Below are 54776 nucleotides of genomic sequence, written 5' to 3' on the forward strand. Positions count from 1 at the left end.
TTCTTATTTTTATCGCAAAATCATTGTTATTTTTTGTATCTAATATCTAATTTATGTCATTGTATGCTGCTGGAAATTAGTTTCCGAAATCACTCTTATTTCCGTTTGTGAATCTCCATAAAAATAAAAGCCTTCAGGTATTAATGTATATTACATGAAGGCCTTTAATTTCACATTGAAGCAAATTATAATCGACTTTTTAAGAAAATTATTTTCAAATATTGTTCACCTGTTTATTGCGACTTCTACCTAATGCATATAAAACTGCAACTACTAATAACAAAATTATTGTTCCAACTATTGGCGATACTGTCATCTCTTTAACCCATTTTGCAAATCCCAATCCTACAGTCGCATAAAATGGATCTCCAAATGTACTACCTGTAGATGCTAATGCACCTGTATTAGGAATAAGATATCCTGTACCTACAGCGAGAACAATTCCCATTATGAATGGTCCAACTATAGCACCTTTCCAACCGCCTGTGCTATTCCCAAATATTCCTGCAGTACCACCAGCAAAGAATGCAGGTACAATACCTGGTAAAATTATATAAAATGCACCTAATCCAAGTTGTACAAACATTCCAATTATCATGCCAACAAACATTGAGATGAATCCAAAAACTAGTGCTGTAGGAGCATAGGGAAACATAACTGGGCAGTCAAGTGCTGGTATAGCACCTGGAACAACCTTTTCCGATATACCTGTAAAAGCCGGAATTATTTCTGATAACATCATTCGAACACCAGAAAGTACAATAGTAACACCAGCTGCAAAAGTTAAGCCCTGCATTATAGCATAAATTAACGGATTAGTGTCACCACTTATATTTTTAGATATATACGTATAGCCCGACATTACAACTGCAATAATAAAAATTATCATCATTGTTACAGCCATGCCTGCAGTTGAATCTCTAAAAAAGCTTAACGATTTTGGTAATTTAAATTTTTCCGCACTGTCTTCAGGTTTACCAACAAATTTTCCTATCCATGCAGAAAACCAATATGCTACATCACCAGTGTGCCCAACTGTAAATTTTTCTCCATTCGTTATTTTGCTGGTATATGGATACAATAAAGCGGGCATAAAAGTAAAATACAATCCCATTGTCAAAGAACCTACTAAAAACAACACAATTCCACTTAGATTTGCAACTGATACATAAATTGCAGTTACAAAAAGAGAAACGTAAAACATAATATGTCCTGTAAGATATATAAACTTAAATCTACTGATTCTTGCCAATATTATGTTTACAATAAATCCTCCTACCATTACTAATGCGCCCATTGTACCGAAATTTTTCAAAGCAAATGGTAACACTGCTTCATTTGTTGGCATTATTCCTTTTATATTAAAACTATGATTCATTATTGTACCAAGTGGTGATAGAGATCCACTTATTACACTTGCACCAGCACCTATAATTACAACACCTATAATTGTCTTTAGTGTTCCCATTACGACTTGGTTTGCAGGTCTTTTTTGTAAAATAAGACCTATTAAAGCAACAATACCAAGTAAAATCGATGGCTGAGACAGAAGCTGAAAAACGATAAACTTGATAATATCCATTAACATATTGTACTTCCTCCCACTTTAAAATTATTTTAGTTACTCACTGTTGTAGATAAAACTATGTCAGCCCTAATTCTTTAACCCTTTCAGTAACTTTTTCCTCAATCTCGTCTTTTTTGAAAAAATTTTTAATGTAAATAATCTTCTTTGGGTCAACACCAACAAACGAATCCTTAAGTTCTTCTACCGTCACAATAAAATCAAAACTTTCGCCTATTATTGATGCAACTCCTGCAGTTTGAACATCATTTTCAATTCCCAATTTATCTAATACAGCTCTTACATGAATTTTAGCTATCATACTGCTACCAAGCCCCTGAGGGCAAACCGTAAACACTTTTACCATTGCTATTTCAGCTCCTTTTTACTTACATTCTGTTATTCCACCATTGATGATTAAGTTTACCACATCATAAATATCATCTGCAAATTTTATCTTTTGTACTTTCTCATCATCTCCCAACAATTCCACCAATTCCGATAATGCTTTTAAGTGTGATGAATGGTCAACTGCACACAAGCATACGACTATTTTTACTGGATCGTTTTCCTTATTGCCAAAATTGACTGGATTTTTAAGAGTGATGAGGCTCATGCCTATTTTCTTAGCTCCTGATTCTGGTCTTGCATGTGGCATTGCTATACCTGGTGCAATGACGATATACGGCCCTATCTCTTTCACAGAATCTATCATTGCGTCTATATACCTATGCTCTATAGCTCCCTCTTTTTCTAAAAGCTCACCCCCAATCCTAACTGCTTCTTCCCAATCTTTTACTTCAACATTCAGCCTAATCGTCTTTTCTGTCAAAAGGTCTTTTAACAATGGTTCTGCAACTCCTCTCTCTTCGTTTACATCTTCTAAATCTAAAAATTCTTTAAGTTCTTCGATGAGTTTTTGCCTGTTTAAAATGCTGCAATGCTTTTCAATGATTTCAATTAGATCGTCTAACTTGATTGCGTATGTCCTGTCATTTCTTATAAACAATTTCAACTTCTCAATGTCGTTTTCAGTTAACAATGGATTTACAACGACAGTCTTAATTCCTTCCGCTTCCACTGGAACAGTAGACACTATCAAATCAACGTGTTTTTTCTTTAATTGGTCTTTTACTTGATGGTATGCAACAGTTCCTTTTATATTTACGTTGAAAACCGATTGAAGCCTTGATGACAGCATCTTTGCCGTTCCGATTCCTGTGCCGCATACAACCAACACATCCATTTTCCCACTGCTTGATGCTTTTTGTCTCTCAATTGCTGCACCGAAATGCATCACAAAATACCCAACTTCTTCATCATTAAGCCTATTTCCAGCGTATTCTTCTAGTGGCCTTAAACCTCTTTTTACTATTTCAAAAAGTTTGCTGTAATTTCTCTTTATTTCATCTAGTACTGGATTCTTTAAATCAAGTCCATGGCTTAACCTGTATATTGTAGGCCTTACGTGCTCTAAAAGTCCTTCAAAAAGCTGTCCATCTTTAGATAAATCTATATTTACTTCTTTTTCTACATTGTTGATGATTTTCTTAGTCATGAGTTCCAATTCAAGCCAATTTTCCTCTTTGTTATTCTTTTTGTTCGTAACACTACTCCCCAACAGATGTACTGTTATATAGCCAATTTCATCAATCGGTATATTAACTTTAAAATGTTCTTCAAGCATCTTAGCTATATTTGAAGCAACACTGAATTCTTTTGTCATTTCCAATGATTTAAGCTCATCAGTTGGCATTACTATGTCTCTTCCAAGCTCTATTCTTTTTATGGTGATTGCAATGTGTATTACAAGCCCTGTAAAGGCTGCATCTGAAAATACTGTCTCAAGTTCACTTTCTGCAGTCTTTATACAATCTTCGATGTACGATAAATCGATATTCTCAAAAAGCTTCTTTATTTCGTTGTCCATACCCACATTTATTCTCGTGTATATCGGTGATTTAACTATATCCAGCGCCCTATCGATATCGACTGTCTCTGTAAGAAGCTCTATAGCAGCTTTTCTAAGTTTTTTCTCATCACCTAAAACTTTTAATCCATACTTAGGTACTGACTTAAGCTCAAGTCCATGATCATAAAGCCATTTCCTCACTTTACTGAGGTCATTTATAATAGTGCTTCTAGATACCATAAGATTATCTGCAAGTGCATTAATTGTTGTATAATCCTTCTGACCAATTAGATTGCTTAAGATAATGTTTACTCTTTCTTTCTGTGATAACGCATAATAGTAAATACTAACGTCATCTAAAAGTTCTAATGCCTTATTTTTGTCTTCTAATGATTCAGAAAATTTCACACCTACGTTAGGCTTTCTTATTAATTGTGGCAAATTATTGTACTTTAAGAATTCATCAATTTCATCAAGGTCGTATCTTATAGTCCTTGAGCTAACTTTAAATGAACTGGCCAGTTCAGTGATCTTGACGGGGAGGCTTGAATTAAGAAGCTTTATCAATATTTGTGTGCATCTTTCATTGAGTATGATAATTATCACCTCTTTCATTATTAATTATATTATCATTTATCTTGCTTGAAAAGCTTAACATTTTTCACTTCAATTGTGGCAAAACTGTACTATAACCAACGCCTTACTAATATATTTCCCCGAACTAAATTTATTTTCTCCTGTTATTTTCTATAAAATCTTTCGCTTTTGTATTTTTGAACATAAAAATACCGCCTCGACTTATCATGTCTTAGCGGTTTAGTTTATCTATGCAGTTTTAATGCTAATATTTTTAAGTTTTTTAAGATTTATTTTGACTTTATGATTTAATTCATCATCATCGATTAAATACTTGGTTTTTTCTCTGATGTTCGCATCTGACTCATAATATGCTATTGCTTCCCTTATATTATCTAATACATTATAAATTTTTTTATCATAATCATAGATAGCTTCTTCTGCTTCATAGAAATATGACTCGAACTTCTCAGCAAATGATTTTGCATCTATCTCACCTATTAAATACTTATTAGCTAATTCAACTAAATACTCTACTGCTTTCATTCAATCGCCCTCCAATCTAGTTTAGGTCTCTTTCTCGCTATTACGGTTTTAATATCTCCATTATCCCTAATTTTCTTTCATAAATTTTTCTAATGTCTCTCTATCCGGCAGTCCATCGTTGTCACCTGGTGACATGATTATTATCGCTCCTATTGCATTGCCTCTTTTTACTGCATCTTTAAGTGTAAGCCCTTCTAGTAATCCGCTTATGACACCTGTTGCAAATCCATCTCCGGCACCAACCGTATCAACTATTCTTTCCACTTTATAGCCACTTACAGTAAAGCTCTCATCTTTTGTCTTGACATACGCTCCTTTATCGCCGATCTTGATTATGACAGTTTCTACGCCTCTGCCTAGATAATAGTCAGCTATATCGTCTGGATTTTCTGTTCCTGTCAAAATAAAGCCTTCTTTTATACCTGGCATGACTATGTCACACCTAGATGCGATGTCGTTTAACGTAGACACCATCTCATCTTCGCTTTTCCACAGGCTCTTTCGTATATTGGGATCAAATGAAGTCCTTATGCCATTTTGTTTTCCAATCCGAATCATTTTGTAGACAGTATCCAATGTATCTTTTGAAAGAGCCGCTGTTATGCCCGTAATGTGTATATGCTTAAGCTGACTTACATCGCAATCAATGTCATCTGGTGTCACGTGTGATGCCGCTGAGCCCTTTCTAAAGTAAAATATATCCGGATCACCCTCTGATGTCTTTGATTTAAGCATGAACCCTGTTGGATATTCATCAGTAAATTTTATCGATGAAACATCAATTTTTTCTTCAGACAACTTTTCATAAATGTATCTTCCAAAAGGGTCATTACCAAGCTTCGTAATGTACTTTACAGTATGCCCAAGCCTGCTTAAGCCTATTGCAACATTTGCTTCTGCTCCTGCCAATGCCTTTGTAAACTTGTTTACTCTATCAAGTGTCCCTTCTTCATCTGCTATAAATAAAGCCATGGGTTCTCCAACCAATAAAACTTTAGCCAAAATATCACCTACTTATCTAATCTACTTTACTGCATTTACAAGCCTTTTTGCTCTCTCTTCCAAAAGGTCCAGATTGTCAAAATTAATTCCTTTTGTCAGATAACCACCTACGCCAACTGCATAAGCGCCATTTTCAAACCATTCATTGATATTCTCGTCATTTACACCACCTGTCGGCATGAATTCAAGGAATGGGAAGGGTCCTTTAAGAGACTTTATAATCTTTGAATCTACAAATTCACCTGGGAAAAGCTTTATAACTTCTGAGCCCATCTTGTAAGCTTTAAACATCTCCGTAGTCGTTGCTGCTGCCATTGAGAAAAATACATCATTTTTTTTGCAGTATGATGCAACTTCCTCAACTATGCACGGCGTCACAACGAAATCTGCTCCATTTCCTACAGCTTCCTCCGCCTGGCTCAATTCCAATACTGTCCCTGCACCTACGATTTTATCCGGGTATTTCTTCTTAAGCTCCTTTATTAGTTTTCCAGCGCCTTCAACGGTATATGTTATTTCTATTATGTTTATACCGCATTCTATTACCTTTTCTGCCATCTTCATTCCCAAGTCATAGTCTTTGCACCTTATAACTGAAAATATCCCCTTCTTTGTCTTTTCTTTTATCTCTTTAAAACTCATAAAACTCATCCTTTCATTTTAATATATTTATTTAATGAGATCTGGTAGATCTCCTTATTACAAGCTCTGCCTTTAAAACCAGCTTCTTAGGTACAATCTCACCGCTATCGTTTATCCTATTAAGCAGCATTTTGGCTGATTCCACGCCAACTTCATAGGTAGGCTGTGATATGGTAGTAATACCTGGCGGTATAAGTGATGCCCAACCCCAATCGTCATATCCGCACACCGCCACGTCATCAGGTATCTTTAATTTTAGCTTATTTACAACTTGCAGCACATTTAAAAGCACAACTCCATTTACAGTAAACAAAGCCGTCCTGCACTTCCTGCAATCTTTCATCATTGATATTATTTTCTCTTCAATCTTGCTTAAACCACCATCTACTTCAAATATCAAATTGTTGTTATCTATTCCGTATTTTTTGCAAACGTCTAAAAATGCTTGTTTTCTCTCATTGCGAGTACTTATATCGCCTATCCTTTCAGTAAAAAAGCCTATTCTATTGTAGCCGTTTTTGATTAAGTGCAGTATAAGCTCAGACGTCACCTCATAATTATTTACAACAACCGTATCAAAAACTGTATCTTTTATGCTCCTATCTGCAAGGACAATCGGCAGGCCTTTTTTTGAAAGCTCTATCAAAAAATCGTCGTTGCCTCCAGCAGTGTTTATTATAAGCCCGTCTATATTGTTGTCTAAAAGTGATAAGATGTACTCTCTTTCCTTTGTGGCATCGTTGTCTGTGCTGGCTATTATCAAGTTATATCCGTTTTCTTTCAAGACTTTCTCTATTCCCTTAACAAGTATAGATGAAAAATGATTGCCTATGTCAGAAACAAGGACACCTATGAGATTTGATCTATTAAGCTTTAAACTTCGTGCTAAATTATTGGGTCTATAGTTAAGCTCCTCTATGACTTTTTTGATGTTTTCTCTTGTGGCGTCAGACATATACTCATAACGACCATTTAAAAACCGGGAAATAGTCGTCTTTGATACACCAGCTCTTTTCGCAACATAATCAATTGTAATCTTAAAGTTATCATTGTTCATGGCATCACCAGCATTTTAATTTTAGAAACCAGTTTACGAAACCGGTATATATATTATATTCTACATAATTTTTAAAAATCCTTCTTGTTTAAATTAAAGTTAGTAAACTTTTCTCTCTAAAGTAGAGAACATTATTTTGTAAAAATATATATAACTATTAAATTCCCATAAGAAAATTTAGAAAAGCGAAAGACAATCCTAAAAATAGTATAAAAAGATTTAAGAAAAGTATAAAAAAAAGTTGACAGTATAAAACAAGTGAAATATAATAAACATAGAGATGTTGGAGGAAAGGTTAATGTGCTACTCGGATAAGAGCATTCCTGTGCAGAGGTTAATGCTCTTTTTTGTTTTGACCAATTTCAATCTTGAATTCCAAATGAAAATTGACTTTACCTTCAACATCTCACGAATATAGGGAGTGGTGCTCTTTCCGATCATTAACCTTAATGATATTATAGCATATATAATTATTTCGTTACAACAAAAAAAATGCGCACATACGGCGCATATTGTTTAGCTAAATCTCCTTTTTAGCCTTGTCAAAACATCAGACAATGTTGCCAGATCCTCATTGACTTCTTTAACCTTTCCTCTGTTTTGGCTTATGATATCTTTAAGTCTTGACAAAATCTTATCGTTTTCTGTCTTTAATTCTTCTATCTGTCTTAATATCTCATCATCAGACGGCAATGCGATTTCTGCTACATTTACTTCGTTCAAATCAAAGTCATACGTATCGTACTTTGAAGGAATAACCGTTTCAATATTTAGCTCACTTTTTATCTTATCTGATAATACTTTTTGAGCACTGTCTTCACCGTGGACAATAAATATTTTCTTTGGCTTTTTCTTAAATGACGATATCCAATCCATCAAGCCCTTTTGATCTGCATGGCCTGAAAAGCTCTCTATATTTTCAATCTCTGCGTTAACTGTTATCTCTTCGCCAAAAATATTTACTGTCTTTTCGCCTTCTAATATCCTCCTGCCAAGTGTTCCTTTTGCCTGATAACCAACAAAGACGATTGTGCTATCAGATCTCCAAAGATTGTGCTTCAGATGATGTTTGATGCGCCCTGCCTCACACATGCCGCTGGCAGAAATGATGATGACAGGTTCTTTAAGGTCATTTAATGCCTTTGACTCTTCCGCTGAATGGGTGAAATGCAAATTAGGGAAATCTAAAGGATAATCGCCATTTTCTACATACCTTCTGGCTTCGTCATCGAAATAATCAAGGTGCTTTCTAAAAACGCCTGTAACTGATGTAGCAAGAGGACTGTCAACGTACACCGGCACTTTACTTAAGTACTCTATCTCGTCCTTATAAAGTCCTTCATCAAGCTTATGTATTTCATATAAAAGTTCTTGTGTCCTTCCAACTGCAAATGATGGAATAATTACATTTCCGCCTCTCGATATCGTCTTTTTTATAATCTCCATAAGCTTCCTTGCCTTATCACCAACACTTTCATGGAGCCTATCGCCGTATGTAGACTCGCACACAAGATAATCAGCTTCATCTATAATGGTGGGATCTCTCAAAATCGGTATATTTTTGTTTCCTAAATCCCCCGAAAAAACCACCTTTGTCTCTTTGTCTTTTTCTTTAACCCATATCTCTAGTATAGAAGATCCCAGCATGTGTCCTGCATCATTAAACCTTACTTTTACATCCGACGATGGCTCTATTACCTCATCATAGTTTACACCGCAAAAAAGCTGCATAGCTGCTTTTCCATCGTCTGCAGTGTAAAGAGGCATTCTAAGCTGTTTTCCTGCCCTCTTCCTTTTGCGGTTTTTCCATTCATTTTCAATCTGCTGTATATGACCGCTATCCTGTAGCATGTATTCACAAAGATCTACCGTACCTTTAGTTGCGTAAATCTTCTTTTTATATCCTCTCTTATAAAGCAGCGGTATCCTTCCACTATGATCTATATGTGCGTGTGTCAAAAGCATAAAGTCGATTTCATCTACATTAAATGCAAACTCCTGATAATTGAATTCATCTTCTAACTCACTTCCTTGAAACATGCCACAATCTACCAGAAATTTTGTACTTTCAGTCTCTACAAGGTAGCAAGAACCTGTTACTTCCTTCGCAGCACCTAAAAATGTGATCTTCATCATATCTCTCCTCTCCAATGAATTGATAAAAATATTCATCCTTTTAATAATAGTCTTAATAATATTATACTATAATTAATAAAAAAAGCGAGGAAGGACTTAAATCCTTGCACTCGCTTTTACAATCCGGGATATGAAAAAAGTTCTGATATTACTAATGTTACAGCACCTATAGCCCGATCCAGCATTCCCAGTTTTGATATTTCAACTGCAACATTATTGTACCTTGACACTAGACATTTGCTATCTATATACTCTCTTATGGTATTTAATAGATAATCCCCTATTCCAGACAGTGTATTGCCTATTATGACCAAGTCAGGATTAAATGTATTTACAATATTTACTATGCCTATGCTTAAATTCCTTGATATTTCTTCTATTGATATTTTTGCCAAGCTGCTGCCCATCTCTGCAAAACCTGCAATATCGTTAATATCTAATCTGTCTATATTGTCAACATTTAAATACTCATCTTTTTTGCCGGATTCTAACTTTTCTTTTATAAAGTTAAACAATGATTTTTCTGACGCGTAGTTTTCCCAGCATCCTCTGTTCCCACAACTGCATAGATGGTCGTTTATATCAATCGTCATGTGTCCCATCTCACCTGCTAGTCCGCCCGAACCTCTGTAAAGCTCGTTATTGATTATGATTCCTGTGCCAATACCTATACCTGCACTTATATAGACGAAATTTCTAGCATTTTTACCTGCCCCAAACCACTTCTCGCCTATAGCGCCTGTATTAGCCTCATTATCTATATACACTTTTAAGTTGAATCTCTCTTCTACTATCTTTTTAAGCTCCACATTTTCCCAATTCAAGTTTGGAGCTTTTAACACAACGCCTCTTTTATAATCAGTAATACCAGGCACACCAATGCCTATGCCTAATATTCCCTTCACCGTATTTGGCGAATTTTTTATAGCCTCATCTATAAGTTCTATCATTTTAGATATGATGTCTTCCTTGCTTTCACCGATCTTTAAATTTATCCGCTTTTGCCACAATATGTTTGCAAGTATGTCTGTCAAAATAACAAGTATATAGTTTACGTCTAAATCAATACCAATGATACAGCCTGCAAGGCTGTTTATCATAAGCATTATAGGCTTTCTGCCGCCTTTTGACTCACCGGGCCCTTCTTCTTCTACAAAGCCTTCTTTTATAAGTTCATCAACTAGAGAGGATATTGTGGATTTATTTAAACCTGTTATATTCGCCAAATCAGCTCTTGATATTATGCCTTTTTTGCGAATTGTATTAAGAACGATGGATTTATTAATTTGTTTAATTAATAACTGATCACCTGTTATCATCAAATCACCTTGCAATGCTTCGTTTTCACTAACAATCTAATTTTATATTATACCATATCGAAATGTACCCACTCAATGATTTTGACTTGACATAATAATCGAAAATCCCAGTGGAAAGTTTAATAATTTGACGAAAATTTTCCTCCATTCATATACTTATATTGACAATATCGTTTACGAAATCAACAAACAACTATCTAATGCTACTGAACACCTAATAGAAATTTATCTCCCATCTGTAGATGATGGGAGCAGTCTAAATCACTCCTTATTTTTTGAAGCAGCATCAATATATACAGCAATCAATAAAATTAATCCTTTAACGACATATTGCCAAAACGGTGCGGAATTTAATAAACTCATTCCGTTATTTATACTTGCCATTACCAAAGCACCAATTATAGCGCCAATAACTGAACCAACGCCACCACTAAGGCTTGCACCGCCAATAACACAAGCAGCGATAGCATCTAATTCAGCATTTTGACCTGCAGATGTTGAACCGGCATTTAATGTTGATGTAAGGACAACACCTGATACAGCAGCCAGCAGTCCATTAATTGCAAATAAAATGAGTGTTATCTTCTTAACATTGATACCTGATAATTTTGCGGCCTCAATATTACCACCTAATGCGTAAACTCTTCTACCAAAAACTGTCTTTGACGCAATATAAGTAAATATGGCAGCTAAAATCGCCAAAATCAATACTGAAAAAGGAATTCCATTATAAGAATTTAGCGTGAATACAAACAGTCCAATCAATACAACCATAAGTATTATTTTAGCAATATCTAAATAAGAAGGTGAAACTTCTAACCCATACTTAATTTTTGATTTTCTTTGTGAATATGTGGTATAGGCACCTACCAGCAATACAATTATACCGAGTAAATATCCACTTACTGGAGTTAAATAAGCTTGACCTATAAACTGAAAGTCATTGCTTAATGGCGCAATCGTGTATCCATTTGTAATACCGATGAGTATTCCTCTAAATACCAACATACCTGCTAATGTTACAATAAACGATGGGACATTTTTATAAGCAACCCACCAGCCATTCCATGCTCCTAAAATCAGGCCGACTGCTAATGCAATTATTATTGAAAGGATGCCATTAAAATGAAACCAGACATTAGCGATTGCAGCTATACCACCAGTCAAACCCAAAAGTGATCCAACTGAAAGATCAATCTGACCAGCTATTATTACAAAAACCATCCCTATGGCTAAAACCGCCGTAGAAACCATTTGCCTAAAAAGATTTGACATATTTCTAGAAGTTAAAAAGTCACCTTTTGTAGCAATAGCAAAAATAATCCAAATACCTACTAATGCTATTATCATCGTATATAATTTTAAATTAAATGTAAATTTTTTATTTGTCGATACATCATTTTCTTTAAAACCTTTCGAATTCACCATTATTATTTACCTCCTATCGCACATTCCATTATCATTTCTTGAGTGACATCCTTATTGACAAATTCACCCTTCTTTTTACCCTCATGCATTACGACAATTCTATCACTTAATCCTATTACCTCTGGTAATTCTGATGAAACCATTATTATTGAAATACCGCTTTTAACCAATTCATAAATCAATTTATATATCTCATATTTTGCACCCACATCAATTCCACGAGTAGGTTCATCTAATATCAATATTTTAGGATTTCTTAATAAATTTTTAGCCAACACTACTTTTTGTTGATTTCCACCGCTTAAATTTTTTACTGCTAAGTCAAAATGTGAAACTTTTATTTTTAGCATTTCGATATATTTTTTGACATCTACTATTTCCTTGTTCTCATCAACAGACCCAAAATTATTTTTATAACTTTCTATATTAGATAATGTCATATTATTTCTTACGGATAATATATTTATTAACCCTTGACCTTTTCTATCTTCTGGAACCATTGCAATTCCATAATTCAAAGCTTCATCAGGATTTCTTATATTAATTTTTTTACCTTCTAAATAGATTTCACCTTCATGCTTTCCTTGATATGATCCGAAAATGCTAGAAACAAGTTCAGTTCTTCCAGCTCCAATAAGACCTGCTATTCCTAATATCTCACCTTCTTTTAAAGTAAAGCTGACATTGTCTACAATTTTTTTGCTAGAGGATTTCGAATCATAAACACTGAAATTTTTTACTTCCAATATTTCTTTCCCAATTTGATGTTCTTCTTTTGGGAAAAGATTCGTAAGTTCACGCCCAACCATCATTTTTATAATTTCACTCTCTGTAAGATTTTTTGTGTCTTCTGAACCTACCGTTTTCCCATCTCTCTGAACTGTTATCCGATCTGTTATTTCCATTACCTCATTTAATTTATGTGAAATGTATATGCATGTAACACCATTATCCTTTAACTGCCTTAATATTTTAAACAATATCTCAACATCAGCATCTGTGAGAGATGATGTTGGCTCATCCAATATCAATAAACTGACATTTTTAGATAAAGCTTTGGCAATTTCAACTAATTGTTGCTGTCCAATTCCTAAATTCTTCACTGGTACATTAGGATTAATATTCAAATTCAATTTATCAAGTAAGATTTTAGTTTCATAATACATTCTGTCAAAATCAATTATCCCATTTTTATTAGGCTCATTCCCAATAAATATATTTTCACTGACAGACAATTCTTTAACTAATGACAACTCCTGATAAATTATACCTATCCCTGCATCTTCTGCATCTTTAATATTGTTTAATTTTAATTCTCTTCCATCAAATATTATCTCTCCAGAAAAAGTGCCATGTGGATATACACCGCTTAAAATTTTCATAAGTGTTGACTTTCCCGCACCATTTTCACCACATAGTCCGTGTATTTCTCCTTTTTTGACTTTTAAATTAACATTGTCTAAAGCTTTAACACCGGAAAATTCCTTTGTTATATTTTTCATTTCTAGAATGAAATCACCCATATCCATCCCTACCTTTTTTGATTAGGGGAATGAGTTTTCATTCCCCTAAAGAATTTTTTTAATAATTATTGTTTCGGCCACTGATCTTTAGGAACATTTTTATAAACTTCATCAAGGCTATGGAATCCATCTTTTATGATAGTATCTACCATATTGTTCTTATCTACGGCTACAGGTGTAAGCAATACAGATGGTACGTCAATTTTTCCATTATTGACCTTTCCATTTGCATTGATGTCTTCACCTTTTGCTAAGGCAATCGCTACATCAGCACCTTTTGTTGCTTCTTCTTTTACTGGCTTATATACAGTCATTGATTGTTTGCCTTCAACAATCAACTGACAATTTGCTAGGTCAGCATCTTGACCTGATATTGCAACTTTTCCAGCAAGATTTTGTTCCTGCAAAGCCCTAATCGCTCCTAAAGCAGTACTGTCATTTGCGTCAACTACTGCATCAATTTTATTATTATTAGCTGTTAGTGCATTTTGCATTATATTATAAGCATTTTGTGTCAGCCAATCTTGCGCCCATTGCTCTCCAACTATTTTTATATCGCCTTTATCAACTAATGGTTGTAAAACCTTCTTTTGACCTTGTTCAAACAATTTAGCATTATTATCTGTAGGTGAGCCTTCAAGCAAGAAATAATTTCCTTTTGGTACCAATTTCGTTATATATTCAGCTTGTAATTCACCAACTTTTTCATTGTCAAATGACACGTATGCATCAACGTCTGCATTCATAATTAATCTGTCGTATGCTAAAACCTTTACTCCTGCTTTATGAGCTTCTTCAACGATTGGTGCTATTGCACTTCCATCATGCGGAATTATTACTAAAACTTTTATGCCTTGTGCTATTAAATTTTGACATTGTGAATATTGTGTTTGTGAATCACTATTAGCTGACTGTACTAATACATCAGCTCCTAACTCTTTAGCCCTTTGAACAAAATAGTCTCTATCATGTTGCCATCTCTCTAGATTTAAAGTATCAAAACTAAATCCTATTTTAATTTTACCTGAATTGTCAGAAGTTTTTGTTGTTTGGCTTGTTTGATTATTTGAATTTGATTGATTCGGATTTGTTGTAGCACATCCTGAGAACGTAAACAACATTGCAAATATAAGGATTAGAGACAATAGATTTTTCTTGAAATTTTTACTCATTTTAATTTCCCCTTCCTATTGATATTTTTGCGGAAGTCAAATGCTCTTAAGTCAAATTTTTAAATTAAACCGAGACAATAATTTATCCTTTTTATTTAACACCCCCTTATGTAAGTATTTTTAAAATGCTAAATAAAGTTTTTGATTATACTACAATTTTCTTGTAAATATCTACTAAATATAGAATTTTATTATTAGCTAAAATTACTTTTATTTATTAATCTTTTAAATAAACATAATAAAGGCAAGTACAAGGAACAGATAATTTAAGCTATTATTTTTTCTAATCAATATTAATTTGCTTTACTAATAATGACTCAAAGTTAAATTTTTCTAGCCATCATTAATGTCCCTTGTACTATGATGAATTTTTTTCACTATCAAATTTCCAAATTTTTTATGAATTTAACTTCCCTATCTCCTCAAATGCACCTTTAAGCTTTGAATACAAGCTTACATAAATTGGATACAGCTTGTTGTACTTTTCGACGTTTTCTTTGATTGGGTACACGCTATCTGTAACTTTTATTAAACTATTGCAAGCGTCATCTACATTTTTGTAAAGGCCATATCCTACAGATGCCATTATGGCTGCACCATATGAGGGCCCTTCTGTAGCATTTATCATGTCTATCCTTACATTGAATATGTCAGCAAGTATCTGCCTCCAAAGTTTGCTTTTAGCACCACCACCGCTTACTCTGACTTCATTAACAGGTATATTAAGATCTTTAATGAGTTCAAGAGAGTCTCTCAACCCAAATGCGACACCTTCCAATATGGACCTTGTCATGTGGCCTCTATTGTGTGTTATGCTTAATCCTACAAAGCTTCCTTTTGCATAAGGGTCGCTATATGGTGTTCTTTCTCCCATAAGATAAGGCAAGAATATTAGCCCATCACTTCCCGGCTTCACCTTCTCTGCTTCTTCTAAGAGTCCATCAAATGTCATAACATCAGCATTGTAATTATTTACATCATCCACCCACCATTTAAGACATGATGCAGCCGAAAGCATTACACCCATCACATGCCATTTGCCATTTGCATGACAGAATGAGTGAAGCCTAAGCTCATCATCTGCTGCATACTTGTCCTGTGATGCAAATACGACACCAGATGTGCCTAAAGCAACTGATACTATGCCGCTTTTCACAGTTCCAGTACCGACAGCACCGCTAGCCTGATCGCCGCCTCCACCTACGACAATTGTACCTTCTTTAAGTCCTGTCAAATCTGCAGCTTCTTTTGTCACATGGCCCGTTACATCAGTCGATTCATAACATTTAGGAAGAGCTTTTTCGGGTATTTCAAATATGTCTATCATTTCCTTTGACCATCTTCTATTGCTGACATCAAATAGAAGTGTTCCTGATGCATCAGAAACCTCTGTAGCGTACTCACCTGTTAATTTAAACCTTATATAGTCTTTTGGCAAAAGGATGTGAGCGATTTTGCTGTATACATCTGGAAGGTGTTTTCTTACCCATAATATCTTTGGAGCAGTAAAGCCTGTCAATGCCTTATTACCTGTATACTTCAAAAGACCTTCTTTACCTATCTTTCCAGTAATGTAGTCACATTCTTCCTGTGTCCTCTGATCGCACCAAAGTATAGCAGGTGTGATGACATTATTGTCTTTATCGAGAAGCACAAGGCCATGCATCTGGCCGCTTAAACCGACGCCTTTTATGTCATCACCATTTACACCGCTTTTTGCAATAATCTCTTTTACACCATCTTTCGTTGCATTCCACCAGTCATCTGGATTTTGCTCTGCCCATCCAGGCTCTGGATAATACACAGGATATTCTTTTGAAACGCTAGATACAACACTTCCGTTGTCACTCATCAGTATTATCTTAACTGATGACGTACCTAAATCTATCCCTAAAAAATACATATATTTACCTCCATGAAATGTTATAGAGGGGAATAATGAAACATTTATCCCCCTCATGTTTCATTATTCTGCAAACAAATACTGATTGAGTATTGATTCAAGCATTTCTTGCCTACCTGATTTATTAACAATCTCGCTGTGCTCTAATGCGTATTTCTCCAAACTCTTGAAGTCAGCTTTACCGCTTACAATATCTGCGCCAATGCCTTCTTTGTAGCTTGCATATCTCTCTTCAATGAACTTGTCAAATACGCCATCTTTTACAAGCTTATAAGCTACTTTGAATCCTTTTGCAAAAGCATCCATACCTGCTATATGTCCTAAGAAAAGATCTTCTGGTTCAAATGAAGCTCTTCTTACTTTTGCATCGAAATTCAATCCACCTTTGTCAAATCCACCCATCTTTATGACTTCATACATTGCAAGTGTTGTCATGCGTATATCTGTCGGGAACTGATCTGTATCCCATCCTAAAAGCATGTCACCTGTATTTGCATCTATTGATCCTAATGCTCCATTTATCCTTGCATATCTGAGCTCATGCTGGAAGTCATGTGCTGCTAATGTTGCATGATTAGCTTCGATATTTACTTTGAAATATTTATCAAGATCGTATTTTCTCAAGAATGCTAATACATTTGCTACATCAAAGTCGTATTGGTGTTTCGTAGGCTCCTTCGGCTTTGGTTCAATCAAGAATTGTCCTTCAAATCCGATTTCCTTTGCGTAGTCAACAGCCATGTGCAAAAATCTTGCAAAATTGTCCAGCTCTAACTCCATATCTGTATTAAGGAGCGTCTCGTATCCTTCTCTTCCACCCCAGAATACGTAGTTTTGTCCTCCAAGCTCTTTTGTAATTTCAAGTGCTTTCTTAACCTGTGCTGCAGAGTATGCAAAAACATCTGCATTGCAGGATGTTGATGCACCATGGACAAATCTCGGATTTGAGAATAGGTTTGCAGTGCCCCACAAAACTTTTGTCTTGCTGGTCTTCAGGTAATCCTTTATCATAGCAACGATGATATCCAGGTTTTTATTGGTCTCTCTTAATGTATCACCTTCTGGTGCTATATCTCTATCATGGAAACAGAAGAAAGGTGCATTAATTTTGTCAAAAAATTCAAATGCCGCTTCAACTCTAGCTTTTGCTATGTCCATAGGATCTGTAAGGTGATTCCACGGCCTTTGCATTGTTGCTTTTCCGAATTGGTCTGTCCCATCTGCTGTAAACGTGTGCCAGTAAGCTATAGAAAAGCGAAGATGTTCCTCCATCGTCTTTCCATCGATTACTTCCTCTGGATTGTAGAATTTAAATGCATAAGGATTATTTGATTTAGGTCCTTCATATTTAATTTTTGATACTTTTTCAAAATATTTGCTCATCTTATGTCCTCCTTTTTATTGTTTGTCTATCCAACAAACTTATATATTATATATTCTACACAAAATCAAAAAATCCTTCTTTAAAATAAAAAAATTTTTAAAAAAATAACCGCCCTGTCAAACCAATGCGATTAATCATATTTTAAAGTTTCAAACTTTATTAGATAATTTATTTTTTCATCATCAATTGTAGAATTATCTGGATATATCGATTTTGCTAATAGGAGGAAGTTTTCCATTCCATTAACAGAAATGACGCCATTTATCTGTTTGATATCATTATAGACCATTAGCCAACATCTGGGAAGATACTAAAATAGGTCAAAATTCGTTTGCTTTTTGATCATATATTTAATTATAAAGGTTCGTGTAGTATAATTTAAGTTTGTGAAGTGGTCTCGTTATTGCAACGTAAAATAATTTAAGCTCTAGTTCTGTATCATTGTATGAATCTGCATCAGGAATTATCACCGTATCGAATTCCAATCCTTTAGACAAATACGATGGTATCACGATTTTCCTGCCTTTATATACTTCCGTTTTATCGCTAATCAATGTAATATCATCTATATCCTTTTTTAAACTTTCATATATCCTTTTCGACATCTTATCTGTTTTGCAAATTATCGCTGTCGTAAGCTCATCATCCTGCAAATTATTTAAAATATCATAAATCAGTTCGTCATAGTCTCTTATTCTAATAATCTCTGGTACATCACCATGCCTCATAATTGGCTCTGCTTTTACTATGCTTTTATTCTTGCTTTTGTCAATTACGCTGTTGGCATATTCCATTATCTCAACAGTCGATCTATAGCTTTTCTTCAGCATCTTATACGTCGCCTTGCCATTTAACACATGATTGTTTAAGTCACCCCATGATTTTATTCCCCTATATGAGTATATGCCTTGTGCTACATCGCCAACTATCGTTATAGAATCACCCTTCACGATTCTTTTTATTAAATAGAATTTAAATTCACTAAAGTCCTGTGCTTCATCAACGACTATATGCGCAAATTTGCCTGCATCATCTAAACCAAACAAATACTTGTGTACGTACAAAAGCGGCGCTAAATCCTCGTTTTCTATTTTGTCTTTGTCAAGTATCGCTTTTGTATAATCACATATACACGAGATTTTTTCGTCTTCGATTTTACCGCACGAAAACTTCTTAAGCGTCTCGAAATCCATTATATCTCTATAAATTTTAAGTGTATCTAGTTGAATCCATTTTTCAGAATAATCACAAATTGCTTTGTCGATTTTAACTGGTATATCTCCTATTTCTTTATCTCTAAGTTCATACAGTTCAATTACCTTAGACTGCCTTACCTCATTGTCATCAATATTATCCTTGACAAATCTGATTTTTTCGCTATACTCCTTTTCAATACCATCTGCAATTAAATCTTTATTTTTCTTTAGTCTGTTCTTCAAATACGAAATAAATTGCTCTTTTCTTTTCTGCAATGGCAGGTAGACAAAATTTTCAATAAATAACTTTTTAAGCTCTATTGATGTAAAAATAATGTTTCCATCAATATTTATATCACAGTCAGGAATGTACTTATATAAAAACTGTTTAAAATAATTATCGATAATTGCTTTAAATAGCAAGCTTCCCTTGAATCTTGACACCATAATAGTCTTTCGCTTTTCGTCGATGGGCGCATCTCCTAAAAGATATGATATTTTATCATTTGCCACTTTTAGCTTTTCTTTTATTCCTGTAATTTTTAATGCATAATCTTCAAATGTCGTCTGCAGGACATCGTCAGCACCAAGATCCGGCAAAATATCAGATATGTAATTAAGAAAAAGTTTGTTTGGAGCTATTACCATGTAATAATCTTCTCTTCCTTTATTTCTCTGATTTTGGTAAATAAGATATGCCATCCGGTGAAGTGCAATAGTCGTCTTACCACTTCCTGCAACACCTTGTATAATCAAAGCCCTATCTAATGGTGCCCTTATAATATCATTTTGCTCCTTTTGTATCGTTGCAACTATGTCTTTAAGTCTATTATCAGCACTCTTCTCAAGAGACGACGTTAAAAATTCGTCATCCAAGATCATCTCTTTTAATTTCTCATCAAAAATGTTGAGAAGTTCACCTTCTTCTATTTCGTACCTCCTCTTTAACTTTATTTCACCAGATATTTCGCCACTTGGTGATTTGTAAGATACCGCACCTGCCTCACCGCTGTAGTAAATATCTGCAATAGGAGATCGCCAATCGATTACGACAGGTTCATCGTGCTTTTCATCGTTTAAACCGTATTTGCCAATATAGAGTTTTTTTATCTTATTATCACCGTCTTCCTTAAAGTCGACACGCCCAAAGTACGGTTTGTTTTTCGATTCTTTATACCTTCTAAGTTTTCTTTCATTGCTCATCTTAAGCTGCTTCTGTAAAACTATCCTTTCGTCAAGTGCTGACTTCACTTCCTTTCGAGTTTCAGATATCTTTTTCTCTAATATCTTGCCTTCCTCTTCACTTTTTGCTATCTCACCTTCGATCCATTCAATTGTTTCATGAAGCTTCTGTTTTTCTTCGTTGTACGATGGATGCTCTGATGCTTTCATTGTTTTCCCTCCTAGCATAACGGTAAAATTTATTTTATCGCAATATCTTTTAATTTACAAATGTATTAATGCAATATCACATGTTTTCCATCAAAAACAATTTTAATTAGCTGCTTTTCTCTCAAATTTGCATCTTTTATCTTGTCAAATTACCAATTGTGTGATAAAATTATGTTGTTTAGTGTAAATAAAATTATGTTTATATTTATGAATATTAATGAATAAAAATTTAACCTGTTCTTTATGCAAGAACAGGTTTTATTATATTATTAGTTTAATTTTGTTTATAAATATACATATTTACACTTAATCTTGATTTAAAAACTTAATTAATTCATCAGTAAATACATCAGGTTTATCAAAGTAACAAGTATGACCTAGATCGTCAAATGTATACAGTTTTGCATTTTGTATATTTTGTTTTAGCATTGTCGCAAATTCATACGGTGCTATGTCATCTTTTTTACCCCAAATAATCAATGTATTAACCTTTATCTCTTTAAGTCTATCGACGTATTTATCGATGTTTATACTATCTACAATGATAAGGGTTCTAATCATTTCCTGATACTTTAATGCAAATCTTATTAATATTTCTCCACTGAAGGATGGACCAACAATATTAACTTTATTGATATTTAATATACTAACAAATTTCATTAGGAAATCCTCATACGATATATCTAGGATTTCCGATTTGCCATAACCAGGCAATTCCACAGCGATTACCCTATATCCTTCTTCTGCAATATTATCAACTATTCCATATTTCACCCAATCATCTATAGTGAATCTTTTGCCATGAAGCAGAAGAACATCACCTTTATCACCATGTCCGCTGATTAAATAGTGAACCATCGCTCCATCGATATTGACATATTTATTATCTTCCGTCATAATCGTCACCTTCTTTTTTAAATTATCAATGACAGTTCTGCGCCATCCCTTATCGCTTCTACTGCTGTTGCTATTTCTTTACAGTCGCCTATAAAAATTATATTGTCGCTGACACATTTTTTAAATTTTTCATCAGGGATATTGCCTATTGCAATCACCACATCGTCTGCCTCAACTTCATTGCCATTATTGTATACAATTTTTACATTGTTTATCACATCTACTTTTGCGTTTGTTACGATTCTTACACCGAGATTTTTCAATCTTTCTATCAAAAGCTTCTTATTCATTGCATATATATCTTTGCCTACTTCGTCAAGTTCTTCTAATACTGTAACAGTTTTACCCATTGTAGCAAGATATTCTGCTGTCTCAAGTCCTGTCAAACCACCGCCTATTACTGCCACATTGCTGCCATTCGGTATTTTGCCATCTAAAACGTCTATAGCTCTTAATGGCACTATACCCATTTTCATATTCAATTTCTTTGGAATTGAACCTGTCGCAATTATTACCTTGTCATAATTCATATTTTTTAATTCATCACATGTCACTTCATGATTTAGATTGACTTTTACTCCGTATTTTTTTAAATCAGCTTCAAGATAATGTATTACTTCACCTATTTCAGACTTGTGTGGCGGAACTTTTGCAACTTTTAGCTGGCCTCCAAGTGAATCTGACTTTTCAAATAACTCAACATTGTGTCCTTTTTTTGCCAAGTATATAGCAGCAGACATGCCAGCAGGTCCGCCTCCTATTACAGCTACATTAAGCTTCTCTTTTGCGGCCGCGTCAAATTCTTTCTCTCTGCCTACAGTAGGGTTCATCATGCATGATACAGGAAGTCCTTTTTGTATATACGCAATACATGCTTGATTGCAGTGGATACAGTATTTTATCTCATCAGCTTTTCCCTCTATATACTTACCAACACAGTCAGGATCCCCTATGAGTCCTCTTGCAATACCTATGAAATCAGCATAACCTTGTCTTACTATGCTCTCCCAGTCAGCTGCAACACCAAGTTTGTCAGCCGCTATCACAGGAATAGAAACACTATCTTTGATTTTCTTTACATGAGCTATAAGAGGCCTATCATCAATTCCCATTGGTGATATATGATACTCTGACGTAGAACCTACACCAGATGAAACATTTATTGCATCTGCACCGTGTTCTTCCAAAAGACGAGAAAGTTTTATGCTTTCATTGATATCAAATCCACCATCTGTATAGTCGCTTCCATTAATACGACATATTACAGTCAAGTCCCGCACTTCTCTCTTTACATTCTCTAATATCTCTAAAGCAAATCTTGCTCTTCCATCGAAATCTCCACCGTATTCATCGTCTCGTGTATTTACGTTTGGAGATAAAAATTGATTTACAAACCATCCATGTGCAAAATGCAATTCTACTGCATCAAATCCTGCTTTTTTTGCTCTTTTAGCAGCATCTACAAAATCTTTTGCAAACCCCTTTATGTCTTCTACAGTAAAATCTGACGGCTTATACTTAGGGTTGTGCATAGCAAGCTGAACTGCAACCTTTGCACCATTTTTTTTGATGACATCAGCTAATCTCTTAAGGCCTTCAATCTTGTCATCACCATCTATTCCTAACTGGTTTTTAAAGAACTTTCCAAACTTATTTACATAACATGCTTCAACTATAACCAAGCCCACGTCTTTCGATCGCCTGTCATAATAATTTATTTCCTTTTCACTAACAAAGCCATCATTTGATAAATTTGTGACAGTCGGCAACATTACAAATCTGTTTTTTAATCTCATATTTCCAATTTTACCTTCACTCAAAAGCATAACAATACACTTCCTTTTATTTTAGTGAAAATTGTCGTTGCTATTTTCTACACTCTATTGTAATGCTTGTTTTTATATAAGTAAAATAATATAATATTATAAAATATATAAGTTAAAGCTTATGATTGGTGATGATTATGAATTTCAGAGAACTAAATATTTTTTTATCAGTTTGCGAATTAGGCAGTATGTCAGAAGCTGCAAGACATCTTTATATGACTCAGCCTGCTATTAGCCAGGCAATTTCAGAGCTTGAAGAAGAATACAATATAAAACTCTTTGACAGAATAGGTAAAAAGCTTGTATTGACACATGCAGGCGAAATTTTGAGAGATTATGGCAAAAAAATCAATCTTTTGTTAAATGAAGTAGAAAATACATTGCGGGATATTTCTGATATGAAAATGGGAAAACTTAAGTTAGGAGCCAGCAGGACTGTTGGAACGTATCTGTTGCCGCAACTAATAGGCGAATTTTTAAAAATCTATAAAAATATAGAATTACCATTTTGCATAGACAACACATCTGAAATAGTAAAGATGATAATTGACAATGAAATAGATCTTGGCATAGTAGAAGGCCCTATACATTCTGATAACATTGAAGTCAAGTACTTTTTAAATGATGAGCTGTACCTTATATGCTCAAAAAATCACCATTGGGCAAAAAAGAAAATCATCAATAAGGATGATTTATGTTTAGAAAATATCATAATTAGAGAAGTCGGCAGTGGAACAAGAGAAGTATTTGAAAACACAATGAAAGCACATAATATTGAGTTCAACATTAAACTTGAGCTTAATAGCACTGAAGCTATAAAGAAAGCAGTTGAAGCAAATCTAGGTGTTTCGGTAATATCAAAACTGGCAATTAAAGAAGAATTAAAAAGTTCAAGGCTTGTTAAAGTAGAGATAGATGGAGTAAAATTTTTAAGGCAATTTATTATCATCTATCACAAGGATAAATACTTATCTGAACTGTGTAAAAAATTTATAGACTTCATCTGCAGCAATGCTAAAACATGATATACTAGAACCATACCATTGTGTTATTTTAATAAGAAATCGTGGTATGTCTTGACATAATCCTTTATCTTTTCCGCTATAGCTTTGTGCCCTTCTTCATTGGGATGTATGCCGTCTTCACATATAAGTTTTCTATAGTCAGGTCTATCTAAAAATGCGCTTCTTATATCTATTATTTTCGTCTCAGTGCTTAATGCCATGCTTAATATGGCAGAATTGTACTTTTCCTGCCACCAGTAAATTTTTGTGACACTTCCAAGCCATGTCAATATGTTTTTTGCCATTTCTTTATTTCCTTTGCTTATCCAGTTAAAATATCTGTCTGCATCAAGAGGCGGAAGTGTAAGTAAAACTGGAACGATGTTTGCCTTTTTCAGTGAATCTATAAGATCTTTTAAAGTTTCTTTAAATACGTTAAAGTCTGTATTTGGAGCATGGTCTTTGTACGGGTCTTTAGCCACTTCATCCCAATTAAAGTCGCAATCATTACCTCCGAACTCTAAAAGCACAACATCAGGCTTTGTCTTGTCAAGCTCCCTTGTAAGTCTATCCTTTCCCTTGAGTATTGTGCTTCCAAATTTCGATATGTTTTCAACCGTCCCTTTTAAATAGCCATTCAGCAAATTCGCGTAAGAGTCCCTTAAAAGCACATATTTATTTTTGATTTTATCAAGAACGACACCTCTTGATATAGAGTCCCCACACACAAGAAAGTTGTAACTTTCTTTTATATTTAGCATATCCATCGCTGCACCTCCATAACCTTTTAGTCTATTATACCACAAATTAACAGCTTTTAGTAGCAAAAAATGCCGAATAATCTCGGCATCATTGTAATTTCAAAATAACATCATTGTTATGGGTGTACATTATATAGTTTGTATTAACACCTGATATATCGCCACTTCCTGTTATGGTTTCACCACTATTTACATCGATGAGATTTTTTCCGTCAAATGTTACCGTCAAAGCATTGTCCTTTGGCAGTATATACACCTGATCTGGGTCAATTGCATGATTTAGCTTTATGTGATTCCAGTCTTTAAAGCTTTTATCTATTGAACCATAATATATTTCCACAACTTTTTTGTTACTATTTAACTTTCCTACATACACATTGTCGTTGCTGTCAGTACCAATAAGCGAATATCCACTGCTTAAAAATGTGTATCCTCCACCATTTTTGATTACTCTTATAATGCCATTTGACGATTCATACAGAAGTACGTCTTTTCTTTGAAGTTCATACATTTTAGCTATTCTCTTTATTGGAAGCTTCAGATTTGTAATCTGCCCCATTATATCGACACGGTATAAATAGCTATATCCATTGGAATCCACAACATTTATATATATCATGTTTGTAAGAGGCGACAAAGTAACATCTTCTATGTGGCTGTTTCTAGGCGCATATATAAGCTTGTCTATCTTTATCTTATTGTTTATATCAAGGTCATAAGCCTCTAACTGTATTGCCTCACTTCCTCGGCTATACGTCTTATAAAAATATATGATTCTGTTTCTATCATTAAGCCATGTGTAGTATTCGATGTTGTTGCTAGCTGCGATAACCTTCTTAATCCCTTGAGTCTTTGTATCTACTACAATTATCTGATGGTTTAAAAGATATGAAACATAGCCTCCATCGTAAGATGCCTCTACGCTGTCAGCATCACTTGGGATATTGGCTTTTATTGTTTTCTTTAATGCATCTGTCTCTGAATTAACTTTTGTTATGTGAAACGTAGTTGTTGTAGATAAATATACATTATTTATATAGAAAAGCACTCCCATTTCTAGTATCAATGGGAACAGTAGCCATGTAAAAATTCTTCTTATAGCTTTCATAATACCTCCATCTTATTTTGCATAAAATATTGTAGGAACCATCCTCTCCCCTAAAGGATTTGACGGATTGTTTATGACTTTCCCTTTGTAGTACATAGTAGTAGATGAACCACCATCGAGATTTGTAGCATTTACAGCACCATAATCCAACATTATGTTTTGCACATCCTTAAGCGTCGCACCTACGCTAGATATAGCCCTGCCGTCTATGACTAAAAATATCACAGTTCCATCGGCCTTCTGCCCTATGGCAGTCCTTGGTGCAATTCCCCAGCCACCGTCACCACTTTTTATCATAGGCTTTCCATTTACAACAAGGGCAGGGCCAAAGCTTACAGCTTCTTTTATGTCTAAATTCTTTATCTCATCTAAAGAGTATTTCCCTACCAATAGCTTGCCATCGCTTGTAAACCCTGCAAGGTCAATTTTGCCATCTTTGCTGTATGCATTGTTGTAAATAAGTTTTCCATTGTGTATGATGATTCCACCTGGTGTTCCTCCGTTTCCAGTCCACGCCCCATCTACATACCCGATAAATCCACCAGCGTTTATGGCAGCTATAGCCCCATTTTCTTTCGCTATCTCACTGACTGTCTCTCCTTCTTTAGGAAGCTTGCTGGATATGCCGACTTGCACTCTTGTGGGGTCATGTATAAGGATCACCTTCCCTTTAAATCTGCTGCTGCTTATGTCATTTACTTCGATGGTAGTGTCATGATTGTTTTTAAAGTTTAAAAGACTGCTTTTGCTGCTGTCTGTAGAAATGCTTGACATCTCTTTCATTATAGCGTCAATCTTGCTTTGTGGCAAAAACAGGGTTGCGATGTATTTATGACTAAATGTAGTCATTGCAGTTGTTACCAAAGTGTTTCTGATATTCGTAAAAGGCCCGTAAAATATCGAAACTGGTATTACTATAGCAGCCAAAAACACTTGAAATATTACATAAGATATTATCTTCTTCATAAAAAACTCTCTCCCAATTTAGTACCTTATAATTTTACACATATTCTATTATACAAGAAAATTATTAATATTTTATTAAAAAATCAAAAATATATAAAAAAATATATCCTGAATAGCTATTTTTATAGCATAATCAGGATATATTTTACATATATTGGGTTATTTTGCAAGATTGTATATGTTTATTATGTCATCTTTCGTAAGTTTAACAAATTGCCCAACGGTTGTTGTACCATTTGACGTGCATTTGTCAGCCATCTCTTCAAACCTGTCATAAGGTATATTAGCCTCCTTCAGTGTCACAGGAAGACCTATATTTCTAAAGAAATCTTCAAGTCTTTTTATACCTTCCAGTGCTATCTCCTCTCTGTCGGTAAATGTCAAGTCTACATCCCAAACTTTAACGGCAAACTGGACAAATCTATCCAAGTCGTGTTTGTACACATATTTCATCCATGCTGGGAATATTATAGCAAGACCTGCGCCGTGTGCTATATCGTAGATTGCGCTTAGTTCATGCTCAATCCTGTGTGACGCCCAATCACCGATTCTTCCCGTATCCAGCAGTCCATTATGTGCAATAGTACCTGCCCACATCACTTCAGCTCTCGCATCATAGTCTTCAGGATTTTCAATAAGCCTTGGAACATTGTTTATCATTGTCTTAAGCGTTGCTTCACAAAGCCTATCTGTAAGATCTACATTGCGGACATTTGTAAAGTACCTTTCCATTATATGAGCCATTATATCCGCTGCACCTGCAGCCGTCTGATACTGAGGAAGTGTGTACAAAAGCTCTGGATTCATTATGGCAAACTGAGGCCTTATGAGATCAGAGTGTATACCCTTCTTGTACCAACCATCTTCATTTGTTATGACTGCACTGTCACTGGCTTCGCTTCCTGTTGCAGCCAATGTCAATATTACACCTACTGGCAATGCCTTTTCAATCTCAGCTTTACCTACAAAGAAATCCCACACATCGCCATCGTAAAGCGCACCAACAGCAATAGCCTTTGCAGTGTCTATGGCACTGCCGCCACCTACGGCCAATATGAAGTCAATTCCGTTTTCTTTGCAAATCTTTATCCCTTCATAAACCAAGCTAAGCCTTGGATTTGGTTTTACTCCTGATAATTCTATGTAATCAACACCATTGTCTTTTAGCGATTTTACGACTTTGTCGTAAAGACCTGTCTTTTTTATGCTGCCACTGCCGTAGACAAACAATACTTTTTTTGAATATTTTTTTGTCTCTTGGCCTACTCTATTTTCAGTCCCTTTGCCAAAGATGATCTTTGTCGGACAAACAAAATCAAAATTGTTCATAAAATAACACCCTCTTTTTAATAGTTCTTTCTAAATAATTATACCACTGGTTTTTTTAAAAACATATTTTTGATGGTGTACTATGATACCGCTTAATATGTAACAATTAATATACTACTTCATATATTATTTTTAGAACACGATCATATTTAATCGTGCTCTAAATATTCCAAACGAGGTGGTTGTTTTGCCAACTATTCAAATTAACCCTACTGACGATGCTTATATATCGCAGTACTTTCCTACTCAAAATTTCGGCAATTCTATTTCACTATTTACTGGCGAATATTTAAGGTTTGGAAATATGCTGGATGCTTACAGAACACTATTGAAATTTGACTTGTCGGGAGCTATACCATCTGGCAATGTAATGACAGATGCTAAACTGTATCTTTATGTAAACAGAAAAGATATGCCTGACAGCGTACTGTATCCACAGAATATTACAATCTATGAAAACTTAAATGACTTCAGTCAATCGACGGTAACTTGGAATACGGCACCTTTTACCGTCGTAACTCCTTATAGTTTTACTGTTACCGACAGCATGGTAGGAAGCTATATAGGAATTGATATAACAAATTTAGCGTATAAATGGCTCTTAACACCATCTTTAAACTTTGGCATAACCATAAGAGGAATAGAAAATGTAGTTGACACTATAATAGGATATGAATCAACCAACAATGTAAATAAACCATATCTGGAAATAACTTATGAACCATGTCCTGTATGTCCGACTGGTCCAACAGGTCCGACTGGCCCGACTGGTCCTACTGGCGCAGGTATAGCAGCTTACGGATATATTTACAACACAACTGGTGATACTATTTTACTAGGCAATGATGTAACATTTGACAGCAATGGACCATTAGTAGGCATCTCCCACACAGCAGGAACCGCACCTATAACGTTTGACATCGGCGGAACCTATAGAGTAGGTTTTACTACAACAGCTTCAGCCGCAGTATTAAATTCAATGGTATTGACATTAAATGGTACTCCATTACCTGAAACGCAGTACTCTACCATTATCAATGCAACAGAATTAGTAGGTGAAGCTATAATAACTGTATCTGCAGGAGACGTATTGACTTTGAGAAATACAGGCGTCGCCTTGACTTTAGCTTCTGGAGTCGTAAATGCTTCTATCACATTGCTAAAGCTTGACTGATATTAAAAGACATCTAAGGGTTTGGTTTTGCCAACCCTTAGATGTAAATTTATTGAAATCAGATAAGGGGGGATAACATATGTGCCAAAGTATAACTATAAGTCTGTGCATGATAGTAAAAAATGAAGAACTGACATTGGATAGGTGCTTAACATCCATAAAAGATGCGGTAGATGAAATAATCATAGTTGATACAGGTTCTACTGACTTAACAAAAAATATTGGAAAGAAATATACTGATAAAATATTTGATTTTAAGTGGATAGACGATTTTAGCGCAGCAAGAAATTTTTCATTTAGCAAAGCGACAATGGATTATATATTATGGCTTGATGCGGATGATTATGTGGAACCAGGCGATTTAGAAAAACTTATAAATCTTAAAAACAATTTTGACCCATCTATTGACTCAGTGACGATGAAATACGTCCTGACTAAAACATCAAATGGCAATCCATCTTTTATAAGCATTAGAAATCGCCTAATAAAAAGAGCAAAAAACTTCAAATGGATTGGCGCAGTACACGAATATCTTGAGGTCTACGGAAAAATTTACGATAGTGATATAAAAATTACGCATGGCAAAGTAAAAAATACGCCCAATAGAAATATTGAAATTTATGAAAAAATGATTAAAAGCAAAATAGATTTTACCCCAAGAGATATGTTTTACTATGCAAATGAATTGGCCGAACACAAAAGGTATGCTGAGGCCGTTCAATATTACAACATGTTTATAGACTCCAAGAAAGGATGGATGGAAGATATACTGTATTCTCTCGGAAAGCTTGCTGACTGCTATGAAGCTTTAGGAGATTTAAATAAAAGAGATGAAGTTCTTTTTAAATCTTTTGAATACGACGTGCCAAGGCCTGAATTCTGTTGCAGATTAGGTTATAAATTTTTGCAGGAAAACAAGATAAAACAATCTATTTTCTGGTATGAGCTTGCGACAAAAGTCGAAAAACCTAATCAAGGCTTTGTAAATATAGCATGTTCAACATGGCTTCCACATATTCAGTTGTGCATATGCTATTATAGATTAGGTGACATAGAAAAATCATATATGCATAATGAAGAAGCGAGAAAGTATGACCCAAATAATCCTATGGTACTTCAAAACAAAGCATTTTTAGAAAGCTTATTAAATAACAAATGATTATAAGCATAACCTGGTATATTTATTATTGTTATATCAGGTTATGCTTATATAAACTATTTATACTACATTGACTTAAGCATATATTTGAAAATCATCAAGGCTTCGGCTTCTACCCATCTCATTAATAAAAGCGTCAACAGCAAATTGCTCTTTTAAAATATTGTAGTAGTACATCTCCTCTTTTGACTTTATCTCAAATCCATTAGCCAATTTCTTATTTTTAACAAAATATCTGTCACTTATCTCTGACTCTGCTAATGAATTTAAAACTTCATTTGTGCCAGTACCAATCGAAAATTTTTCTTTCCTCCTCCAAACAATTGAATCAGGTAGATACTCTTCCGCAGTCTTTCTAAGAATCCACTTTTCTGTTTTATCTTTTTCGCTTATTTTATAAGATGGCTTTATTTTAAAAGCATAGTGAATCATTTCTGTATCTAAAAAAGGCACTCTTCCTTCTATAGAATTAGCCATTGTCATCCTGTCAACTCGTTGTAAATTACTGTTGTGCAAATTTCCTGTTATACTTCTAAGTTCTGTGTGCATTTCCCAATTATTTGAGTAATTTTTTAAATAATGATAACCACCAAATAGTTCATCTGCACCTTCACCAGATAAGACAACTTTTACATATTTGCTGGCAAGCTTAGATACAAAGTATGTCGCAACAGCACTCCGTACTAAAGCTGGATCACAGGATTCAAGATAATATATAACTTTTGGCAGTATTTTCTTTATATCGTCTTCTGTATAAATTAACTCATGGTGAATTGTACCAATATAGTCTGCAACAATCCTTGCGTTTTTTATATCATTACTGCCTTCCATGCCAACTGCAAAGGAATTTAAATTCTTCTTGTACTTTGCAGCAATGGCAGCTATAAGGCTGCTATCAAGACCACCACTAAGAAATACTCCAACTGGAACATCAGCAACTAATCTTTTCCTCACTGAATCCTCTAATCTAAGCCTTAGTCCATTTACTATATCATCTGCATTTTTTATATTTATTGGATCTTGTTCTATAGAAAAATATTTTGAAAATCCATTTTTTGTTGTATATGTTTGTCCATTAGGAAATTCATTTATATCGTCTGTGACAACTTGCAACGCCTTAATCTCCGATGCAAAAGCCAAATAACCTTCTTCTGTATAACCGTAATACAATGGCTTTATGCCTAGTGGATCCCTAGCCATAAATATTGTTTTTTCAATAGAATCATAAATAACCAGCGAAAACATGCCATCCAAGTAATTAACACAGTCCTCTTTTAATTCTTCGTATAAATGAATTATCACCTCACTATCTGTATTTGTGGCAAAATTATGATTTTTTAACTCACTTCTTAATGACTTGTAATTGTAAATTTCACCATTAAATATCATCCAATATCTTCCGTCTTCATTTTTCATCGGTTGCCTACCACTATATAAGTCAATTATCGTCAACCTATTATGTCCTAATGTAATATTTGAGTCTGAAAATACACCATGATCGTCTGGTCCACGATGTATAATTTTCTCCAGCATCATTTTAACCCTATTCGTCTCATTTCCATGAAATATACCAGCTATCCCGCACAAAAGATAATCATCTCCTTATAATCAGAATTTTTTGATATAGAATAAAATTACATCAATACCATTATACAATATTATACAGTAAAAATCTAGGCAATGAATATATTGGTTAATGCTTAATAGTTATAAAATTTAGAATTAAAGTGATAAAAAGAACAGGTCTTTTCACTTACCTGTTCTTTTTTATACTTACTCTATTTTAAACATCTTAAGAGATTCCATGAGTTCTTCTGCATACCCTTTAAGCTCATTTGCCGTACTTGAAAGCTCCTCAATTATAGCTGTTTGCTCTTGTGATGATGCCGAAATCTCCTCAGTAGACGCCGCAGTTTCCTCCGATACAGCGGCTATATCCTGCACAGCATCAACGATCTTGTTCTTATTGGCTTCTATCTCTTTTAAAGAGCCGTTCAGGCTGTTTATCATGTCTGTCACAAACTTCAAGGCTTGTATAATGCCTTCGAATATCTCTTTCGTGTTATTGACGGAATTGCTTTGCTCCATGACGATGTTATTAGCATTTTCCACCGTTGCCACCGTTTCATTTACGTCATTTTGTATCTCAGCTATAAGCTCTGATATGCTTTTAGCTGCAATGCTTGACTCATCAGCCAATTTTCTCACTTCGTCAGCAACGACTGCAAAGCCTTTTCCAGCCTCTCCAGCCCTTGCAGCTTCTATAGCTGCATTTAAAGACAATAAATTGGTCTGATCCGCTATCTGCCTTATGGTATCCACTATCTTTCCTATTTGGTTTGATTTATCTCTCAAGAAAAGGGTAGATTCTCTTACTTTGTTATTAGATTCGATGCTTTGCTGCGTCTTAGCTAAAAGGCTTTCGATTATCTCATTGCTACTTTCTGAAATCATGTTTATGTTTGTGACTTCGTCCAAAATATTGTTGGAGTCGTTCATAGCCGTATCTATAAGCTTTCCAAGCTCCAATGTTGCTTTAGCACTGCTTTGAGCACTTTCTGCCTGATTCGATGAACCTTCAGCTATCTGCTCTATTGCTTTTGCTACATCCTGCATTGTGGACGAAACTTGCTCTGATGATGATGCAATGTTATTTGAAACGTTATTTACAGACTCAGCCACATTTTTTATCTTTATTACCAATGACCGTATTCCTTCAATCATGTCATTGTAACTCTTAGAAAGCAGGCCTACTTCATCTCTTGATTTTATATCAGTGCTAAGCACAAGCTCTCCTTTTGACGCCTTTTCCATCGTCTTTGATATTTTCCTGATGCCACCTGTCAAAGTGGAAATAAAGATAAATGCCAAAATAAGCCCAAATATAAGGCAGATAATCATTACAGTGATCATCGTATTCCTTATGGAGCTTGTATCAGCATTTAGCTCCTGAATAGTCGTAGTAACGACGCCGATCCATCCAAATTCGCTTAGCTTTTTGACTCTGGCAAACTTCAACTGGTTATTAAAAGTATACTCCATCGTCTTATTGTTAAGGGACAAAAGCTGTTTGCCAAAGCTGTACCTCGTCATTTTTGTAAACATCTCAGTTTTATCTGGATGTGATATGACAGTGCCATCACTTGTCATCAAGTAAAAGTATCCTGAATTTCCTATCTTTATACTGCTTATGGCATCCGAAAGCTTCGATAGATCTATGTCGATGCCTACGACTCCTGCTAAGTTTTGGTTTTCATCAAATATAGCTTTTGACATGGTTATCTCGGGTTTACCAGACAGGATGTCCTTGTAAGGCTCAGTAGAAGCAATAGCACCTCCTGCATCTAAAGCAGCTTGATACCAAGGCCTTTTAGTGAGATCTACGCCACTTACATCTTGAACAGGGTAGATGATGGTCTTACCGTCTTTAGCTGTAAAATAAGCATTTAATATGATCGAATTGTTGTCTTCTACACCTTTTAATTTATCCAGCAAGCTACTTGAATCGCCGGTTTTTATGTAGTTTTTAAGGTCGCTGGAATTGGCAATATCATTAAGTGAAATCTCCGCGTTTTGCTTCACCATTCCAACGTAATTGTCAAGCACTTCAAGTGCTGCCTGATTTGACTTGTCTATTCTGGTTTTAAGTATTGTCTGGGCTTCATTCATTGAATAATAGCCTGTAATGAGAAGTGGTACGACGATAAATATAGTAACCAATGCAAAAATCTTGATTCTTATGCTTTTCACTGCCTTATCACCTCATGTATTAATTTCGCTTATAGTTATTTTATCGGCTATTTCAACAATAATCTTAAGTGTTTTTTGTATTTTTCTCATATTAATTCCATAAACGCTGCCATGCTGCCTGTTATACCCTTGTCCCTTCTGTAAGAGTAAAACTCGTCAATATTGCAAGATGTGCAAAGGCCTGATATAGTTATGTTCTTATCTTTTATCCCACAGTTTATAAGCTCATAGTAGTTTGTCATCTCAAGGTTTAACATCCACTTTCCATCGCCCTTGTCCAACAATACATCATCTATGTCGATATTTAATCTTGATATTTCGTCTGCCACATCTTTCCCTACCTCATAGCAGCAAACACCTATAGCTGGACCTATAGCTGCAAGTATATCTTTTTTATCAGAGCCAAAAGCAGTTACCATCGTCTCAACAGTCTTAGGGCCAATTTCTTTCACTGTGCCTCTCCATCCAGCATGCACTAATGCTATGACGTTTTTTACAGGATCTAAGAAATAAAGAGGTGTGCAGTCAGCGTAAAATGTCACAATGGGTATGCCTCTTTCATTTGTCATAAGCGCATCTGCGTTTTTTATATCGCTTATGCCAAAGTTTTTACCTTTATCAGATTCATTAACAATTCTAATGCCATCTGAATGGACTTGATTTGAAAACACCATATCGTTGTAATTGATATTTGCAACATGGCATATACGTTTAAAATTTTCGTACACGCTTTCTTTAGCATCGTACCTTGTAAGGCTTAAGTTAAGCGAGCTGTAAGGCCCACCACTTATGCCGCCTATTCTTGTGGAAAAAAGATGTTTTACCTTCCCTGTATTTTCAAAGGCAGGTATTGTATAAAAAACAACACCATCAATTTCATTTCTCTTAAACCCTCTATTCATCGCCATCATACCTTTCAAGATTGTTTTATATAAAAAAAGGACATCAATGTCCTCAATCCAGCTTGTCTTCTTTTTTGTTTTTCTCTTCTTTTTTATTTATGTACTTGTCAGAAAACTTGATCATTGAAAGCATTATTAAAAAAAGCAATGCTACCGTCAGTACTCCTGCAATCGGTATTATAATAATGTACTTTTCCATCATTGACCTCTCCCTTTTTAACCTTATATATACATTATACTATAATCGTATACAAATTTCTTGTTTTTAAAAAAAATAATGCAGAAAATCTGCATTATTTTAATTCAACAAGCTCATAATCCGTGGTACCCATCCCAAGCTCTTCACCGTATTTAAATTGTATGTCGCCTCTGGTCTTAGGATGGACAGAGACAAATTTATCGTCCCCTTCTTTAAGACCCCGTCCTACATCCCCTAATGCAGAATGAGGATTTCCTGCTTGTCTATTTACAAGATCAAAACTGGCTTTATCTATTGCAACAGGATCAAATGATGCCAATATTCCTATATCCTGCACAATCGGTGCATCGCTCCACGGCGCACAGTCGCACAATGGAGTCACATTCATCACGAAATTCATAAATGCTATTTTGCCTTTTTTATTGATGTATGCACCATAGGCATACTCCGTCATTCTTTCAACAAATTCATCCATATCTGTTCCCCACTGAGGATTTATGGCGTCGTATTGGCACATAGTTATACATTCGCCGCAGCCAATGCATTTTTCAGGATCTATGTAAGCTTTGCCGTCAACTAATGATATAGCATCTTCTGGACAATTTTTTATACAAGTCTGACAAGCAGTGCATTTTTTGCCTACTTTTGGGCTTACCGTTGAGTGCTGCTGCTGTTTCCCTGCTCTTGGTGCACAGCCCATTGCAAGGTTTTTTATAGCACCACCAAACCCAGCAATCTCATGCGCTTTAAAATGTGAAAGCACTATCATAGAATTAGCATTGCTTATATTAGAAGATATCTTAACTGTCTTGAAATGTTTTTTGTTTATCTCTACATCATCAGAGTCTTTACTGAATATCCCATCTGCTATTACAAGCGGTGCGTTGACAACAGCATATGCAAATCCATTTTCTATAGCTGTAATCAAATGGTCTACTCCATTTGAACGGCTTCCTTTATAAAGAGTATTAGAATCAGTTAAAAATGGTTTTCCTCCATTTGCCTTAACCTTGTCAACAACCTGTCTTACAAAAATCGGATTTATATACGCATTGTTTCCTCTCTCGCCAAAATGCAGTTTAATAGCAACTAAATCGTCTTTCGTAAAAATATTTTTAAATCCTGCAACGTCAAACAATCTGGCGACTTTTGAAGATAAACTTCCTGACTGTCTTGAAGCCCTCATGTTGTAATAATATACTTTCGATTTCAAAGTCATCACTCCTTATCATTCTTTAGCTAATTTCCCTTTAATTATACTTGCACCTTTTTTTACATAACTTACCATAGAATTATCAGTTAACAAAATAAATAGAAAGTATATAAAAGCACTTATAAGTACTGTTATAAAAAGTGATAAAGCATCATATATCTTCCCTCCAGTCACAAATTTAGAAAGCCCATTGTAGACAAAGTGTGCAAAAACTCCCATAATGGCTGAGCCTATTAAAGCTTTTACAAAAGAAGATGCTATTTCATTCCCTCCAATTCTACCAATCTTTTTTCTCAAGGAATACATAAGCATCAATGATGCAGCAGTGGCAGCAACTGAAGTAGATAATGCTAATCCGCCTAATGCAAGGTACCTGACGATAACTAAATTAAGCCCAATATTTATAAGTACTGCAATAGCACCGTTTATCATAGGAGTCCTTGTATCTTTCAAAGAGTAAAAGCCTCTGCTTAGCACATTTCTAAGTCCATTGGCAGTCATGCCTAAGCTGTAAAACATGAAAGCAATAGATGTAAGATAAGTAGACCTTTCATCAAAAGCTCCTCTTTCAAATAAAATCCTTATGATTGGAACTCTGAAGATAATGGCACCTACTGTAACTGGAATCATTATATAAAGTATCGCTTTTACCGCCATCTTAATTCCTTTTATAAACTCATCTATGTTATTGGACGCAAAGTGCCTTGAAAGCATTGGATATATTACAATTGCTATTGCCATCGAAAATATGTCAAAGCCTATGAGCCTGTTAGCGTAGTTTAATGCTGCAATGCTGCCTGCCGGTAAATATGATGCTATCATCCTGTCTACATATGTATTTATGACTTGTATGGACGTCCCTATAAGAACCGGTATTGCCAAAATAATTACTTTTTTTATGCTTTCATCCTTTAAATTTAACACAACTCTGTACCTAAAACCAAACTTGTAAAGAACCGGTAGTTGTATCAACACCTGAATGATTGAGCCTACAACAGTTGCCAAAGCCACACCATATATGCCGTACTTTGTACCGTACATCAGTGCCGTTCCTATTATAATAATGTTGTAGGGTATGCCTATCATGGCAGGTACAGCAAAGTGTTGAAGTGACTGCAAAACACCAGTTATGATATTTGACGCCGCAACAAATATCATGACTGGCAATAATATCATCGTAAGTTTCAATGTCTCATAGTAAACATCGCCTTTAAATCCAGGAGCCATGATTTTGACTATCATAGGCGATGCAATTGCGCCAATTGCTGTAAATACTATAGTCATTAAAATTATAACATTTAAAAGATTATTTATAAATTCAAATGCCTTATCTTTTCCTTTTCTGGCTAGATATTCGGAAAAAAGCGGTATAACTGTAGTACCGATAGATGCAGCAATTGCTGCAAACAAAACCATAGGTATGTTCTGGGCCATATTGTAAGCATCTACATCTTTTGTTGTTCCAAATTTTGAACCCAAAACTACCTCTCTTAAAAATCCAGTTATTTTGCTTATAAATGTTATAACCATCACAAGCCCTGCAGCTTTAGCAGTTTTTCTGACTGTTGACATTTAACGCACCTTCGCTTTAATTTTTCTCCACCAGCATAAACGATATTTCAGCCTCTGCTGCCAATTCACCATCAACTGTCGCAATGCCTTTCGCTTTCACAAGATTTAATTTTGACGAAATTATCTCAACTTCAATCCTAAGCTGATCTCCCGGCTTAACTACCCTTTTAAATTTGCACTTATTGATGCCTGTAAAAAGTCCTATCATGTTATTGTTATCTTTTCCATACATCACAGTTATTCCACCAAGCTGTGCCATGGCCTCTACAATCAATACACCCGGCATAATAGGATTCCCCGGAAAATGCCCTTGAAAATATGGTTCATTTGCAGAAACGCTTTTTATGCCTACGGCTTTTTTGTTGTCTTCAATCTCCAGCACTTTATCAATCATCAAAAACGGATACCTGTGGGGTATGACCTCCCTGATTTCCTCATTATCTAACATCTAATCCACTCCTAATTTTGCTTTTTACTATGATTATACCATATAGGATGAAAATATGAAAATTGCGGGACTCAGAAAAATAACCGCCCTTAATACACAGAGCGGTTATGGTTTAAACCTTAACTTATCGTAGAACCTCATTTTGCGGACGGTTGCCATTTCATATCTTTTTTGACAATTGGTTGTACATAGCATCAGCTATTCCTAAATTGGCGTTTTTCGCTATTTCCTGTGCATAGTTGTCGTACATCATTGTTGTAAATACATCTGTTGCAAAGTCATCACCAGTAAGTGGATCTTTCGGTATTGTGTTTCTCATTTCAGTCAACATTTGATTTACAAATACCGCTTCCAAGTCTCGGCAAGCTTCTTTCAATTTCTCTTTGTCTTTGCTATTCATAGCGTCTTGTATGGCTTTTTGAAAATCATCGGTATTTGTATTAATATTTAACTGATTTATTTGATTCATCTCTTCTATGCTACTTATGGGATCTATGTTCATTTAAGACTTCCTCCAATTAAAAATTTATCTCCTTAAATTATTGGCAATGCTAAGCATGTCATCTGCCGCCTGAATGGCTTTTGAATTTAGTTCGTAAGCCCTTTGAGCTGATATCATGTTTACCATTTCATTTACAACTTGAACATTTGAAGTCTCTAAAAAGCCTTGGCGGACATTTCCCATTTTGCCCTGAAAATCGTCTCTTGTTCCAGGATCGCCAGATGCAGCTGTAGCTTCATAGAGATTGCTACCTTTATCTAATAGGCCATCTGGATTTTGGAAATTGTAGATTCCCAAAGTCGCTACCTCCTGCTGTGTTCCATCAGAATCTTTGACAGATATGACACCAAGTGGCGATATAGATATGTCTTTTTGGGTACTGTCAAATGTTATTGGGTTTCCTCCATCGTCTAAAACGGGATATCCGTCAGCAGTAGTAAGCGTAGCAGTGTTTTGATCTACGCTTAATTTAAAACTTCCATCTCTTGTGTAATATGTATTCCCATCAGGTCCCAATACGGCAAAAAAACCTTCGCCGTCTAACGCTATATCTAGTGGGTTATCAGTTTCTTGCAAACTCCCCTCAGTAAAATCCTTAACTATTGCTGAAGGCCTTACACCTACCCCAACTTGCATGTTTACAGGCCTTCCCTGTCCTGCATTTACATCTTCTGTTTGAAGAGTCTGATACATCAAATCCTGGAATTCTGCTCTGTCCCTTTTAAAAGATGTCGTATTTACATTGGCAAGGTTGTTTGAGATTACATCCACATTAAGCTGCTGCGCGTTCATGCCTGACGCTGCAGACCACAATGCCCTTATCATATTTAACCACCTTTCTCATTTTATGTTCTGCCAACCTCATTTACAGCTTTATCAAGTGTTTCATCAAAGGCTGATACTGTCTTTTGATTCGCCTCATAAGTCCTCATGGCGCTTATCATGGATACCATCTCGTCTACAGGACTTGCGTTGGAACCTTCTAAATACCCCTGCTTAACTAACCCGCTAGCAGGTATAGCCTGTCCTCCAGTTGTAAAAAACAGATTATTACCTTCTTTTCTTAATGTGCCGTAATTATTGAAGTCAACAATATTCAGTTTGTCAACAGTTTGACCATTTAAACTGATATTTCCAAAGTCGTCAACAGATATATCTCCATTATTAATCTGTATAGGTCCATTTTGCCCCATTACATAATAGCCGTCTTTCGTCACAAGGTATCCATTGCTATTCAATGTAAAAGAACCATCCCTTGTGTATCTTATGCCGTTTGGAGTATTGATAGTAAAAAATCCTGAACCCTCTATGGCAAAGTCCAGTTTCCCATCAGTCTTTTCAATATTCCCTTCTGAGAAATTCGTATTAAAGGTCTCAACCAAAACACCATAATCCATATTGCCTATATTGCCATTATACGGTACATTGTCGCCACCGCTTCTTGTAACCATAAAATCGGGAAACGCCATTGTAGTTACAGTATCTTTTTTATACCCAGATGTATTTACATTTGCAATGTTATTTGATAGTACATCTACAATTTTCTGTTGCGCTATCATTCCAGATGAGGCTGTATAAAGTCCTCTTAGCATTTTATAACACCCTCTTACTTGATTTTAAATGCATCAACTACCGTCTCGTGATCTTCCATCAAAGGCAAAGAATCCAGTGCTTTTCCTGTGCCTAAAGCTACACAGGATATAGGATCATTAGCCAGTATTACTGGTACATCCATCTTTTCTTCCAACAGCTTGTCCAACCCATGTAGCAAAGAACCACCGCCAGTAAGTACAATGCCACGATCGCATATATCTGCTGCTAATTCTGGAGGAGTCTTTTCTAATACATTATGAACTAGATTTATTATATCAGATAATGGTTCTTGAAGTGCTTCGGTAACTTCTTTTGAGCTTATATCGAAACTCTTAGGCAGACCAGATATCAAACTTCTTCCTTTAACGGTCATAAATTCTTCCTTTTCTTTTTCATAAGCATAACCTATATTTATCTTTATTTCTTCAGCAGTCCTGTCTCCAATTATGATGTTGTACTTTCTCCTTATGTACCTTATTATCGCATCGTCAAAATTATTCCCGGCTACTTTTATGCTTTTAGACACCACTGCGTTACCAAGAGAAATAACAGCAACATCAGTGGTGCCTCCCCCAATATCAACTACCATATTGCCACATGGTTTTTCTATGTCAAGACCTGCACCTATAGCTGCGGCTATAGGTTCTTCAATTAAAAAAGCTCTTCTGGCACCTGCATGTACAGCAGCATCTATAACAGCCCTTTTTTGAACTTGCGTAACCTCACTGGGTATGCATATCATTATTCTGGGCCTCATTATGATTCCCCCGCCGCAGGCCTTTTGAATAAAATATTTAAGCATTTTCTCAGTCATATCGTAATCTGAAATAACACCAGCACTCATAGGTCTAACTGCTACAATATCCCCCGGCGTCCTGCCTACCATCCTCTTTGCTTCATCGCCTACTGCAAGTATCTTGTCTGTGTTTCTGTCAATTGCAACAACAGATGGTTCGTTTAAAACAATTCCCTCATCTTTCATATAGACAAGTACAGATGCCGTGCCGAGGTCAATTCCTATATCCCTTGATAGAGCAAACATTTAAACACACCCTTCTTATGTTTTTCGACATTATTGTGGCATCCATATTTTTTATCGACATATAAAATTAAATATTTAATAAATTAATTCGACATACCTTTTATAATTCCTCTTTTTTTATATTAAATTTTATTTTCCTAACTTGTATTTTTTCTTTGTGGCATTTCCACCCCTTATATGCCTTTCTGCCTTGTTTTTCTCAAGCACTTCTTTAACCTCTTTATAAAGCTTTGGGTTTATATTCTCAAGCCTCTCTGTAACATCTTTATGGACAGTACTTTTGCTGACTCCAAAAACTTTGGCAGCTTCTCTTACAGTTGATTTGTTTTTTACTATATATTTTCCTATCTCTAATGTTCTCTCTTCGATATAATCCTTCAATACAAAAACCCCCTTAAGTATAGACCTTTCAATATATTTATATGCGGGGATTGTATCAATAGAATTAAATGACAAGCATGAAAGCAAAAAAATAACAGGGTTTTTCCCTGTTATTTTAAAAGTTAATTATTTAAAATATTGCATAGGGTCAATATAAGTGCCATCTTTCAGCAGTTCAAAATGTACGTGTGGATCTTCTGCGATTTCAAACTTTGCAGTTTTTCCAACCTTTCCTATGGTACTTCCCTTTTCTACAGTTTGTCCAACTTTCACATTGATGTTATCATCCAGATTGCTGTAACGGGTTATATATGCGCCATTTTTGATTTCTACAGTATTTCCTAACCTGCTGTCACTGTATACTTTAGTTACAACACCCCCCATAGCAGCAACAACTTCTGTACCAAGATCAGCTTTTAAATCTACTCCCTTGTGTGTCGTCCACTCATCAAGAGTTTTTGAATATGTAAGTTTAGTTACTGCAAATTCCATAATGACATCGCCATTTACCGGTTTCATCAATGATAATTTCGTATCATTCTCACTTTTTGCTTCTGTACTTACTGCTGTGCTGTTTGACATGGTATTTACAGTATTGTTTTCCTGGGTCTTAGTTGATGCAGCTTTATAAGTTACACTGGAAGCATCACTTTTATTTGAAGATGCCACACTTTGGGATTTTGTATTTTCCACCTTCGTCTTGCTTTCTTCTTTTACAGCACTGCTGCTATTATTAGTCGTAGGATATTCTGTTATCAAATTTTTTGAGCTTGAATTAGCGTTTGTTGTACTTAATTTTTCCTGAGCTGTGTTTAGCTCAGCCATTTTCTTTAAATTATTGTTAGTTACGTATACTGCTGTAGCTGCAACGACAACAATGCACAAGAATAGAATTAAGTAGAAACCTTTTCTGTCGAAAAATCTTGCCAAATCGTCCCTATTTATTTTCATAAAATTCACCTCCTTCTGGTATTTTAACCAATATAATTTAATTTATACCAAAGGAGGTTTTATGCTATAAACAAAAAACCTAGTAAATTCTTTAATAAGCTTAAGCTTTTGCACTTTTAATTTTTAAAAGTTCATCAATTCTCATTATTTCGACACCAGTATAATAATGTTTTAATATATCTTCAAAATTTTTACCGCCTTTCGCCATTGCATTAGCACCATACTGACTCATTCCTACTCCATGTCCATATCCTATCACATTTATTACCACATTGTTTCCTCTCATGCTAAAACTAAAATTCGTTGAATTTAACTGAAATAGATCTTGTATATCTGTGCCAGTAAAGTCCATACCACCGATATTTAAGGACAAGACATGTCCCGCCTCAGTCCTCTTGATATTTTTTATGTACCCTAAAAGATTTTTTGTACTTATATTAGCTTTTGGTGCTCTGCTTTTTATGCGTTTTACAAATTCATCAGATGATACTGTCACAGTCGTCTTAAATTTCTGAGCTACTTCCTCACCAGGAGATGAAACACTTTTCAAATACGGAAGGTTTTCTTGCCAGACATTTTTAGCATCTTCCGTTTCACCACCGCTTATGGCGTGATATGCAGGTTCAATCAGTGCGTCATCATATACTATTACAAGACCTTTTGTGTCATTTATAGCCTTTACTATTTTATCGTGGTACAAATTGTACTTATCACCCCATCGTGATCTCATTACATCATCCGATATCCATGCCTGACAATGCTTGGAATCTGTACAAACATCGCTGCCAGGGTGAAGGTCACAACCTTTTCCTCCTACAGATATCTCCTTTGAAAGTGCATAAGTCCTTGCTGCCACAGCTTGTGCCTTCAGCGCTTCCATCTCAAAATCTGCAGGCATCTCTGCAGCCACAACACCAACAAGATAATCTTCCAAGTTCATCTTGACTTCTTTGTTCTGATCCACGACAAAAACATTTATCGTATTGTAGTCATTAGAAGTTTTCGCTACTGCCGTTTTGACATCTTTCATCACACCATCTTTTATAAGCTTAACACTGCTATGTTGTATAGTACTGCTTCTTACTGGGATAAAACCGACTACGATTATTATAGGCAGTACCAATGTAGCAAAAATAATTAAAATTACCCCGTACGCAATATACTTCATTTTATCCTCCTTAAAATATGCTAATAAAGTATATGCAACGGGGTTTAATATTATGAATCAATAATTGATTACTTTTTGTACATAATCTATTGAAAGGTCTTTCATCATGAAATCAATCATTCGCGATATCATAGCAGCGGCTTCTTCTCTTGTCAATGTATCATTGGCATTAATGTTTCCGTTGCCATCACCTTCTAATAGACCTATTTCATTAGCAACGTATATATCTCTTTTAGCCCATGAAGGTATTCTGCTATCATCTCTAAATCCAGTATTAAAATATCCAGAAGGTGCTAGATTTGAAAGGCCTAGTGCCCTTATAAAAATCACTGCTGCTTCAGCCCTCGTAAGGGCTTTATCAGGGCTAAATTGGTTTGGGGCTGTTCCTGATATCAATCCTGCCTGGTTTGCAGCTTTTATATACCCGTAATCACTGTCTGTGGTAGAGACATCTATAAACGGTGATACTTCATTTGTCTTATTTTTTGTATATCCTATTGTCTTTGGAGCTGTGTATGGTGCTAAATTTATCGCCTTTGCTACTGCCACCGTAAAATCAGACCTTGTAATGGGAAGTTTCGGGCCAAAGTACTTTGATGTATTAGGGAAAATCTCCATGCTCATAAGTTTCAATATATCACCATATCCCCATGTACCGTTTATGTCGTTAACATTTGGTACAACCAGCCTTTTCTCCTGTGGTACTTCGTATAAGCTGTCACTGCTTGAGCCTGTATTTCTGCCTATTACATTTCCACTGCTATCAAATTCAGGTAAATCGTAAGAGTACTTCATCACATCCTGCCCTGTTTGGCTTAAAAGGTATCCGCCTCTAAAGCTTATGTAATTAGGATCATTTGCAACATATTCTAAGTCAGAATTTACTGTAAATGATACATCCACATCAGCAGTTCCGCTCCATGATATATTTGTATTGTCAGCTACCGTATTGCCCGTTATTACATAGGTAATCTGCTGTGTTTTGACATTGCCATAGGCATGATCAAATCCAACTGTTTTATCTGTAATCTCTACAATAATGGTACCTTTGCTATTGTTTAAAGTGTAAACTTTCCTTCCAGCAAAATTACCAGCAAAGTAATTTACACCAGGATTTAAAGATTTAATGTCAGAACCGTTGAATTCATACGATGACAGCTTGTATATATTTCCACCTTCTGTAATAGTCTCTGAATACCTGCTTAAAGTTGTTTTTGACTGAACTTGGTTGTACTGGTCCTTTGGCGTCTCAACAGTAGAAAATGTGAGAGTACGTGTTAGCTTACCACCATCGCTTGATGTCAATTGATACCTGTATGTGGAAGTAGTCTTACCCGATCTTGTAGACGTTGATACAGTAAGTTTACCATCAAAGACGACAGGGCTGCCTGTTAGAAATACTACCTCTTTATACTCATATTCATTTGCAATCCCACCTTCATAACCTGCATCATTGGCAAAAGCATAAGCAGGAATCAAAATAGATATAAAAAGTGAAAGAATTAAAATCATCTTTTTCATCATACATCTCTCCTTTTACTGCTGGACTGTTATCACAATTCCCAAAGCACCATCTCTTATTATATAAAGATTATCTCCACTCTTTAAATCACTTGCTGATATGACCTTATTATTCTTCACTATGACTGCTTTAGTCACATCTATAGAATCTAAAGATGTATTAAGCTCCCATCTATTATTAAGTCCATTCCAATCCATAACATTATCTAAAGTCAAGACATTGCCACTGCTACTACTTAATACAGCCTTGCTTATCCTGTCAGTACTGCTAAGAGGCCTTATATTTACTGCTATGGCATTGCTGTCACTAGCTACAATATATACCGAACTATAATTAGCAGCTCTGTACTTTTGTTTTAAGAACTCATCATATGGTACATTTACAGGACTATTCCCAGTATTATCAACAATATAAGTTTTATCCCCAACGTAGAAAGTTTCATCGCCGTTTGCTACCCACTCATTATTGTTTAATGATTCATCTCCATATTCATTTCCACTATAGTAATAATAATTGCCTACTGTTATTGAATCTGCTGTAACATTAATAATTTTCCCTTTTGCATAGTAGTATCCAGATGGGGCATTTGCATCCAATATTGATATAAAGTTTGCTGCGCCACCTCTTGAAAATGAAACATACGCCTGGCTGGCTTTCGACAACTGGCTTTTTGGCACCAAAAACCCATCATTTAATATGATTGTACCATCATTTACGTTTACCTGGCGATTGTCATTTTCGTTATCAAACGTTACTAACATGGTATTTCCATCGTAGTCTATACTTCCTACATAACTCATGTTAAACCCGCTTTGTATTGATACAAGTGTTGCAGTTTCAATACCATAATGATTTTCTAACATTATGTAAGCATCATAACCTTTATATTTGCTAATATCACTTACAGGTATTTTGCTACCATCTAAATAGACAGAAGCACCATCTAAACTATACATAGCATAACTTGATGTAGCATTCCACTGTCCTTGCCTGTACATTTCAACATCATTAAGCTGTACCTTAGGATTAAAACCAGACACACCAGCAATACTACCCCGTATTACAGCAACAGGCTTATTATAGTTATCCTCCAAGAATATTTCATCAGGTGTTTTAGCATTTATACTGCTGAAATAAAGCTTTATATATTCTCCTACTTTTAAATCGCTGGCACTTATGGATCTACCCATCCCTATAACAGGCATATTAGGATCTAATGTATATGTATTTCCATTGTCCAGTGTTACATACTCAAAACCGCTATTTACATCTATTGAAATTATCTTTCCACTGTCCTGTTTGTCTCCTGTATTAACCTGACCATTTCCACTTAAATCAGTGTAAACTACATCTATTCTCGTTGCTGTGCTACCATAAACAGTGACTTTTGCTGTCTCACCATATTTCAAGTCACTGATGGAAGCATCAACTGAATTCATCGTAACCTGTGTATTATTGTTGTAATATATAACATAACTATTTCCACTGTCATCAACTAGTCTAAAGCTTCCTTGCCATATAGAATCAATTGTACCGCTTATGGTCTTTATGCTGCCATTAGCAGTTTCCGCAAAGATAACATTGCTTCCATTTGTGTAATACGTTAACCTATCTCCGTTTGAAATGAGTGAAGATAATCCAGCCTTTCCATTTTTTAAAACAGCAAAATCGTAATTTGCACTCTGTGAGTTTTCGGCAACTAATGCAACATCTTGTCCACTGTCATTTTTCAATACATAAGTATATCTTGTTCCTCCGTTTACACTGTCTTTTTGTATGCTTTCAACATAGCCCATATCTTTCGTGTATCCCATCATTGAATATGAAACATTGAAAGCTCTACTTAATACGGCTGCCATCTGCTCCCTTGTAATACTGTCATTGGGGCCGAAATAGCCATTGTTGTATCCAGACATTATTGATGATTCTAATGTAGCTTCTATGTACGGCAATTTGTCAGCATCAAAAAGACCACTGTCTTTATATGAATAAACGTACTGTGCGTCTTTTCCATAGACGGGCGATAAATTTATACCCTTTGCAATCCAATTGGCAACTTCCTGCCTTGTGGCATACTGCGTAAAATCTAAAGACGTCTCCTGCTTTGATAGAAGTCCTGTGTTTTTGGCAGCGGTTATCACACCTTGTGCCCAGCTATCTATCCCGCCATTTGAATTAGTTCCGGCAGCCGCCCCTGTCACACCACCAGATGTACTGCTTTGAGCCACTTGTACATCTTTCTCTTTTCCCATAAGCCTTAGTATCATAGCAAGAGCTTCTTCTCTTTTTAACTTGTTTTTTGGATAATAAAGTCCATTTCCATTACCTCGTATTACAGACAATGCTGTCATTCTCATTATATCGTTTCGTGCAAAGCTACTTCCTATATCAGTATACGACATATTTAAAAATATGGCTGATGCATTGCTTACACCAGAATACACTGTTGAACCTAAAGCATAAGTGAAACCCAAGATAATTATTATTGAAAGCATGGTGATTATTTTAATTATCTTCTTCATAGCACATACCCCATTATAAATTAGAATCAACTACAGCATACCTTCCTGTATATAAAACATACGCTGAAACATAATGCAAAATAGAGTCTACATACTGGTAGTACGTTGAGCTACCATCAAAATTCCTTAAGGACAGCGAACTATTTTTAGCTCTATTGCTGTAATAATTCATCTCCACATTTACCGCTTGCCTAAAGTTGGCCATATGTGTTACACTGCTGCCATTTATTTCATCATAGCTTATCTGGTATACATCTGAAACGATATTGCCTGACTTTCCAAGTTTTTTGTTTAAATCATCTATTGACTTGCCACCAAGTAATTTAACAGTAATTCTATCAACATCAGAAGTCAAATTAAGAGCCTGTGATGTAAAATCCATGCTGAAATTCGGAGTTCTCAAACTTATCTTGCTGTTTTTCCCACTATATCCTTTTGGAACATTTATTACCCATACATCCGCATTTCTGTATTCATATCCTGTCAAATCTATTGTATATGTACCGCTTGAATTAATTGCATCATTCCCTAATGTCACATACACAGTATCACCTGATGGGTTTATGACCGTGTTGCCTAAAACATCCGGAACACCAGTATCATACTTTGAATTGCTGGAAGAATCTGTATATGCTGATGCATAGGCAAAACCGCTATTGCCCTTGTCGTTTATAGGCCTTAACTCAAAATTATAAAGTGTATTGGGACTAAGCCCGTCAACGTAATATTCTAGCTTATCTGTCGATGCTATAAATGCGTAATTGCTGTCAATGCTTCTTTTACCGTATATTTCATAGAGCTTCGCACCATTTACAGCACTCCAATGTAGATATATTGTATGATCATTTCCTGAAATTCTATCAGCATAAAACCCAGATGGATTGTCCGGGACTGTCTGAATATATGTAAATCCACCTGACAGTACCGTATCAGCATAATCAGGATTTAAAATTCTGACATCTACTTTCCCTGCAGCATGCTGTGGGGTAATAACTGTTATTGTCTTATAATTATTAACAGTTACAGACGGCGCTATTGCATCCCCAAAATAAACTACGAGGCCACTTTTAAAATTATCTCCCACAATTGTTACAGTATCTCCTCCTCTGGTAGAACCAGTATTAGGAGTTATGGAAGTTATAACAGGGTTTGCCCCAGTCTTCACATACGTAAATCCACCTTGCAATACAGCACTTGCTCCGTCATCTACGTTGTAAACTGTAACGTCTATGGGCACATTTAGTAAACTCGGATCTCCTGACGGTGTTTTAACTACTATTTCTGTGTCTGTATTTGATACAATTGTAGCTTTATTCCCTTCAATATAAACTTCTACATTGCTTCTGAAATCACTTCCAATGATTGTAACAGTAGTTCCTCCGTCTATGCTTCCCTTCGATGGATCAACACTTGTAATGACAGGGTTTGACACAGGTGATACATACTCAATATCCGACATTGCAGTACCACCATCAGGATTTACTATCTTTAAAGTCTTTTTGCCTATATCACTGCTTAAAGGTGCTACAAACTTTATTTCACTACTGCTTACAACAGTGACATTTGTCACTTCCACATCATCTATGTAGACTTTAGAACCAGGCCTTACCAGCGTACCACCTTCGTATATAGGCACAGCAAAATTTGAACCTAATATGATGACATGTGTAGTACCATTCACATTTACCTTTGGTGGCACAATGCTATTTATAACAGGTTTAGACTGAACATATGTAAACCCATTATCAATGTATCCTATGCCTGTATCGTAATTTACCACAGAAACTCTTACAGGACCTGGAAGATTTGGAGGTGTAACGACCTTTAATGTACCATAATCAACATATATTACTTTTGTTGCTTTTACATTCCCAAAGTACACATCAGGTCCTATAGGATTTCCATCGCTGTCTTTTAAGATATTTCCATTTTGGTCCTTTGCAATCCTGAAATCCTGTCCTATTATTGTAACAGTGTCACCGCCGTAAGTAGAACCTGTATTTGGGTCTATTTTTGTTATTACAGGTATGCTGTTTGGCACAACATATGTAAAGCCATCCTCCCCATCGTGAAGGCCATACGTGTAGTTACCACCGTCATAATTTATGACAGTAACATATGTCTTGCCTGGATTTCCTGGCGGTGTCATTGCCTGTATGGTACTACCATCGGAGCTTACTGTTATATTTGTAGCAAGTTTTCCGCCAATATACACTTCCGCTCCTCTTCTAAAGTCACTTCCTGTTATAGTTATAGCTGTACCGCCATTTACAGTTCCTTTATCAGGTGTTATCGCCGTTATAACAGGATTTGATTCAGGAACGAGGTAGTGAAATTTCTGCGGAGACTTTGCTGCGGCTGTATCAGGGTTTACTACGGTTATATCGTAAAGTCCAGCATACTGTAAATCGGGTACAACTGCTGTTATAGTATTCTCATCAATTACGTACACATCATCCATGACTGTATTGCCTATATAAACTTTAGCACCGTCGCTGTCTCCAATCTTTCTTGAAAAATCACTGCCAAATATGTAAACAAGTGTTCCTTTGCCGCCATAATTAGGCGAAATACTAGTAATTTTAGGTTTCGTCTCGACGAGTAAGTACTCAAAACCGTCAGTTAAGGAAGCCGTACCACCGTCAGATGGATTTATCACTTGCACAATCTTTTTACCTAAAGTCCCGGCAGGTGTTACTGCATTAATTACAGTATTGCCTGATGTAACACTTGTCACTTTGGCCTGTACTCCATCAATCGTTACAATACTTCCACTTTCAAAGTTACTACCTGTTATAGTTATCTGTGTGCCACCTTTTGTTGGACCTTTATTTGGATTTACTGACGTTATTGAAGGTGTCTTCTGTGTGTCTTTTATTTCAAATCCATTTTTAAGTGTAACAGTACCGCCTTCTGTGCCATTCTGACCATCGTAGTTTGTTATTGTTATATCTTGCCAGCCTACAGGATAAGGATTAGCAGTCACAGGTACTATTGCTTTTATCTGTGTTCCAATATTTAACTTTTTGCCGTCTATAATATTTCCGCTATTATCCTGTACACTTATAACTTCAAGATTTATATTCCCTATTGTAACTGTCGGGTATGAAGGCACATATACTCCATTCTGTACCGTCTGACCTACGTAAAAATCCGTTCCTGTAATTGTTATTAGATTCCCACCATATTTTGAACCAAAATTCGTAAATACACTTGTGATTGTAGGTGCTGTATAGTAGTAGTACCCATTTGTCATAGTTGTAAATCCACGGTTTTGATCCGCATCCTTGTTGACAACTTTCACATCAACATAACCCAGCACGCTGCTTTTTGGAGTTATTACTGTCACTATCGACCTGTTGCTGGAATCAATAGTCAGATCTTTTACTGTGGCTAAAGCGCCGCCAAAATAAATGCTGACACCAGGTCTTATATCAAACCCCTGTATTGTGACAGTATCTCCCCCTGCCCTGCTTCCACTGTTAGGAGATATGCTTAAGATTTCCGGATTTGATGGAAGTGGATTGTAAGTATATTTTTTTGGTGGTGAACTTTGCTCAGAGTACTGCATGACGACATTTCCGTCGGAATCCATAATTGTCGTTTCAACAGTTACAACAACATCAACAGGCATAGGCTGCCCTGGTGGATTTAAAGTGATACTAGGAGAAGATACCTTCAAAATTTCTTGACCTTCCGACGGCACAGAAATGCTTTCAATCCTTGCTTTATTCCCACCAAAAGTTACATACAGTTTTCTTTCTCTCGTTCCTGTGGCATTTTGCCCAGTTACAGGATCAGTGTATGTATAATTGCTGTTGACATAAATTATTTCAGTGCTATCGGGATTAGCAGTATAAGTAGAAGGATCATCCTTCTTTTGAAAATTGTATCCCCAAATTGTCACATCTGTACTGCCATTTTCATAACCGCTGTAAGGATTCATATCTATAGCAACTAGGCTGTCTTCAACAGCCAAATAGAAATAGCCGTTTTCTTTTGTTACAGTATAACCTGTAATTGGATCAACTATATCTACATTCACAGGCCCTGATTTTGAATAAGGAGGTGTCGTAACTTGTATTGCATCCATATTGTCTGTAAGTCCCGGTAAAGTAACCATTTGAACATTTTGCCCTTGAACTCCACCAAATTTCACAATAAGATCCTGCCTCAAATTTTGACCGACTATGATGACTTTTGTACCGCCAGATACTGTGCCTGCATTAGGTGTTATGCTGTCGATAGTTATAATAGAGGGTGTCGGTATGATTTTTAGCGCATTCACCAGTGTGACAGTTGAACCATCATCTGCAACTATATCTATATTTTGATATGGAAGTGTAGTATCTTTTGGTGCAGGTACTTTTACCGTCATCTCTGTATCGCTTACCACTGTTACGTCACTGCTATTTACAAGGTTTTCTCCCACGTAAACTCTCATATTGCTTCCAAGTGTCGAAAACCCATGACCATATATCGTTATCGTCGTATCGCCTACTATAGCTGTATACTTTGATAAGCTTGTTATGTCCTGATTAACTGCAGATAGTTTAGGGGGGTTATACATATTCGATTGACCACCGTATATATTTGTCACGTATATATTGTAAGTCGTGGCGGGATCAATCCTTATACTGGAAGGTATGTCTGAAATTAAGACAGATCCGCTCTGGGACACCACATTTGATGTTTCTCCATTTATGTTGCCTACAGCTATATCGCTTAAATTGCTGCCTTCCATTCTTATAAATGATTGAGGCTGTGATATCCCTGTCACATTTCCACTGCTGTCCCTTGTCACAGTCTTATAATTATCTAAAGCTGCACTTGTTATTTTAGGATTGTCAAGGTATGTAAATCCATTTGGAATTGCAGCACTTTGCCCATCGCTTCTATGTACTATAATCATATATGGCTTGTTTAGCATAAGCCCTGCAGTATCCATTTTAGGAACTTTTGCATATATTTTGCTTTCATTAACGCTTAGTATCGTAAGTTTCGTGCTATCTGATATAGAATCAATGTAGGCCGCATCTACTTGTGATGTCATATTTCCTGAACTGTCAAATGTCATAAAAGCACTGCCGTCAATCTCTATATCTGTTGCAGAGTCATAAGGCCCTTTTGCAGGCGATGCCATTGTGCCATCATAACGCAATGACTTGACAGAAGTTATATTAGGAGGATTTGACGCATAAGCTTTCGACATATTTCCTGGGAAAAATGAAACCAATATGACAAATATCAACAATGACGCTACAAATTTCTTCATCACACACGCCCTCATTTCATCACATACTTGCTTTATATAAACGAAAAACTATATAATCCAATATTTATATCGGCACTTTGCTTAAAAATTTTATAGTTAAAACTATAAAAAAAACGCTGCAAAAAATGCAGCACACCATATTGGGTTGGGGGTGCAGAATATAAATTAATTATGGGGAAAAGGGGAATCATTCTTACAAATTTTATTATATTACATTAAAAAGTCTAAATAAATAGGACTTAAGACCTAAATTACCAAAATTTTATCAAGTATTTGTAATATTTTTCTTCTAAATGCCTTGTTTTCAGCATTTTAATTCCGATGGATAAAAAATTATTTTTCGACAAAATACAATAGTATACTGCAAAATTTGTGAAATATAGTGATTCAATAATATAAATGAAGTAATCAGTTGATAGAATAAGCGCTTTTGCACTTATTCTATCTTTGTTATAGCTTTTGTCAGCTCATTTATGGAATTTGTAAGGCTGTCTAATTTGCCTTCGATTCTAACTAAAAGGTAAATGCTTACTACTATCGGAAACCCCAGATTTGCGATGCCTGTAAATATCTCACTCATATCGATCCTCCTTTACATATTTACAACACCACACTTACATAGATTTGCATAGATCCAAATCTATCAAGTCTATGGTATTGCAGGAATAATCGAGTAGGAGCTGAATAATTATTTTATTCAGCGTCCTCTCACACCACCGTACGTACCGTTCGGTATACGGCGGTTCATTAAGATTTAATG

Annotated in this window: 43 protein-coding genes; 3 read left to right on the forward strand and 40 right to left on the reverse strand. The window is 35.5% G+C overall.

Going from position 1 to position 54776, the window contains the following annotated elements; translation table 11 throughout:
- Nucleotides 1–214 precede the first annotated feature (214 nt).
- From ulaA to J2Z80_RS09670, 18 genes are all read right to left on the reverse strand, one after another.
- Nucleotides 215–1588: a PTS ascorbate transporter subunit IIC gene (gene ulaA / locus J2Z80_RS09585; protein WP_209454193.1), complete on the reverse strand. Its 1374-nt coding sequence runs from the start codon at nt 1586–1588 to the stop codon at nt 215–217.
- 55 nt (nt 1589–1643) lie between these two features.
- The gene (locus J2Z80_RS09590) at nt 1644–1931 is read right to left on the reverse strand and encodes a PTS sugar transporter subunit IIB (protein WP_209454194.1); all 288 of its coding nucleotides are present in this window, start codon (nt 1929–1931) and stop codon (nt 1644–1646) included.
- Between the two features lie 18 nt (nt 1932–1949).
- Entirely contained in the window at nt 1950–4091 is a 2142-nt protein-coding gene (locus J2Z80_RS09595; protein ID WP_209454195.1) for a BglG family transcription antiterminator, read from the reverse strand.
- A gap of 210 nt (nt 4092–4301) precedes the next feature.
- On the reverse strand, nt 4302–4598 hold the full coding sequence (locus J2Z80_RS09600) for a colicin immunity domain-containing protein (protein WP_209454196.1): 297 nt from the start codon (nt 4596–4598) through the stop codon (nt 4302–4304).
- A gap of 66 nt (nt 4599–4664) precedes the next feature.
- Nucleotides 4665–5600: a sugar kinase gene (locus tag J2Z80_RS09605; RefSeq protein ID WP_209454197.1), complete on the reverse strand. Its 936-nt coding sequence runs from the start codon at nt 5598–5600 to the stop codon at nt 4665–4667.
- Nucleotides 5601–5621: 21 nt separating this feature from the next.
- Nucleotides 5622–6242: a bifunctional 4-hydroxy-2-oxoglutarate aldolase/2-dehydro-3-deoxy-phosphogluconate aldolase gene (locus tag J2Z80_RS09610; RefSeq protein ID WP_209454198.1), complete on the reverse strand. Its 621-nt coding sequence runs from the start codon at nt 6240–6242 to the stop codon at nt 5622–5624.
- A 31-nt stretch (nt 6243–6273) separates the two neighbouring features.
- Nucleotides 6274–7299 (reverse strand): LacI family DNA-binding transcriptional regulator, encoded by a 1026-nt coding sequence (locus tag J2Z80_RS09615; protein WP_209454199.1) that lies wholly within the window; start codon nt 7297–7299, stop codon nt 6274–6276.
- Nucleotides 7300–7815: 516 nt separating this feature from the next.
- Nucleotides 7816–9432: an MBL fold metallo-hydrolase RNA specificity domain-containing protein gene (locus J2Z80_RS09620; protein ID WP_209454200.1), complete on the reverse strand. Its 1617-nt coding sequence runs from the start codon at nt 9430–9432 to the stop codon at nt 7816–7818.
- Nucleotides 9433–9551: 119 nt separating this feature from the next.
- The gene (locus J2Z80_RS09625) at nt 9552–10754 is read right to left on the reverse strand and encodes an ROK family transcriptional regulator (protein WP_209454201.1); all 1203 of its coding nucleotides are present in this window, start codon (nt 10752–10754) and stop codon (nt 9552–9554) included.
- Between the two features lie 261 nt (nt 10755–11015).
- The gene (locus tag J2Z80_RS09630; protein WP_209454202.1) at nt 11016–12182 is read right to left on the reverse strand and encodes a sugar ABC transporter permease; all 1167 of its coding nucleotides are present in this window, start codon (nt 12180–12182) and stop codon (nt 11016–11018) included.
- A gap of 2 nt (nt 12183–12184) precedes the next feature.
- Complete coding sequence (locus J2Z80_RS09635; protein WP_209454203.1) at nt 12185–13705, reverse strand: xylose ABC transporter ATP-binding protein; 1521 nt, start codon at nt 13703–13705, stop codon at nt 12185–12187.
- Between the two features lie 65 nt (nt 13706–13770).
- The gene (gene xylF / locus J2Z80_RS09640) at nt 13771–14877 is read right to left on the reverse strand and encodes a D-xylose ABC transporter substrate-binding protein (RefSeq protein ID WP_209454204.1); all 1107 of its coding nucleotides are present in this window, start codon (nt 14875–14877) and stop codon (nt 13771–13773) included.
- 397 nt (nt 14878–15274) lie between these two features.
- A complete protein-coding gene (gene xylB, locus J2Z80_RS09645) occupies nt 15275–16780 on the reverse strand; it encodes a xylulokinase (RefSeq protein WP_209454205.1) in 1506 nt (501 codons plus the stop codon).
- A 63-nt stretch (nt 16781–16843) separates the two neighbouring features.
- Nucleotides 16844–18163 (reverse strand): xylose isomerase, encoded by a 1320-nt coding sequence (xylA, locus tag J2Z80_RS09650; RefSeq protein ID WP_015312541.1) that lies wholly within the window; start codon nt 18161–18163, stop codon nt 16844–16846.
- A gap of 131 nt (nt 18164–18294) precedes the next feature.
- Entirely contained in the window at nt 18295–18453 is a 159-nt protein-coding gene (locus J2Z80_RS09655; RefSeq protein ID WP_209454206.1) for a hypothetical protein, read from the reverse strand.
- Between the two features lie 61 nt (nt 18454–18514).
- Complete coding sequence (gene helD / locus J2Z80_RS09660; RefSeq protein ID WP_209454207.1) at nt 18515–20752, reverse strand: RNA polymerase recycling motor HelD; 2238 nt, start codon at nt 20750–20752, stop codon at nt 18515–18517.
- A gap of 306 nt (nt 20753–21058) precedes the next feature.
- Entirely contained in the window at nt 21059–21649 is a 591-nt protein-coding gene (locus J2Z80_RS09665) for an alpha/beta fold hydrolase (RefSeq protein WP_209454208.1), read from the reverse strand.
- Between the two features lie 17 nt (nt 21650–21666).
- Entirely contained in the window at nt 21667–23475 is a 1809-nt protein-coding gene (locus J2Z80_RS09670) for an NAD(P)/FAD-dependent oxidoreductase (protein WP_209454209.1), read from the reverse strand.
- 137 nt (nt 23476–23612) lie between these two features.
- On the opposite strand from J2Z80_RS09670, the gene J2Z80_RS09675 reads away from it, so the two are divergent.
- Nucleotides 23613–24500: a selenium metabolism-associated LysR family transcriptional regulator gene (locus J2Z80_RS09675; protein ID WP_209454210.1), complete on the forward strand. Its 888-nt coding sequence runs from the start codon at nt 23613–23615 to the stop codon at nt 24498–24500.
- Nucleotides 24501–24523: 23 nt separating this feature from the next.
- Here the strand turns inward: J2Z80_RS09675 and J2Z80_RS09680 are convergent, their stop codons facing one another.
- From J2Z80_RS09680 to J2Z80_RS09695, 4 genes are all read right to left on the reverse strand, one after another.
- Nucleotides 24524–25246 carry an SGNH/GDSL hydrolase family protein gene (locus J2Z80_RS09680; protein WP_209454211.1) on the reverse strand — a complete coding sequence of 241 codons (723 nt, stop codon included), beginning with the start codon at nt 25244–25246 and terminating at the stop codon, nt 24524–24526.
- Nucleotides 25247–25328: 82 nt separating this feature from the next.
- Nucleotides 25329–26348, reverse strand: coding sequence for a hypothetical protein (locus J2Z80_RS09685; RefSeq protein ID WP_209454212.1), 1020 nt, complete (start codon nt 26346–26348; stop codon nt 25329–25331).
- A gap of 12 nt (nt 26349–26360) precedes the next feature.
- Nucleotides 26361–27314: a phosphodiester glycosidase family protein gene (locus J2Z80_RS09690; protein ID WP_209454213.1), complete on the reverse strand. Its 954-nt coding sequence runs from the start codon at nt 27312–27314 to the stop codon at nt 26361–26363.
- A 159-nt stretch (nt 27315–27473) separates the two neighbouring features.
- On the reverse strand, nt 27474–28643 hold the full coding sequence (locus J2Z80_RS09695) for an iron-containing alcohol dehydrogenase (protein ID WP_209454214.1): 1170 nt from the start codon (nt 28641–28643) through the stop codon (nt 27474–27476).
- 178 nt (nt 28644–28821) lie between these two features.
- Here J2Z80_RS09695 and J2Z80_RS09700 point away from each other — a divergent pair, with 178 nt between their 5' ends.
- The gene (locus J2Z80_RS09700; protein WP_349292596.1) at nt 28822–29817 is read left to right on the forward strand and encodes a DNRLRE domain-containing protein; all 996 of its coding nucleotides are present in this window, start codon (nt 28822–28824) and stop codon (nt 29815–29817) included.
- A 79-nt stretch (nt 29818–29896) separates the two neighbouring features.
- The gene (locus J2Z80_RS09705; RefSeq protein WP_209454216.1) at nt 29897–30976 is read left to right on the forward strand and encodes a tetratricopeptide repeat-containing glycosyltransferase family 2 protein; all 1080 of its coding nucleotides are present in this window, start codon (nt 29897–29899) and stop codon (nt 30974–30976) included.
- Nucleotides 30977–31051: 75 nt separating this feature from the next.
- Here the strand turns inward: J2Z80_RS09705 and asnB are convergent, their stop codons facing one another.
- The 18 genes from asnB to J2Z80_RS09795 form a co-directional block, all read right to left on the reverse strand.
- The gene (gene asnB / locus J2Z80_RS09710; protein ID WP_209454217.1) at nt 31052–32563 is read right to left on the reverse strand and encodes an asparagine synthase B; all 1512 of its coding nucleotides are present in this window, start codon (nt 32561–32563) and stop codon (nt 31052–31054) included.
- 186 nt (nt 32564–32749) lie between these two features.
- Entirely contained in the window at nt 32750–34726 is a 1977-nt protein-coding gene (locus J2Z80_RS09715; RefSeq protein ID WP_209454218.1) for a methyl-accepting chemotaxis protein, read from the reverse strand.
- Between the two features lie 86 nt (nt 34727–34812).
- Nucleotides 34813–35628: a peptidoglycan editing factor PgeF gene (pgeF, locus tag J2Z80_RS09720; RefSeq protein WP_209454234.1), complete on the reverse strand. Its 816-nt coding sequence runs from the start codon at nt 35626–35628 to the stop codon at nt 34813–34815.
- Nucleotides 35629–35680: 52 nt separating this feature from the next.
- Complete coding sequence (locus J2Z80_RS09725) at nt 35681–35827, reverse strand: hypothetical protein (protein WP_209454219.1); 147 nt, start codon at nt 35825–35827, stop codon at nt 35681–35683.
- Nucleotides 35828–35921: 94 nt separating this feature from the next.
- The gene (locus tag J2Z80_RS09730) at nt 35922–37040 is read right to left on the reverse strand and encodes a DUF362 domain-containing protein (protein WP_209454220.1); all 1119 of its coding nucleotides are present in this window, start codon (nt 37038–37040) and stop codon (nt 35922–35924) included.
- Between the two features lie 15 nt (nt 37041–37055).
- Nucleotides 37056–38612: a murein biosynthesis integral membrane protein MurJ gene (gene murJ / locus J2Z80_RS09735; protein ID WP_209454221.1), complete on the reverse strand. Its 1557-nt coding sequence runs from the start codon at nt 38610–38612 to the stop codon at nt 37056–37058.
- A 16-nt stretch (nt 38613–38628) separates the two neighbouring features.
- Complete coding sequence (gene fabZ, locus J2Z80_RS09740) at nt 38629–39060, reverse strand: 3-hydroxyacyl-ACP dehydratase FabZ (protein WP_209454222.1); 432 nt, start codon at nt 39058–39060, stop codon at nt 38629–38631.
- A gap of 160 nt (nt 39061–39220) precedes the next feature.
- On the reverse strand, nt 39221–39562 hold the full coding sequence (locus tag J2Z80_RS09745) for a rod-binding protein (RefSeq protein WP_209454223.1): 342 nt from the start codon (nt 39560–39562) through the stop codon (nt 39221–39223).
- A gap of 24 nt (nt 39563–39586) precedes the next feature.
- The gene (gene flgG / locus J2Z80_RS09750) at nt 39587–40387 is read right to left on the reverse strand and encodes a flagellar basal-body rod protein FlgG (RefSeq protein WP_209454224.1); all 801 of its coding nucleotides are present in this window, start codon (nt 40385–40387) and stop codon (nt 39587–39589) included.
- Nucleotides 40388–40407: 20 nt separating this feature from the next.
- Nucleotides 40408–41154, reverse strand: coding sequence for a flagellar basal-body rod protein FlgF (flgF, locus tag J2Z80_RS09755; protein ID WP_209454225.1), 747 nt, complete (start codon nt 41152–41154; stop codon nt 40408–40410).
- Nucleotides 41155–41168: 14 nt separating this feature from the next.
- Nucleotides 41169–42197 carry a rod shape-determining protein gene (locus J2Z80_RS09760; protein ID WP_209454226.1) on the reverse strand — a complete coding sequence of 343 codons (1029 nt, stop codon included), beginning with the start codon at nt 42195–42197 and terminating at the stop codon, nt 41169–41171.
- 129 nt (nt 42198–42326) lie between these two features.
- A complete protein-coding gene (gene spoIIID, locus J2Z80_RS09765) occupies nt 42327–42578 on the reverse strand; it encodes a sporulation transcriptional regulator SpoIIID (RefSeq protein ID WP_209454227.1) in 252 nt (83 codons plus the stop codon).
- 126 nt (nt 42579–42704) lie between these two features.
- Complete coding sequence (locus J2Z80_RS09770) at nt 42705–43529, reverse strand: M23 family metallopeptidase (RefSeq protein ID WP_209454228.1); 825 nt, start codon at nt 43527–43529, stop codon at nt 42705–42707.
- Nucleotides 43530–43629: 100 nt separating this feature from the next.
- Nucleotides 43630–44697 carry a stage II sporulation protein D gene (gene spoIID, locus J2Z80_RS09775; protein WP_209454229.1) on the reverse strand — a complete coding sequence of 356 codons (1068 nt, stop codon included), beginning with the start codon at nt 44695–44697 and terminating at the stop codon, nt 43630–43632.
- A gap of 57 nt (nt 44698–44754) precedes the next feature.
- Nucleotides 44755–46218, reverse strand: coding sequence for an S-layer homology domain-containing protein (locus J2Z80_RS09780; protein WP_209454230.1), 1464 nt, complete (start codon nt 46216–46218; stop codon nt 44755–44757).
- 15 nt (nt 46219–46233) lie between these two features.
- Nucleotides 46234–48741, reverse strand: coding sequence for an S-layer homology domain-containing protein (locus tag J2Z80_RS09785; protein WP_209454231.1), 2508 nt, complete (start codon nt 48739–48741; stop codon nt 46234–46236).
- A 13-nt stretch (nt 48742–48754) separates the two neighbouring features.
- Nucleotides 48755–54016 carry an IPT/TIG domain-containing protein gene (locus J2Z80_RS09790; protein WP_209454232.1) on the reverse strand — a complete coding sequence of 1754 codons (5262 nt, stop codon included), beginning with the start codon at nt 54014–54016 and terminating at the stop codon, nt 48755–48757.
- Nucleotides 54017–54452: 436 nt separating this feature from the next.
- A complete protein-coding gene (locus J2Z80_RS09795; RefSeq protein ID WP_209454233.1) occupies nt 54453–54596 on the reverse strand; it encodes a YvrJ family protein in 144 nt (47 codons plus the stop codon).
- Between the last annotated feature and the right edge of the window lie 180 nt (nt 54597–54776).

It is taken from the genome of Thermoanaerobacterium butyriciformans, assembly GCF_017874545.1.
GTDB classification, from domain to species: Bacteria; Bacillota; Thermoanaerobacteria; order Thermoanaerobacterales; family Thermoanaerobacteraceae; genus Thermoanaerobacterium; species Thermoanaerobacterium butyriciformans.

Coding starts and splice junctions, on each gene's coding strand:
- ulaA (WP_209454193.1), bottom strand. CDS start 1,588: ATGTTAATGGATATTATCAAGTTTATCGTTTTTCAGCTTCTGTCTCAG.
- J2Z80_RS09590 (WP_209454194.1), bottom strand. CDS start 1,931: ATGGTAAAAGTGTTTACGGTTTGCCCTCAGGGGCTTGGTAGCAGTATG.
- J2Z80_RS09595 (WP_209454195.1), bottom strand. CDS start 4,091: ATGAAAGAGGTGATAATTATCATACTCAATGAAAGATGCACACAAATA.
- J2Z80_RS09600 (WP_209454196.1), bottom strand. CDS start 4,598: ATGAAAGCAGTAGAGTATTTAGTTGAATTAGCTAATAAGTATTTAATA.
- J2Z80_RS09610 (WP_209454198.1), bottom strand. CDS start 6,242: ATGAGTTTTAAAGAGATAAAAGAAAAGACAAAGAAGGGGATATTTTCA.
- J2Z80_RS09615 (WP_209454199.1), bottom strand. CDS start 7,299: ATGAACAATGATAACTTTAAGATTACAATTGATTATGTTGCGAAAAGA.
- J2Z80_RS09620 (WP_209454200.1), bottom strand. CDS start 9,432: ATGAAGATCACATTTTTAGGTGCTGCGAAGGAAGTAACAGGTTCTTGC.
- J2Z80_RS09625 (WP_209454201.1), bottom strand. CDS start 10,754: ATGATAACAGGTGATCAGTTATTAATTAAACAAATTAATAAATCCATC.
- J2Z80_RS09630 (WP_209454202.1), bottom strand. CDS start 12,182: ATGGTGAATTCGAAAGGTTTTAAAGAAAATGATGTATCGACAAATAAA.
- J2Z80_RS09635 (WP_209454203.1), bottom strand. CDS start 13,705: ATGGGTGATTTCATTCTAGAAATGAAAAATATAACAAAGGAATTTTCC.
- xylF (WP_209454204.1), bottom strand. CDS start 14,877: ATGAGTAAAAATTTCAAGAAAAATCTATTGTCTCTAATCCTTATATTT.
- xylB (WP_209454205.1), bottom strand. CDS start 16,780: ATGTATTTTTTAGGGATAGATTTAGGTACGTCATCAGTTAAGATAATA.
- xylA (WP_015312541.1), bottom strand. CDS start 18,163: ATGAGCAAATATTTTGAAAAAGTATCAAAAATTAAATATGAAGGACCT.
- J2Z80_RS09655 (WP_209454206.1), bottom strand. CDS start 18,453: ATGGTCTATAATGATATCAAACAGATAAATGGCGTCATTTCTGTTAAT.
- helD (WP_209454207.1), bottom strand. CDS start 20,752: ATGAAAGCATCAGAGCATCCATCGTACAACGAAGAAAAACAGAAGCTT.
- J2Z80_RS09665 (WP_209454208.1), bottom strand. CDS start 21,649: ATGACGGAAGATAATAAATATGTCAATATCGATGGAGCGATGGTTCAC.
- J2Z80_RS09670 (WP_209454209.1), bottom strand. CDS start 23,475: ATGCTTTTGAGTGAAGGTAAAATTGGAAATATGAGATTAAAAAACAGA.
- J2Z80_RS09675 (WP_209454210.1), top strand. CDS start 23,613: ATGAATTTCAGAGAACTAAATATTTTTTTATCAGTTTGCGAATTAGGC.
- J2Z80_RS09680 (WP_209454211.1), bottom strand. CDS start 25,246: ATGGATATGCTAAATATAAAAGAAAGTTACAACTTTCTTGTGTGTGGG.
- J2Z80_RS09685 (WP_209454212.1), bottom strand. CDS start 26,348: ATGAAAGCTATAAGAAGAATTTTTACATGGCTACTGTTCCCATTGATA.
- J2Z80_RS09690 (WP_209454213.1), bottom strand. CDS start 27,314: ATGAAGAAGATAATATCTTATGTAATATTTCAAGTGTTTTTGGCTGCT.
- J2Z80_RS09695 (WP_209454214.1), bottom strand. CDS start 28,643: ATGAACAATTTTGATTTTGTTTGTCCGACAAAGATCATCTTTGGCAAA.
- J2Z80_RS09705 (WP_209454216.1), top strand. CDS start 29,897: ATGTGCCAAAGTATAACTATAAGTCTGTGCATGATAGTAAAAAATGAA.
- pgeF (WP_209454234.1), bottom strand. CDS start 35,628: ATGAATAGAGGGTTTAAGAGAAATGAAATTGATGGTGTTGTTTTTTAT.
- J2Z80_RS09725 (WP_209454219.1), bottom strand. CDS start 35,827: ATGGAAAAGTACATTATTATAATACCGATTGCAGGAGTACTGACGGTA.
- murJ (WP_209454221.1), bottom strand. CDS start 38,612: ATGTCAACAGTCAGAAAAACTGCTAAAGCTGCAGGGCTTGTGATGGTT.
- fabZ (WP_209454222.1), bottom strand. CDS start 39,060: ATGTTAGATAATGAGGAAATCAGGGAGGTCATACCCCACAGGTATCCG.
- J2Z80_RS09745 (WP_209454223.1), bottom strand. CDS start 39,562: ATGAACATAGATCCCATAAGTAGCATAGAAGAGATGAATCAAATAAAT.
- flgG (WP_209454224.1), bottom strand. CDS start 40,387: ATGATAAGGGCATTGTGGTCTGCAGCGTCAGGCATGAACGCGCAGCAG.
- flgF (WP_209454225.1), bottom strand. CDS start 41,154: ATGCTAAGAGGACTTTATACAGCCTCATCTGGAATGATAGCGCAACAG.
- J2Z80_RS09760 (WP_209454226.1), bottom strand. CDS start 42,197: ATGTTTGCTCTATCAAGGGATATAGGAATTGACCTCGGCACGGCATCT.
- J2Z80_RS09770 (WP_209454228.1), bottom strand. CDS start 43,529: ATGAAAATAAATAGGGACGATTTGGCAAGATTTTTCGACAGAAAAGGT.
- spoIID (WP_209454229.1), bottom strand. CDS start 44,697: ATGAAGTATATTGCGTACGGGGTAATTTTAATTATTTTTGCTACATTG.
- J2Z80_RS09780 (WP_209454230.1), bottom strand. CDS start 46,218: ATGAAAAAGATGATTTTAATTCTTTCACTTTTTATATCTATTTTGATT.
- J2Z80_RS09785 (WP_209454231.1), bottom strand. CDS start 48,741: ATGAAGAAGATAATTAAAATAATCACCATGCTTTCAATAATAATTATC.
- J2Z80_RS09790 (WP_209454232.1), bottom strand. CDS start 54,016: ATGAAGAAATTTGTAGCGTCATTGTTGATATTTGTCATATTGGTTTCA.
- J2Z80_RS09795 (WP_209454233.1), bottom strand. CDS start 54,596: ATGAGTGAGATATTTACAGGCATCGCAAATCTGGGGTTTCCGATAGTA.